Below are 57,671 nucleotides of genomic sequence, written 5' to 3' on the forward strand. Positions count from 1 at the left end.
CTTGGCATTGTTAACTGACTGTGTCCTACATCTTAAGTGTACTCTAGCGCTAGCAAAATGTCAATGTCGGTTTTATACAGTTAAATACTGTTTTATACCTATTTATTGGGGTTTAGTTGCGGGACTAACATAGGGGAAGCAAGCAATATCAGCAATTGTGGGGTGACCCAGTTCCAGCCATTCCCGATCACTGAGGTGGTTGTCGAGCAGTGTCAGGATAGTTTCCGACTTTTGTGTTGCTACCTCGATGTTAACGGTTTGTACATTAAACTTGTAATAAAGTCTAGCAAACTCTGGACCCTGACGAATCTCTCCTGCAGTTGTAGATAACCAGCGCACCACTCGACTCATAGCTTCAGGCTCCAAAGGCAGCCAGTCTTCGCTACCATAGCGCCGTGCTAGATATACTAAAATAGCTTGGGCATCCTGAAAGATTAAATCTCCATCGGTGAGAACTGGCACTTGTCCAAAGGAATTCAATTCCAGAAACTCTGGAGATTTGTGTTGACCATTGTCCAGATCAACCCAGACAGTCTCGTGTTCTAACCCAAGTAGTGACAGCATTAGCCGCACTTTGTAGCAATTGCCAGATAGCTGGTAATCATAAAGTTTGATCATGATTTTATTCTCCTGATTTTTGCCTAATTTTTGTCAGTATTCAGCCGTCAGCTTTAATTGTGCCGGATTTATTAGCCTACTTATTAGCCTGCGTAGCTCGGCTTTGCTGGTGTAGCCAAACCCTTGAGGGTTTGGGCATAGTTTTTAAGCACCGGGATGCTCCCCTTATGCACCGCATTTAAAGCCTTAACTCCTTCTTCTTGAGCAACCACACAACTAATTTTAGTGTCCGAACTTGTAATCATCTGAATAGTTATTTGCTGTTGTGCTAATGCCTCAAAAAACTGAGCCACAACCCCTGGTTGTGCCACCATACCACCCCCAACTAGACTAACTTTAGCGATTTCTGTATCCACTAGAATTTCCCCACAACCAATACTTAGTGCTAACGCTTTTAAAGCCATGGATGCTGCTTCAGCATCAGCTTGAGCCACCGTAAACGCAATATCACAGCTGGGGATATCATTAAAGCTATGACAGCGTTGAGACTGAATAATCATATCAACACTAATATTTTCTTGTGCCAGTCGTCCAAAGACTTTTGCTGCCATTCCCGCTTGATCTCTGACATGGCGAATTGTGATACAAGCTTGGTTGAGATCAACCACAGCACCGCATACTGGGGATGGGCTTGAACCGGTAGAAAACTCCTGAATTGAATCAGCTCCGAGCACTACAGAACGATCAATTTCAAAAGCCTGACACAAAGCAGCAACAGCGCGATCGCATACCTCAGCATTAATCACACAGGTGATCTTCAACTCAGAGGTAGAAATCATCTCAATATTAACTCCCGCCTCTGCTAGAGTAGAAAACATTTTAGCTGCAACCCCAGGACGTCCAATCATACCAGTTCCAGTAATTGCCACTGTTGCCATATTCTGCTCTACCATCATTTCTACCTCTTGTGACCCTTGCCAAGGATCCCTGTATAAAGCAGAAGTAATCAACTCTTTGAGTTTAGTTTCACTTGCTGCAGCTCCTAAAGTCTCACCTTGTTCAAAACCTCTGTTCACTACGGTCAACGCAATATCTTTACCATCGTCCTCCTGAATTGACTGAATCATCAGATTAACATCGAGATTGTCACGAGCAATTTCATCAAATAACCCTGCCGCTACCCCTAAACGATCCCGCCCTTGCCATCGGGCTACTTTTACTTGATTTGTCTCCAATTCCACTCCATATACTGCCTTGTTAATTTCCAACCCTTTCAGAGAACGAGGTTTAGGCATCGGAGAAATTATCCTAGTTCCTGGTGCATTGTTCCAGCTTGAACGTACAACCAAAGGTACCCCATAATTACGAGCAATCTCTACCGCCCTAGGATGTAGCACCTTTGCCCCTAAACTCGCTAACTCTAGCATTTCATCACAAGTAATTTCTGGGATTAATTGTGCCTCTGGTACAATCCGAGGATCAGTTGTAAAAATGCCTGGAACATCAGTATAAATTTCGCACAAATTTGCTTTTAAGGCAGCCCCTAACGCCACAGCTGATATATCTGAACCGCCACGTCCTAGAGTAGTAATTTCAAAGTTATCACCACTGCTCATACCCTGAAATCCAGCTACAACTACCACTGTTCCTTGATTAAGATAGTGCTGAATTCGCTTTGGCTGAATTTCCCAAATCCTGGCACGACCGTGTTCAGCATCAGTGATAATTCCTACTTGTGCCCCAGTTAAAGAAATAGCCGGTTGTCCCAATTCCTGCAATGCCATACTCAGCAAAGCAATTGATACTTGTTCTCCAGTAGACAGAAGCATATCCATCTCCCGAGCACTGGGATTAGTCGAGACTGCCTTCGATAAACTGAGCAAGTCATCAGTGGTTTTACCCATCGCCGAAACCACTACCACCACAGTATTATTATTTTGGACTGTTTGCTTCACCCGCCGGGCAACTGCTTTAATTCTTTCAACTGATCCAACCGACGTACCACCATACTTTTGGATGATTAGCATGATCTAGCCTCATATAAAGTATTAATTTTAAATTGATTTAAATAAAAAAAAATTTTTTTTTATTGCTTTAGTAATGGCTAATATAATGATTTACTAGGAAAATAGTATTACTATAAACAAGTAACAGTAAACTTCGGACAAGGGAACAGTATGAAAGAGCTATTGAGCCCTATAATAACCTGAGTTCGATGACCCTTCCCTGTTCCGAAGTTCCCTGTTAACTATGGCGGTTTGCATAACTATTAGGTACACAGGATTGTTTTCCCTGTTCCCTGTTCCCTGTTCCCTGTTCCCTAAAAACCCAGAACTTTGTACCTAACAGCAATTGCAAACCGCCTTATTACATCTCAAGCAGCGCTATATCATTCTCTTTGTTGAGCTGAATCAACTCAGCTACACCATCCCATAGAGCATAGCGTGCTTTGAGAGCATTCTCAGCAGAGTTGAAAGCTTGCTCCCACTTTACAGGATCATCACCACAAAGATTTTTTAAGAGTTTTTTCCCCATCGGAACATGTTGATCCTCATCCAGAAAATTATGCCTGTCTAGATAGAGACGCAAAGAATCCCAAGTAAATCCATAAAGACTATCTAAAGTAGCAATAACCTGTCTGAACATAGCAGGAATGATATCTTCTCGACCTAGTAGAAAAGCTGCAGCTACTTCATGGGTTGACTTAGTCGTAGTTTCCAAGGTTAATTTCACAAACGTTTTGGTTAATTCAGGTATCGAAATAGAGGCTAGACTTTGCTCAGATGGAATACCTTTTCTAAGAGAATATATAAACGTTTTAATTGGATTAGTATCAGCCCCAATCTCTGTCATCGCCACCATATATAGATCATAGTGACTGATGTAATTTCCTGGTGAGACTTCATCAGTCTCTTCAGCTAAAACAATCTCATTGACCATCCTGGCAGAATTAATATCTGTCGGTGGCACCCAAGGTACATCCAAGCAAGTGACTCGGTGTTGAAGAGTCTTAATCAGAGACATGAAATCCCAAACAGCAAACACGTGAGACTCCATAAATATCTGTAGAGATACCAAATCATCTAACTGTTGGTAAAGCGGGTGATTGATCAGATCCATACGGCTTGGTTTAAGTTTTTCTTCCAGCTGAGTGTAATAGTCGAAACTCTTATAATTTTGCATTTCGATAATCTTCATGATTGGTCTCCTTAATAACCTGTAGTTTTTTTTTAATCGGGTGAGGCACAAACTCCTCGCTTTTAGGGAGCAGGGAGCAGGAAACAGGGAACAGAGAAGAGAGAAGAGGGAATAGCGAGGCAATTGCATCAAGACAGGAAAAAAATTCTGTATACCTCTCAGATAGGGCTCCTCAATGAATTGTGAGAATTTTGTTACCTACTCCCTACTCCCTACTCCCTACTCCCTACTCCCTTTGCTAAATAATACCGACATAGTTTCTGGCAAAATCCCTAGCAAATGTCACCGATGTAGACAATTGCTTCAATTTCGATTCACTCAACTTATTGAAGAAACGGACATTGTCTACATCCTTGTCTTCAGACTTATGCAGCATATGCAACATCGAACAAGAGAATTCTTGAGCACGCCAAATATAGGGCAAACGAATTTCCGAGTAGCGTTTTAGGTAAGAAATATCCCGTTTTTCCTGGTAGTAACTTACCAATACTTCTCCGAGAACACCCGCATCCTGTACCGCCAGATTTAAACCTTTCCCACCGCAAGGTGTAATAATGTGACCCGCATCACCAGCTATCAATAACCGTTGGTACTGTAACGGCTCCATAACATAACTGCGCATGGATAAAATCCGCTTGTCAAAGATTTCCCCTTCTTTCAAGGTCCATCCCTTTTTCGCCAGACGCTTGGCCAAGGTACTCCAGATGCGTTGATCAGGCCAATTTGTAACCTCATCATGGAGTGGAACTTGTAAATAGTAACGAGAAATCTTGCTATTGCGCGGCATGTGAGCTCCAAAGCCATCATGATGCAAGCCATAGATGACATGTTTTGCAGAAGGTGGTGCGTAAGCTAAAATTGCCAGCCAGCCGTAGGGATGCTGTTTTGTGTAGATGTCTACCGCTCCGTCTGGAATTGATTGGCGCGAGATTCCATGATAGCCATCACACCCTGCTACAAAATCAGCATGAATCGTGATGGTGGTGTCACCATCTTTATCGTAACACTCAACAATGACGCCGTCATCGGTTTGAGTAATTTTTTTCCCCTCATGGCGTAACAATAACTTACCACCTGCATCCAGATATCTTTGAATCAGATCGTCATTGAGATCGCTTTGGGGATAAATGTAATGGACATCCCCATCAGCTAACTTGCCGTAATCAAAGACAACGCTGTAATCAGGGTAACGAAATTCACAGGTATCATGGGTATAGCCATTTTGGAGAATTGTATCCGCTAGACCATGTTTTTTGAGTAGGTCAACTGTGGTGCTTTCCAGCACACCGGCCCGCGCCTTCGTATATATTTCTTCGCGGTTGTATCTATCCGCAATGATACAATCAATCCCATTTTGTAGCAGGATATTACCAACTACAATCCCAGCTGGACCTGAACCTAAAATACAAACTGATGTTTTCAATGCTGTACTATTAGTCATGGTTTAAGCTACCTCTTTAGTTAGATTTGAATAACAAGAAAGCACATTTTATTGACAAACAGCCTCTGTAAGCAGTCAGCAGTCAGCAGTCAGCCGTCAGCCGTCAGCGGTCAGCTTAAAATAAACTTATTTGGCTGATAGCTAATAGCTGATAGCTGTTCGCGTAGCGTGCGCGTAGCGCATTAGCTGATAGCTTACACACCCTCTAATAGGCACCTGGAATCATTTTTGTAGTAATAGCAATACGATTCCAACCATTTATCGTGACAATAGCCATCAAAATTTTAGCGATTTCAGTTTCTGAAAAATAGCGACTTACCTCTTCATAAACTGAATTCGGTACCTGATTCTCTGAAATCAGAGTTACTGCTTCAGTTAGCTCTAATACAGCCCGCTCTTCTGGACTAAAAAACGGCGCTTCTTGCCAAGCATTTAGGGCATAAATTCGTTGTTCTGTTTCTCCATTACTTCTGGCTTCTTTTGTATGCATATCGATACAAAACGCACATTTATTCAGTTGAGAAGCACGAATTTTTATCAACTTTATCAGTGTTTTATCTAACCCACTTTTATTCACATATTTTTCCAAATAATTCATGGCTAGATAAGCTGCTGGTTCAACTTTATTTAGTTCCAATCTTGTTTCCATTTCCATACCTAAATTGGTTGGTAAACTTACAAAAGTTGACGTTTTAATTGATTAAGCTAATACAGCGGTTTGCAATTCAATTAGGTGCAAATTTATGGGTTTTTAGGGAGCAGGGAGCAGGGAGCAGGGAGCAGGTAAGAGGTAAGAGGTAAGAGGGAAAACAATCTTGTCTACCTGATAGTTATACAAACCGCCATATCCATTTAAATTTCAGTCCGATCCACTTCTGAAAAAGCCGGTCTACCCTCTCCCCATCTCCCCATCTCCCCATCTCCCCATCTCCCCATCTCCCCATCTCCCCATCAGCCGACCTTTACAATTTAAATGCGTGAGACCTTACCAGGTTTCTACTGCTTTCTCAAGCTCAGCACGGGCATTGGCCAAAGATTGCTGACGGGCTTCTTCCCCTAAATCTAGTTTCTCGGCATGAATAAACGTGATATCTGTAATGCCAAGTACTCCAAATATAGCCCGTAAAAAAGGTTCCTGATAATCGTAATCAGCAATAGGGCTTCCTGGAGAGAAAGTACCGGCACGAGCTGTAAAAATTAGCATTTTCTTTCCCTTAGGAACTAAGCCCCGATATTGACCAGGTTCGTCAAAGGTAAAGGTGCGATTAAATCGAAAAATTTGATCGATATATGCTTTGAAGGTAGATGGAACATTGAAGTTGTACATGGGAATGCCAAAAACATAGCGATCGGCTGCTAAAAATTCATCCACCAAAGTATCTGATACTTTAATTGCCTCTACTAATTCAGTAGTGCGTTTTTCGGGAGGACAAAATGCTGCAGCAATCCACTTTTCATCAACATGGGGCACAGGATTATGACCTAAATCTCGATAGCTGACAGTGTCGTCTGGATAGAAAGACTTCCAAGTTTGAATAAACCGATTAGACAATTGCCGAGAAATAGAGCGATCGCCACGGGGACTCGCATCAATGTGAAGAATATGCGTCATCTTAAGTTGAAGGTTGTTTGCCTGTTTGATTGGAGGTTGAAGGTTGAAGGTTGAAGGTTGAAGGTTGAAGGTTGAAGGTTGGAGGTTGAAGGTTGAAGGTTGGAGGTTGAAGGTTGGAGGTTGGAGGTTGAAGGTTGAAGGTTGAAGGTTGTTCGCGTAGCGTGGCCGAAAGGCCAAGGTTCAGAATATAACCTTTAACCTGGTAACCTAGTAACCTGTAACCTGTAAACTCTAACCTGATCAGCTGATAACCTGATAACCTGCTAACCTGCTAACCTGCTAACCTGTAACCTGATAACCTGCTAACCTGCTAACCTTCAACCTGATAACCTGCTAACCTTCAACCTGATAACCTTAAACCTGCTAACCTGCTAACCTGCTAACCTGTAATTGGATTATTTGATGCCTACTGCCATTGAGTAAGCTCCTACAAGAGGTTTAGTGTAAGTGTCTTTGAATCCTACTTTGTCCATCCAAGCACAGCAGTCTGCTCCTGTATAGTCGAAACCCCCAAAGGTCTCGATCAGCATATTTAGGCTCATGAGTAACCCAAACTTGTTCTGGCAGCGCTCATCGTCGATTAGTGCGTCGTAAACAATCAATGCACCACCGGTCGGGAGTGCTTCGTAGGCTTTGGCAATTAACAGGTGCTTTTGTTCTAGATTCCAGTCATGGAGGATTTGTCCCATCACCAAAACATCAGCACTAGGCAGCATATCCTGGAAAAAGTCACCACCATGGAAGTGTAATCGCTGGCTAAGTCCTCTGGAAGCAACATATTCCTCGTAAATTGGGCGAACCACTGGCAAGTCGAACCCACCTCCTTGTAAATGATGGTGACTTAGGGCAACGGTTACTGGTAACTGCCCTTGAGCGGTACCGATATCGATAAAAGTCTGGAAGTTCTCCCAGGGAAATTTTTCAGCGATCGCCTTAGCTACTCCCATACTGACCCCAGACATTGCTTCCAGAAAGAGTTTTAGGCGGGCAGGGTCCCTGTAAAGGGTGCCGAAAAAGTCTTCTCCATTTTTGGCTTCATTCTGGGGTTGACCGCTCCGTAACCCTTCTGTTAATGAACCCCAAAATTGATAGAGACGGTTGTTGTACATCTCTAGGTAACCACCGATATAGGAAGGCTTGGAGCGGTCAAGAAACAAATCACTTTCAGGAGTGTTACTGTAACCGTTATCAGAAAATTCTAACACTTTTAAGGCAACTAGTGCATCCAAAAAATCTCGCGCACTACGGGGATGAAGTGCTAGTTTTTCAGTCAATTCAGCAGCAGTCATAGAACTCTGAGCCAGTTCAGTAAATACTCCCAGTTCCACTGCACTTAAGAATGTCTTAGATGCCGAGAAAGCAAACCCCAATTCCAGTAGTTTGTCCGGTACCAGCTGTTTAGTAACCGCTTCCATTGACTAGTCTCCTTCTAGTTTATTTTAGTAAAAAATGTTCAGTGAATTATAAAAAATCTAAGACCTAACTGGAACTTTAGTTAGCTGTGCATAAGCAAAATCATAAAGCCCTTTACTATCTAAGTTATGCTCAGCACAAATTAGGATATCCTGATATTGCTCGCGAAGCTTCCTTTTCAGGACTTTTCCTGTTGAACCGACAGGAAGATTACTAACAATTTCTAAGAAAGACAATGGTTCCAAATTGTTATACAATAGCTGATGATTGATAGCAGTAATCAGAGCTGATGCTTTAATACTTTCTTGTGCTTTCAGCTTGATAAAAGCCACCAAACCATCGAAGCCTTTTTCCTTAGGAACCCCAATTATTGTACAATCAGCAACAGCTGAGTTGTTCTTCAAAATTAATTCCTCGATGGGTAACGTATTGACTAAGCCCCTAGCGCACTGAATAGCATCAACGGAACGATCCACGTGAAAAAATTTATTATCCTGATCATAATAAGCCAAATCCCCACTAATCCAGTACCCTTGTTTATAACTTTTGAGGGTGCGGTTAGAATCATTCCAATAGCCTGGTGTAATAGTTGGAGATTTAATACCCAGGAAACCTACCTGATAGGGTGGCAGTAGATTTCCCTCCTCATCTAATACTACAGCTTTTACAAAACTGCGTGGCTTACCCATATATCGATTATACAAGCTTGTCTGGCGACTAGAGACTTTATTAAACAAAGCCATGCCGAGTTCTGAAGCACCTAGACCATCAATAAAGACTGATTTAGAATTCCCGGCATTTACCAGAGTCCTGATATGAGCTTCATGGGCAGCATCTCCCGTATTAATCCACATTTTTACAGAACTCAATTGGTCTTTTTCTAAAGCCTGGGAAGCCATGTCGGCATAGGTTTGTGGAAAAGCTGCTACTATAGTCGGTTTAAGTTTTTTAGCTTGAGTAATAGCATTATTACCAGATAAATCCGACAAAACCATAGTGGGTAACCCCAGTAAGGTTACTGTCATAAAGTAGCTAATTCCCGCTGAATGTGAACTAGGTAAGGCAAACAAAAACTTATCGGATTGACTAGCTGGGAAATTTAGCAGCCGAATTCGTTTGCCAAAGAAAAACTGTTGATGCCCAAATATCACTGGCTTAGGCTTTCCAGTAGTACCAGAGGAATGACAGATCATAATTGGATGAGAATCTGTAGGAGAATATGGATACCACTGGGGAAGCTCTATCTCTGAGCTTTGAACAGCTGTATTGTTGACATCTGTGGCAATAAACTTTAATGAGTCATTAGTTTTGACGTAGCCACTAATACTATCGAGGTGCTTCTGATCAGAATATAAACCAATGGCACCAACACGCCTGATAAAGTCAGCAGCAATATCAGGATCCATACGACCGTTTACCAAAACTGGAATAGCACCGAGGTTGTTTAGTGCTAAGTAATGGATAAAGTAACCGATTCCATCGTCTAAATAGATAGCAACAGGATCATTCTCACGAATACCAGATTTCCTGTACCAAGAGGCATAGTTATCAACAACATCTTTTAAGGAAGATAAACTAAAACTGTTGATCGTCTCTCCTGTGAATGTTTTAAAAGGTTTTTCTAAAAACAAAAAATCATTGTTTCGATAATGGTTATTAGTAACAGAGTAATGGAGGAAGTTACCACATCCTAATTTCTTAGACAGGAATAACTTAATTCTTTCGTACAATGGCAAAATAGTTGGGTTAATGTTCATGAGCTTAAATCCAAAGTCGTGTCGAAATATAATTTATAATACCTAACAGATAATGTAATGCCGATAATGCCGATTATTTTTGAAAATTTAAATCAAATTTGCAAGTTCACTATCAGACAAAATAATCTCACCATAATCGGGAATCCAAGCTAGCCAGGTATTCTCAGATTGCCGACATAAAATAAGAGCTTCTTCACAATGAATCGAGTTAGGGATATCAGGGGCTTTAACCCAAACTTGAGAGTAGGATTCTCCCTCAAGGTTACTTGAGTTATTGTCTCTAAAACTTAAGGTCGATTCACTCTGCCTATTTTGGTTTTGCTTATAGTCATTTAAGCTAAGTAATGTACTCATTCTTAAATCCCCTCTTACTTGCTAATACATGTTGATTGTTTCCAAGGAAGTGATATCGTGTCCGGTTGTGGGCGATAGTGTTATTTGTCGTTGTTTCTTTGGTAATCGATACTCCCGGACATGATATTATTTACTTTTCCAGACAAGACTCTTTTACTGGAAGCCCAACATGCCGTCCACTAGGCGCAGTATGACCAAGCAGCTTATCGCCAGGCTTCAATTCTGTGACATTCAGGACTTTACCACCAGGTCCAAGAACTCTTACATGCCAATCGTCTTGAACAATCACATTTACCGGAATTCCCGATTGAGACACTGCATCGATACTGAGTAGGGGACGAACTTCTATCTTCATCCTGCCTACAACTATTTCTCGTGCCTTGCCATCACAATTTACCCCTAATACTTTGTGTCCTGAACTCAGCTCACTAAGATAATTAGTTTGACTAACACTAGACACTAAATAAGAATGTATAGCACCAGCATTGACTCGGAAAGGACGAGTTGGCATGTAGGGCAGTGGATGGGTCTCGCTGCTAACTAAAATCATTCCTTGGGAATAAGAACCAATGAGTATACCTTCATCTTTGGCAAAGTTAGAACAAGTATCTACACAAGCCCGCTCTCCCATGCCAATATGGGAAATTTTTGTTACTTCAAGTTCTTCCAGTGAAACTTCCAAATTGTTGGCCTTACGACACAGCTGCCCAAGCTCCCTGGCATCGATAATCCCGTTAGGGGTTAGCATGACTCCATGTGACCCTTTTTCTAAGACCCCCAGGACAATTTCTGCTTCCTCAATATCTTTGACAACGGTAATTATTTGCCCATCCGTGTTGTCTGCTGAGGCTAAAACAATCTCTAGAGGAATTTTTGTGGGGTCTTTAAAATAGATGACAGCCCATTTTTCTTGTCTAGCGATCTTACAAGCAGTTTGTAAGGTTTCGTCATCGGTCACATGAACAAAAAATCCTATTTCTGCTTTAGATTTGTACGTTTCTGGTTGAGTAGTTATTTCAGAATACCAGGAATGATCAAACAGTACTATTTCGGCTTTATCGATACATCCTTCTGCTTCTTCTGGGCTGTCTACAAAAGCAATGCGAGAGATAGAGTCATGACAATCCATGACTGGACTTGATGAATCAACCACCACTCCATTGATATCAGAATTTAGAGATCCACACAGCGCTTTATAGTCAACATCATTAAAGCTTCTGAGGTCTAACCAAGATAATTTCATTACGCTACCTCCTTGATAGTAAACTGATAGGGATTAGTGATAACTTTGGCAATTTCTTGAGAAATGAATGAGGGATTACTGTGTTGAAATATATTTCTACCAACAGCAACGCCTTTACCGCCAGCCCTGATGGCATCTTTGATCATCGATAAGATCGAGCTATCTGAATTGCTCTTTGCTCCTCCGGCAACGATAACAGGGATGTCAACGGCATGAACAATTTGTCTGAAAGATTGAACATCGCCAGTATAGTTGACCTTGACAATATCTGCTCCTAGCTCCCAGGCCAATCGGGTTGAGTGAGCGATCGCATCTGCATCGTACTCATTTTGAATCTTCTCTCCTCGTGCATAAACCATTGCTAGCAATGGCATACCCCATTGATGACAGGCTGCTGAGATTTGGCTGAAATCTTTGAGCATACGATATTCATCGTTGGCCCCAAGATTAACGTGAATTGAAACTCCATCTGCACCAAGCTTAATGGCTTGTTCAACACTACTGACTAGATGTTTGGAAGATGGATCGGGAGATAGGTTAGTTGACCCAGAAAGATGCAAAATTAACGATATATCTTTCTGAATTAAACCTGGATGGATTGCCCGAGCTATCCCTTGATGAGCAACAATTGCACTAATGGTTTTCTCCGGTAACGATCTGATGAATTGATGAACTTTTGCCAGACCACTAACCGGACCCAGTGTAAACCCATGGTCAATTGGGACTATAAAATAGTTGTCTAATCCTTTGAGAATTCTTGCCAAACGATAATTTTTACCAAGAGACATAACAGACTCCTTTTGACTCGATTACATGATGTGGTGTTTTCCAAAATCTTAGATTCCTATCGAACTAAGTGTTGGAAAACTAACTTTTAGTGTTTCATGGCACTTAGCTCAATCTCGATATTTCTATCGTGCCTGACACTCACAAACCGAAAGTCTCAGTTTTTGCCTCAGTTTTTGTCTTAGTAACTGGAACTAAAGTGAGTTATCTGGTTTTTTTTAGAGTAATCTCAGGAATTTCTTAGATTTCCCTCAGGTTGAACTCAACAGGATAACTGATATAGCAAAGGGCACTTCGGATCAGGGAGTCGGGAGTTGGGAGTCGGGAGTCGGGAGTCGGGAGTCGGGAGTCGGGAGTCGGGAACTGTAGCTTTACAACCAGTTCTGCTAGCATAGAATTTAAACAGGTTTGTCTCAGTTTTTGTCTCAGTGGTTTCAGTTATGCTGTGTTTCTGAGATTTTTCTCATTTTTACCTCAGATTCCCTCTTAGTTAACCTTCCCTAACTAATTCCATAACTTTCCATAACATTTATACATTGCGCGGCTTTTTGGTCACCCATAGATTAAAGATTTAGGTATAGTGATGGCTGGATTAGGGATGGTGCCATAGCGATCGACCCCATGGATTGGGGGTTAAGCAAAGCAAGATAGTGGAGTTATGATGAATTCCGTGCGAGCATCTGAATCAGGACTTAAATTAGTAGACCAAGCTAGACGTCAGAAAAGATGGAACAAAACAGCGGTAGCTTGGTATACCAGTGCATTTACCTCTAGGGCAACCTTAAACCGATTTTGGGGGAGACAGTCAATTCGTACTGACACCTTCATTGCCATTTGTCGCGCTGTAGGTCTTGATTGGGAAAAGGTAGTTGAGCCGGATGAGATTGAGATAGATCAGATGGAGCTAACAGCGCTATCGACAACTGCTCTGGCTGGAATTGGACATCTTGATTGGGGTGGAGCTCCAGAACCGAGGAGTTTCTACGGTCGGATGCAGGAACTGAATACTCTACAGGAATGGATTCTACAGGACAACTGCTGCCTGGTGGCACTTCTAGGGATGGGGGGAATTGGCAAAACTACCTTGGCTGTGAAGTTAGCCCATCTGCTACAGGATAAATTTGAGTTTGTGATTTGGCGCAGTCTACGCAATGCTCCGCCCCTAGAGGAAGTCCTGGCAGACATGATTCAATTTCTGTCTGTGCAGCAGGAAACGAATTTACCTTCCTCTGTGGATGGCAAAATTTTGCGATTGATTCAGTATTTACAGACGGCCCGTTGCCTGCTGCTTCTTGATAATACCGAATCGATCCTCGAAAGTGGTTCTCGCACCGGTGGCTATCGAGAGGGATACGCTGGATACGGTGAGCTACTCAGAACTATTGGGGAAACCTCCCACAACAGCTGCCTAGTGATGACCTCCCGGGAGGCACCTCAAGACTTGACCCTTCTGGAGGGGGAAGCCTTACCCGTTCGCTGCTTCCCACTCAAAGGTTTACCAGAAACCCACGGACAGGAAATATTTAAGGAAAAGGGAAATTTTATTGGCGATGACACCCAATGGATGACCCTAATTGAGCGTTATGCGGGAAATCCTTTAGCCTTAAAGATGGTAGCCTGTGCAGTCAGAGACTTTTTTGATAGCAATATTGCTCAGTTTCTGGATTTTTTAAAGGAAGGCTCATTCATTTTTGATGATATTCGGGATTTACTAGATCGGCACTTTCAGCGCCTTACCTCCACAGAAAAGGAACTGATGTACTGGCTAGCTATCAATCGGGAACCCATTTCTCTTGAAGAACTGCAAGAAGACTTTGTCTGCTACCTATGCGCTACGGATATTTTAGAAGCTGTAGGCTCTCTACAACGGCGGTCATTGATTGAGAAAACTTCAACTGGGTTTACCCAACAACCTGTAGTCATGGAATACATGATTAATCGACTCATCAAGCAGATTCCTGAAGAGATTATTAGTCAAAATATCGCTATCTTCCGCACTCACTGCCTAGTCAAAGCCAGCGCCCCTGACTATGTTCGGGATGCTCAAGTCTGTCTGATTATCGAACCGATTATTGAGAAATTACTCTCTAGTTTTGGTTCTACAACACAGCTGGAAAATCATCTCCTGGAAATCCTATCAAGGCTGCGCACCCCGACTCCTGGGGTTAAAAAATCTACTCTCCAGATGGGATATGTCAGTGGTAATACTATTAATTTACTTACTCAATTACAGATTGATTTAAACGGTTATGACTTTTCTGGCCTGACAGTTTGGCAAGCCAACCTACAGGGACTGACATTACATAATGTCAATTTCGCTGGCTGTGACTTGGCTGGCTCAGTGTTTACTGAAACCCTAGGGAATATGTTATCGGCAGCATTTAGTCCAGATGGGAGGATGTTGGCAATCTGTGATACAGATTTTCAGATTCGCCTATGGCATGTGCAAACTGGTAAACTACTGGTAATCTGTGAGGGTCACACTAATTGGGTACGCTCTGTTGCGTTTAGTGGGGATGGTAAAACCTTAGCCAGTGGTAGTGGTGACCATACCGTAAAGTTATGGCAAGTCAGTGATGGCAGGTGCTTACAAACTTGTACTGGACATACTGATGAAGTGTTCTCAGTTGCTTTTAATCCTCAAGGTAATACCCTGATTAGTGGTAGTAGCGACCACACTGTCAGACTCTGGGATGGTGACACGGCTGAATGCCTTAATACCTTTACTGGACATACCGGTTGTGTGAGATCAGTGGCTTTTAGTACTAATGGCAAAACCCTAGCCAGTGGCAGTGATGACCACACTGTCAAACTCTGGGATGCTAGCACTGGTAGTTGGGTTAGAACTTGTACTGGACATACCAGTGGAGTACGCTCAGTTGCTTTTAGCACTGATGGCAAAACCCTAGCTAGTGGCAGTAATGACCACACTGTCAGACTGTGGGATGCTAGCACTGGTAGCTGTGTTAGTACTCACACCGGACATAGTAGTGGAGTCTACTCAGTGGCTTTTAGCACTGACGGCAAAACCCTAGCTACTGGTAGTGGCGACCATACTGTCAGGTTATGGGATTACCATACTGGTATTTGCCTGAAAACCTTGCATGGACATACTAATCAGATCTTTTCTTTGGCGTTTAGCCCTCAAGGTAACACCCTAGTCTGTGTGAGTTTAGATCAAACTGTCAGACTTTGGGATTGGGGCACTGGTCAATGCTTGAAAACTTGGCAGGGAAGTACTGATTGGGTATTTCCAGTGGCTTTCAGTCCTGATGGTAAAACTTTGGCTAGTGGCAGTAACGATAATACAGTCAGACTATGGGATTATCATAGCGATCGCTGTATCAGTATTTTGCACGGACATACTGCTCACGTGTGTTCAGTGGCCTTTAGTAGTGACGGTAAAACCGTAGCTAGTAGCAGTAGAGACGAAACAATCAGGCTGTGGGATATCAAGACGGGAGAATGCTTAAAGATTTTGCACGGACATACTGATTGGATCTATTCGGTCACTTTCAGTGGTGATGGGAAAACCCTAGCCAGTGGCAGTGCTGACCAAACGGTGAGGCTTTGGGATCAGCGTACTGGTCACTGCGTCAGCACTTTGGAAGGACATACTAATCAGATCTGGTCAGTGGCTTTCAGTAGTGATGGTAAAACCTTGGCCAGTAGCAATACAGACCAAACGGTGAGGCTGTGGGATGTCAGCACAGGGGAATGCTTGAAAACGTTACAGGGACATGGTAATCGGGTCAAATCCGTCGCTTTCAGTCCTAAGGATACTATCCTGGCCAGTTGTAGTACAGACGAAACGGTACGCCTCTGGGATTTGAGTACGGGTCAATGCTCTAAACTATTACGCGGACACAACAATTGGGTCTTTTCCGTGGCATTCAGTCCCGATGGCAACACTATCGCTAGCGGCTCTCACGACCAAACTGTCAAGGTGTGGGATGTTTCCACAGGGGAATGCTGCCACACTTGCACCGGACATACCCATCTGGTCTCTTCTGTTGCCTTTAGTGGGGATGGTCAAATTATAGCTAGTGGCTCTCAAGACCAAACCGTGAGGCTTTGGGACACTAAGACGGGCAAGTGCCTGAAAATTCTCAGAGCTCCGAGACTCTACGAAGCCATGAATATCACTGGAGTGACAGGATTAACTGAGGCACAGAAAGCAACTCTGAAACAGTTGGGTGCGATCGCAATCGACAATTTTCGTATTGATAGTTAATTTTGCTGTTCATTTAACGTCCTAATCTATACTTCGATTCCTATAAATGCTGATATTTTTATTTAGAAAATATTTGTAAAAATTTTTGTAAAAACTTCGGAATTATTGCTATTTTTATTACGTCGAAATAAGGGAATAATCCGGTCGATTGGTTCTTGCAGTTTAGTTTTTACCAAAAAAGCTCTGCTATGATGATTTCCCAGATAAAATAGTGATAAAATAGTTTAATCTCATGCACATTAAAGATGCTGATGGGCCCAGAGGGCAGCCTGGGTGCGATCGCGAACATCCAACTCACAGAAAATATTAGTTAGATGATTTTTAATCGTGCCTTCGGTCAGATTAAGGGCGGCTGCAATTTCTCGATTGCTTTTACCTTGTCCCAACAGCTTCAGGATCTCTAGTTCCCGCTGATTGAATTGAGCATGATAATCTGTTTTTTCCCGTTCAGGTTGGGTATTATTCAGTTGAGAAAACACCTTCGGAGCGATGGTAGGACCTAATTGGCTGTATCCCTGATGCAAACTGCGAATGGCCGCTGCCACCTTAGGTGCTGGAGTACTTTTAAGCAAATAGCCCAACGCCCCAGCCTGAAGAGACTGGAACACATAGTCATCATTGTCAAAGGTGGTTAAGACTAGAATCCGAATCCAGGGGTAGCGGGTATGGATTTCTCGGGTTGCTTGCACACCATCGCAGATGGGCATCCGCACATCCATCAAGATAATATCAGGCTGTAACCTCTGGGTGAGGGCAATGGCTTCTTCACCGTGATTGGCTTCACCCACCACCTCGAGATCATCCTCTAGGGACAACAGTGCCGCCAGTCCCTGCCGAAAGATGGGTTGGTCATCAGCCAATAGAAGTCGAATCATCGTGGTATCCTAATCTGAATACAGGTGCCTTGTCCCGGTGTGCTATCTAATTGTATCGATCCACTTATCAGCTGAACTCTCTCCTGCATACCCCTGAGGCCAAAACCCTGGGTGGGTTTAGCAATATCAAAGCCCATACCGTCGTCCTTTAGTTCAAGGATAACCGCATCAGCAGAAGCATATCCCCGGAGGTGAATAACCTGGGCTTGACTGTGTTTGCGGATATTTTCCAATCCTTCCTTAACCACACAGTAAAGCTGATGATTGGTTTGTAACGGCAGCTGGGGCAAATCTATTTTGCTTTTAACCTTTATGGAGGGGTTGGATGTAAAAGATTCCAGCAGCTGTGGCAGCGCCTTATTGAGATCAAAGGTCTCTTCTCGCATGGTGGTCACTGCCCGACGCACTTCTTGTAAGGATTGGCTGGCCAGCAGTTTGGCCGTCTCTAACGCTGGTTGAAGCTGATTAGAGTTTCGTTCGTAGAGTCGTTGTGCTAATTCTAGCTGCACATCAAGGGAGGTCAAAGTATGCCCCAATGAATCATGAATATCGCGAGCAATGCGGGTGCGTTCTAAATCTGCGGCTAGCAATTCAACTTCCTGGGTCAAGGCGATTGCTCGCTGACGACTCCTGTACTCAGCCACCAAGGTTAAACAGAGCAGAATAATCGGTACGCTCAGGGAAATATAGTTCACAAGGTTATTGAGAACAATACCCGCAAGAAATACTTGGGGAGCCTCTTGAAAGGTTTGTAGGTTTTTTTCTAAGCGAGCTTGCTGCTCTGCAATCGGTTTTGAGAGATCAGTTAGTAAATCATTCGTTAACTGCCACGCAAAACCTACATGCCAGGCAATACCGGCTAAAACAACCGTGATGATCACGTCCCGACGACGCAACAGAAAACAGCTTTTGGCGAAGTATAGAAAGAGAAGGAGATCCAGACCTACATGACTAAAGATACGTGTCAGCAACAGACAGGCAATTTCGGCAAAGATATAGGCTCGTCGCTGCCACATGGGGCGACGGATTGGAAAGAAGAAGCTCAGAATGGCCAAAACTCCCAATACGAAGAAGTTTATTAGGTAGTCACCGCCCTTGGCCTCATAGGACAATGATTTATTCAGGATGAAAAACAGCAGTATCAGGGTCACCATCACCAAACATGCCCATTCCACATAACGCAGGATTTTGGGAATTGAAGGATTAATGGTGGAAACCTGAGGAGTTGTCCGAGCTGACATCAGCTTACCTAATGCTTATGACTGCTTCTACAGCTTATGAAACTTATGGATAAATTTCCATGACAAACGTCATGTATCCATATGACCTTTCGCTATAGTCAGTTTGAAATGGCCTGTTTAATATTGAATTATAAGCAACTTTTCAGAGGATACGGTTTATCATGAAACAATTTCAATTTGGTGCAGGTTTGATGATGTCTATTAGTTTGATGGGTTTTAGCCTTGGCAATCCACCGCTACCCCTAACGGCAAAAACTGCTAGCGCTGCTGAGAGTCAGACCGCTGTAGCACCGTTACTTCAGCGGGAACTATTCTTTGGCGATCCAGAGATTACAGGTGCCCAGCTTTCCCCCGACGGTCAGTTTCTGGCCTTTCAAAAACCTCTAGACGGCGTGATCAATGTGTGGGTTAAGGGCATCGATGAACCGATGGAAGCTGCTCGTCCAGTCACGGCTGATGCTGAAAGCCCGATCATGATTTACTTTTGGAGCGCCGATGGTCGTTACATTCTCTACGGCCAGGATAAAGGGGGCAATGAGAATTTTCACATTTATGCGGTTGAAGCTAAATCTTTAGGTGAGACTAGCCCGGTAACCCGCGATTTAACCCCTGTAGAGGGGATTACGGCCATGATCTATAGCGTTCCTAAACGGACTCCGAACCACATCATTATCGGTCTTAACGAACGCAATCCCCAGTTTCATGATGTCTATCGTTTGGATTTGACAACAGGGGAGCGGACGCTGCTGATTCAAAATGACGAGAATATTGCCCTCTGGACAACCGATTTAGACGGTAATGTGCGCATCGGCTATCGCCAAAGCCTGGAAGGGGGGCATGAGATTCTGGCGGTGCAACAAGATGGATTAACACCTGTTTACACCTGTCGAATTGAAGAAACCTGTGTCCCCATTCGCTTTCATAAAGATGGCCAACGGGTGTATCTGATCAGCAATCGGGATGGGAATTTAATGCAGTTAAAGCTGCTTAATCTCGAAAGCCAGCAGAGTCAGGTCGTGGAAGTTGATCCTGAAAACCAGGTGGATTTTGGCCGTGCAGTGTTTTCAGAAGCGACTGATGAGTTGATTGCTACCTCCTATGTTGGCGATCGCATCCGCATCTATCCTCAAAACGACAAGATAGCGGCTGATCTAGCCTTTCTGAAACAACAACTGCCCGACGTTGATATTGTGTTGCAATCCCTTACTATCGATGATCGCTTTGCGTTGATTAGAACCCGGAGCGATGTGAATCCTGGGTCTACTTATCTATTTGATCGTAGTACTCAAACCCTGGAAAAACTCTACGATGATCGGCCAGAGCTGCCCAGGCAACATTTGGCCACCATGCAGCCGATCCGCTATACAGCCCGTGATGGTCTAGAGATTCCAGCCTATCTGACCCTGCCCCAGGGGGTAAACCCAGTCAAGCTACCGGTGATTGTCATGCCCCACGGTGGACCTTGGGGACGAGATATGTGGGGGTACAGGCCGTTTACCCAGTTTCTCGCTAATCGTGGCTACGCCGTTCTCCAACCCAACTTTCGAGGGTCCACTGGCTATGGTAAAGCCTTTCTCAATGCCGGTAACAACGAATGGGGCACGGGTGCAATGCAGCATGACCTGACGGATGGCGTGCAGTATCTGATTGATGCAGGGATTGCCGATCCCGAGCGTGTGGGAATTTTTGGTGGCTCCTATGGAGGCTATGCCACCCTAGCTGGTTTGGCATTTACACCAGATATCTATGCCGTTGGCGTATCCAATGTGGGGCCATCGAACCTGATTACCTTGCTCAAGTCAATTCCCCCCTATTGGGAATCGATGAAGGCTACCTTTGCTCTGCGGCTGGGAGATCCAGATGATCCGAGCGATCGCACCCGTCTAGAAGCCCAGTCACCCCTGTTTTCCGCCGACCAAATTCAGGCCCCGCTGATGGTGGTTCAGGGAGCCAACGATCCCCGAGTTAAGCAAGCGGAGTCAGACCAAATTGTGGCCGCATTACGAGATTTAGGCCGACCCGTGGAATATCTGATTGCCCCGGATGAAGGCCATGGTTTCCGTAAGGAGATCAACTCACTGGCCATGACAGCTGCATTAGAGAAGTTTTTAGCTGAACATTTAGGCGGACGTTACCAGGCTGAGATGTCTTCAGAGGTACAGGCTCAACTAGACAAATTAACTGTTGATATTGACACTGTCACAGTTAATTAATCCGGTGAGCCTGAGATTGTTGAACTTGACCCAGCAATTTACAACCGCTATTTGGGAACCTACCAATTACTCCCTAATATGGAGATCGCTATTCGAGTCGAGGAACAACAACTACTCGCCCAAGCCACAGGGCAGGAAGCGTTTACCCTTTACCCTGTTTCAGAAAGTGACAGCTCCCACACTGACTCTTTGAGTTCAGTGTGGGCTTCCCAGCCAATCCAGCTATTGCTTAGGAGGCGCTGGGCTTTAAGAACGGACTGCCCTGCCGCTCTGTTTTTTTGGTCTTTTGTTTAATAATGTTTGACCAACTTTCCAGCATTTATGGCCTTTGGCCACGCTACGCGAACGGCTTTGAAAGTCAGTATTATGAGTATAACACATCGATTGGTCTTTTGTGAAAGACTCTGTGGAAAATTTATCCCACATCTCAATGCGCAGCATGAGTGTGGGATGAATTTTGCCAGAAACTAAATTCTTGGCTCAGGTTGCAGATATCACGATTCAATTCAATTTCTCAGCAGATGAAACGGTTAACGGACTAACACTTTATCAAGCGGGTCAGGAATTGATTGCATCCAAGGTGAATTAATTTAATAGATTGAGATTGGGGGCACACTGCTGTGTGTCCCGTGCAAAATTGCTAACGATACTAACGAGGAGCCTCTAGTTATGGAAACAGAAACGACTCAACCTACTGCAAGACAAGTATTAACTCAGGCGGCAGCAGGTGCGGCTGCCGGATTACTGGTGGGCATCGCTATCATGTCTATCTATCGATGGCTTTGGCATGTAGAGATATCTTTGAATACAATAATGCTTTTAAGCATAGGCTTCTCCATTTACTGTGGAGTTTTATCAGCTTGGCTAGGGAAAAGATTCTGGAATTTACTCGGTACCTTTCTCAGCCATATCAGCTGATAGTTGGTTTGGGGCAAGGCCCCCTTAGAGCTGATTCGTCAAGTAAATCTTAAGAAGTCTGAAAGCCTTGCTATGATTGTCTTTTCGGTATTAAATAGTTCAATTGTTCTATTTTAGCGCAAGCCTTATCCTACAAGGTTTAGTGCGAGTTTACGAATCAGCTCTAAGGAAGTATGTTTACAACTCAAATCAAAATGCTATATGACTAACCCATTTCCAGGGATGAATCCCTACCTCGAACAACCGGAATATTGGTCGGATTTCCACAACCAATTGGTGGCGGCTTTGGCTAGAGCATTAATTCCGAAACTGCTACCTAAATATCGGGTAGTTACCGATAAGTGGGTTTATAAGATTGCTGGCTCAACCAAGATTGCCATTGGTAGACCCGATGTTACGGTTCAACAAAGCCGAGATGCTTCAGCTGCAATGGCTACAGCAGTTGCGGTATCTGAACCGTTAGTTCAACCGATTAAGGTAGCTGTTCCTTTACGAGAAGAAGTCCGACAATCCTACATCGAGGTTAAAGATGTAGCCACTAAGGAAGTGGTGACAGCGATTGAAGTTATCTCTCCTGCCAATAAACGAGGAGAAGGGCGTCAGAAATACGAAGCCAAACGGCAGCAGATATTCGAGAGTATGACTCATTTGGTCGAAATTGACCTGTTGCGAGATGGAGAACCCCTGCCTGTTTCTAACACCAGTAATCTGAGTCATTATCGGATTTTAGTCAGTCGTTCTAATACCCGTCCCACGGCTGACTTGTACCTTTTTAATTTATGCGATTGGCCGTAGGCCACGCCAAAGGCGATCGCATTCCCTCTTTTCGGCTTCCCCTTCTTCCTGGGGATACCGAACCAATGGTAGAATTACAGACATTAGTGGATGAGCTTTATGACCAGTTAGGCTACGACTATTTTATTGACTATAGCAGCAATCCGCCATTCCCTTGGTCGGAGGATGATGTGGCATCTTGGGCAGGAGATCGTCGATAAAATTTTTGAATCAGGACAAGAATGAACAGCAAGATAAATGTTCGCAGATTGCCCAACCTTTGTTTTCCCTGCTCAATTATCCATTAAGCGATTGGCCGTAGGCCACGCCAAAGGCGATGAAGCTAAGCTTCCGCTAAAAGCGAACGCGACTTAGATAAACTCCCCATAATCCCAGTAAAATTAACCGACGTGAGTTCTTTATCTTCTGCTCTCTCGTTATATCTCAATTCCAAGGATTAACGGTTATGTCAAGTCAACTAGAACCCCTACTAAAGCTAATAGTTCCACAATCTTTGGACCTCAACGTCAGTCACCAACAGTTTGAACAATTAGCTAATGCTAACCGAGACCTGAGATTAGAAAGAACTGCTGAGGGAAAATTGATTGTGAATCCACCAACAGGATGGGAAACCGGTAAAAGAAATCTAAGTATTAGCAGGCAATTGGGCAATTGGTATGAGGAAAACCCGGAACAAGGAGAAGCATTTGACTCATCTACCGGATTTGAACTTCCCAATGGCTCCAATCGTTCCCCTGATAGCTCTTGGGTGTCACGTAACCGCTGGGATGCACTGACAGAGGAACAAAAACAAACTTTCCCTAAAGTCTGTCCTGATTTCGTAATTGAGTTGCGATCAAAGTCTGACAGTCTCAAGGAGCTACAGGCAAAAATGCAAGAGTATATTGACAATGGCTTGCGCTTGGGGTGGCTGATTGACCCTCAGAATCGACGGGTTGAAATTTATCGCTCAGGACAAAAAACTGAGGTTATAGATAATCCCAAAGAGTTATCTGGAGAAGCAGTGCTTCCCGGTTTCAAACTTAAATTACAAGGTATTGTAAACTGATTCCCAGGGTAAACCCATCCTACGTTTAACAGCAACTAGAAGATGCTGATAAATTCGTTATTCTCCTGCTCCAAGTTAAGGACAATTCAGCTATCAGCTAATGCGCTACGCGCACGCGTGCGCGTTCAGCTTTTGAATAAAAGAGGTAAGCATTCGTTTAATACTGAGTTAAATCCCAGCGTCGTTCGCACAGCGTGGCCAAACGCGCCCCGCGTGGCCAAAGGCCAAGGCCAAAGCCTGTGCCACACGCGAACGATGTTTTTTTTGAAGCTGAACGCGCACGCGTGAGCTTTTAGCTCACCGCTGTTCGCGTAGCTTGGCCAAAGGCCTTTCGCTGAGGGCTGACCGCTGAGGGCTGACCGCTTACGAATTCTTGATAAATTCTTGATTTTCCGGGATTAGCCTTTGTAGCAGGTTAAGGTAGTAAAGAAGCAGTTAGGAGAGTTTACGATTATGGAATCCCATGATTTTTTGATGTTAGTTCTGTTACTAAGTCCTGGTATGTTGCTTTCAGCAGTGATCATGCTCACCTTTGCCGCTGGTGGCTAAGCTCGACAAAGTCTAATCAACTATTCTCTACCTGGAAAATTAATCAAGCCGTGGGACATACACTTAATTGCCTTGGCTTGGGAGAAATATCTGAGTATTTCTATCAAGAGTATTTCTATCAAGCAAGAATCCCACGGCACTTTCAAGCTTTAGTGCTGGACGTGTTACATTTCCCGAATCACGGTCTGACCATCCTTAACTTCTCCAACTAGAACCAGATCCGTAACCCCAACAAATAAACCATTTTCCAGAACACCAGGAATATTATTGATAGTTTTTTCTAGCTCAGCTGGGTTATCAATGGCATCAAATTTGACATCAACGACCATATTTCCCTGATCTGTAATCACTGGTCCAGCTTTTTTGACCCCCATGCGCAGTTCCGGTTTACCCCCTAGCTTTTCAATGGCATTCATAACTGGTGTAATTGCCATCGGGATAACTTCTACAGGTAATAGGAAGGTAGACCCCAAGCGGTCAACTATTTTAGTGCTATCCACCACTACGATAAATTGTTTGGCCAGGGAATCTACAATTTTCTCACGGGTGTGGGCAGCGCCACCCCCCTTAATCAAATTTTTCTGGGGATCGACTTCGTCAGCACCATCAATCGCTACATCTATGTGATCAACCGCATCAAGGGTAGTCAAGGGAATACCGTACTGTTTCGCCAAGACTTCTGCCTGGAAAGAGGTGGGGATCCCTACAATATCCTTAATCTCTCCAGAGTTTAAGCGATCGCCTAAAAACTGAATTGCATAGGCAGTCGTTGAACCAGTGCCTAGCCCCACAATCATTCCCGACTGCACCCGCTTGGCAGCTGCTTTGCCAACTTCCTGTTTCATTAACTTAATGGGGTCAATTTCTGCACTCATAACAACGTTAGTGATTAGTGGTTAGTGGTTAGTGGTTAAAACGTAAGTTTTAATTCACAACTCACAATTTTAAATCGATCGGGTAACAGACGATGCAAAATTACCTGAGCTTGCCAGACTTTCCACCATCAGCGTTAAGCTAATAGGTAGTTGGTACTGCGCACACAAAATTAACAGCTATCTATCAAGCTCAATAGCTTACTGTTTCGTTAGCTTTAATTTCTTTGGTATTGGTAAGCTATCCTGATCTGGCTTAAGACACCATAAACCTATCGGGATTTGCCACTGATCATCAACCAAAAAAAAGAAAAGACTCTCTGTCTGGCAGAATGAGTCAGATATCGATATTAAAGTAGCACTATCAGCAGACTGGTCAAACCCAATCTGAGGTGATTAGATCTTTTATTTAAAAATTGCGTGGAAAGCCTGAAGCTTTACAGAGGAATAAGCCCACGCCTCCCTGACGGGTAGGACGTAGGGCTAATCTTGCCAGAATTGGTAATGGAAATCAGTTAGATTTATCCCAACTTAAGAGTTAGTAGTTTGAGCCGATAACAGTTCTTTCAGCTTCGCCAATTCATTAGCCCAACGGGGATCGGGTTGAATTCCAGCGGGGTCAGATGTAGTCTGTTGCTGCTTACGCTTAGACTTATTCTTGTTGTTGTTACGGCGAGGGGGAGGAGTGTTGTTGGCAGATGGGGTTGATTCCTGATTGGGTTTTTCTTTCTCCTTAGATGCTTCTTTGTCTTGATTCTTGGATCGTGGCAGGGCTTTTTCAATTTTCAAGGTAGTATCCTTGAACATATGACCATTGAACTTTTCAATGAATTGATCAGCCTCCTCATCCGTTGCCACCGTGACGAAGCCGAAGCCCCGACATTTACCAGTTTTACGATCTTTAATCACTTTTGTGCTAAAGTTTTCACCGGCTTCAGCAAAAATAGCTTGCAGCTCATCACGGTTTACTTCTTCTTTAGGTAAGTTACCTATGTACAGACGAATAGACATTTAGAGATACCTCCGGGCGATAACAAAAAAAAGAAAAAATTGTTGACAGCAGTCACTAGGGTGGATAAAGATAAATTTGAGCGACGAAAACTTGCCACGTCTAGACAATCTTCTGACGTACCTTACCAACCTCAACTGAATAGACGGATGCAGTAAAATCAAAACTCCTATATACCACATGTTCGGAGCTACTACGACCCACTCGTTGACCTCTGGTTTACCATTAGCTCCGATTCTAGTTAACAGTTTTTTACTTACTCTTATCTAATTATTACAGAATGTTTACACCATATCATGGACATAATCAAACATTCAGTCGGTTAGTGATTATAACATTGTATATTCCCAGAGGAAAGTCTTAAGCTCTAAAATATAGGTTGTGATGCCTTCCGATAAATTTCGTCACCAGTTACGTCAAGAAGCACAACAATGGCAAACAGAAGGGTTGATTGATGCTGGCCTATACGCTCAATTAGCGGAACGCTATCAATTTAGTGACCTGGAAGTAGCGGCCCGTAATCGATTCGTCGTAATTTTGCTAGTTCTAGGCAGTCTTCTCTTAGGCTTGGCCATGATCACCTTTGTGGCAGCCAACTGGCAAGCCTGGTCTCGGTGGTTGAAAGTGACCTTGCTTCTGAGTGTCTTCTTCGGGATCAACATTGCTGGCTTCTATCTATGGCGAGACCCAACCCAAGGTAGGCATTGCCGTTTGGGACAAGGTTTATTACTTTTAGGAGCCCTGACTTTAGGAGCCAATATAGCACTGATGTCCCAAATGTTCCACCAAAGTGGACCACTCTATCAGTTATACCTGATTTGGGGATTAGGAGTCTTAGCCATGGCTTATAGCCTACGCTTGACCCTATTAGGGATGCTGGCAATGGTCTTGATTGGATTAGGGTATGTGCAAGGAATGTCCCAGCCAGAATTTCTGGCAATCACAGAGTTGTCTTGGCTAAGGCTAATCATACAACATATGCCAGTGTTTGCGGGTTTACTGTTTATTCCCCTGGCTTACTGGTGCCGTTCACGATGGATGTTTCGCTTAAGTGCGATCGCAGTAGTTGCTGCCCTGGAATGGAACTTGATCAACTTCGAGCTATGGCCTTATCCCGGTTGGATTGCTGCGATCGCATGCGCTCTACCACCAGCCTTGTTATGGTCATACGGGGGTTTCCTGGGAAGAATTCAGCCCAACCTCCAGGAATTTAATAGCACAGCCCGCACCCTTGGTATCACCTTCCTCAGCCTATCATTTTATTTTTTGTCTTTCCACGTGTTATGGGATAGTTCACCATCAGTCAAACCGCTAGTTGACGTCACCTCAATACTCCTGGAACCTGCTGTGATTGATAGTGTCATTTTAGGTAGCTTCACGATCTGGGCGTGGATAAAACTGTTGCGTCGAATGGACTCAACAACTAAGGTTGTGGCTATTATGATTGTGATCAGCGCCCTAGTTCCCTATTGGCATCTCAGTATTGGTATTCTACCCATCATAGCGGTATTCATCTTCAATGTGCTTTTATTCCTAATCGACATCGGTTTAATCCGCGCCGGACTAGCAGAGGGGAAACGAGGTTTATTCTGGGGTGGCATGGTGCTACTGACGCTGCAAATTTTGACCCGGATGCTGGAGTACGATACTGGTTTATTAGTCAAATCCATAGTCTTATTCCTCTGTGGGCTAGGTATTATTGGTGCTGGACTATGGTTTGAGCGCTATTTGAAGTCTGAATTATGACTTATGACTTATGACTTATGACCTATGAGCATTAATTCTGAGTATTACCGTCCTATACCAAGCTGGCGATTCTGGGTACCTCTTTTATTTCAAACCGCACTAATTATTACTGTTCCCACCCAGGCAATTTACACTACACTGACTGGAAAAACTGTCATCCTTCAGACAGCGCCAGTAGACCCTTATGAACTTTTGCGAGGCTATTCCCAAACTCTAAGATACTATATCTCTAATCAGGATAACTTGCGCAATCTTCCTGGCTGGCAAAAATTGCCCAAGCAACAACCTAATGGCAACAAGGTAACCTTTATCAAGCCTGGTACCCGTTTTTACGTAATTTTAGAAGCACCAGACTCATCCAACTCAACTAAACTACCAATAGCCTGGAAACCAGTAAGCTTAAGTGCCCAATTTCCTTCGCGACTACCAGCTAATCAGATTCCTATCAAAGGTGTTGCTAACTATGGTTCGATTGAGTACGGATTGGAAACTTACTATATGCCAGAAGACCAACGGGAACAAATTAATGAAGAATTAAATAGTGCTAGGCAAGAGAACTCTAACCTACCGATATCACCACCACCAATTGTGATGGAAATTAAGGTGGATGCTCAAGGTAATGCTTTACCAATCGGAATCTGGGCACTGGTAAGTAAGGATTCTCAACAGCAGATTCGCAAGTATCGGTTTTAAGAGGGAATCGGGAATCGGGAATCGGGAATCGGGAATCGGGAATCGGGAACGGGGCAAATAGTGTAATTTACATTTAACGGTACCCTTCACCGAAAGCCAAAGGCGAACAACCTTTTTGAATTAAGAATGTAGAATTACAAATTCTTAATTCTTAATTCTTAATTCTTAATTCTTCATTCTGACAGACAACCTTGGCCAAAAGGCCACGCGTGCGCGTTCAACCCTTAGTCAATCCGCCAGTTAAACGGCAAAATAGAATAAATCCCCTTCGGGTCATTGAAGCTTGTGAAAATTGCCAAATCCTGTTTTAGCTTCAGCAACTCTGTAGTTAGTGGCTCAGGTAATTGTCGGCTTGTGACCCTAACATCATTAGTCAGTGTCTCCAGAATCCTTTCCTCGAAACTAGGAATTTTTGGATACTCTTCTACTTTCCAATCATCCTTTAACTTAGCTTGCTTAGCGGCATACTTAATAGCATCATTAATACCCCCAATCTCATCAACTAAACCTATCTGCTTGGCGTCTATACCTGACCAAACCCGTCCCTGAGCAATGTCTTTGACTTTGCCCTTAGGCAATTTACGTGACTCTGCTACTTTGTCAATGAACTGGTCATAAATCTGATTAACCATGGTTTGGTAGATTGCTAACTCTTGGTCTGTTTTGGGACGGACAGTACTTTGAATATCGGCTAAAGAAGCTGTTTGTACAATATCCCAGGTCAGACCATTGTTGTTAGCTAATTCTTGGATATTAAAAAGTACACCAAAGACACCAATAGAACCAGTGATAGTATTTGGCTCAGCAAAAATTCGGTCGCTATAGGTAGAAATCCAGTAGCCACCAGAAGCTGCTACATTGCCCATAGACACAATCACTGGCTTTTCCTCACGGATCAGCCGCACTTCCCGTTGAATAATCTCAGAGGCTGTAGCACTGCCACCAGGACTATTAACCCTGAGCACTACTGCTTTAATATCTTTATCCAGCCGTAGCTCGCGCAGCTGTTTAGCAAAGCGTTTACCCCCCACTTGCTCAAGGTTTCCTTGACCGTCAACAATGCTACCCTCAGCATAAACTACGGCAATTTTATGCTTAGACTTGCGATTTTTAGAGTAAGGACTTTTCGCTCTAGCGTAAGTAGCCAGCTTAATTTTCCGGAACGATTTATCCTTTTCTTTTTCTCCAGTAAGCTCCTTGAGGGTAGCAATCACCTCATCGAAGTATCCAACTTGATCCACCAAACCTTGAGTTTTGGCCTCTGATGCGATCAACATCCCTTTAGTATTAGCGATCGCTTGCAAGGTCTTGGGAGTAATCTCACGACTTTTCCCCACTGCTGTCAAAAATTCATCCCAAATATCATCTAACAATTCTCGAGTCTGTTCCCGACTTTCAGGACTCAGCTGTTTGAGCAAGAACGGTTCAACTGCGGACTTGTATTTGCCAACTCGAACCACCTGAACACCAATACCATACTTCTGGAGAGCTCCGGTCAGAAAAAGTTGGGAAGAGTTCAAGCCATTGATTTCCACAACTCCCATCGGGTTAAGAATTATCGTATCCGCAACCGAGCTAAGATAGTATTCCCGTTCTCCCAAATCTACGTCATAGGCAATAATTTTTTTTCCAGCAGCTCGGAAACGCTCCAGAGCCTCCCTTACCTCCTTGAGATTTGCTAACCCAGTGTTGCCAACAGTTTTAGATGCAGCTCCATCCAGGTAGAGGGCAACAATGCGTTTATCCTTAGTTGCCTTATCCAGAGTATCGAGCACTTTGCGCAAAGGGATGATATTGCTTTCTTGACCCGATAACACCTCTTCAATCACTTCACTAGTGCTTGAGGTAGGATTGGTATCGCTGATATTGACCGATAAATCAAACACCAGCACTGATTTATCTTGAACCTGTGGCCCTGTATCTTTCGATGCTACTGCAATCAGTACAAACAGGAATCCACTAGTAGCTAAACTAAAAAATAGAATTAAACCGGCAAGACTTCCTACTAGGCTGGCAAATGTTTGTTGAATAAATTGACGCATTTGGTAAAGGATTAAGGATTAAGGATTAAGGATTAAGGATTAAGGATTAAGCATAAAGAATGAATGATTAAGCATAAAGGATTAAGGATTAAGGATTAAGGATTAAGGATTAAGCATCAAGGATTAAGGATTAAGGATTAAGGATTAAGGATTAAGGGCGATTCCCGATTCCCGATTCCCGATTCCCGATTCCCTATTCTCTATTCCCGATTCCCGATTCCCGATTCCCGATTCCCGATTCCCGATTCCCGATTCCCTATTAGCACTATCCTAACTTTTTCAAAGTGTTGGATTGCTTGAGATCAGACAAGGTAGCATTACCGGTGCAGAATAGAGCAGTAGTGATTTCTGCCATCAACAATTGCACTAAGGCATCAACGGCATCTACTGACTCAGCTGCTGCTTGGAGGAATGGTAATGCTAGACCAGCAATATCGGCTCCTAATGCGATCGCTTTTGCCACATCCAAACCATTGCGCAATCCCCCAGATGCAATTAGGGGAATGTTGGGGGCAATAGCTCGAATACTGGTAATGCACTCAGCGGTTGGTAAACCCCAGTCACCAAAGGTCTGTCCTAACCGACGCTGATGAGCGGTTAATCCTCGCTCACTTTCTACCTTTGCCCAAGACGTGCCCCCCGCACCAGCAACATCAATAGCGGTAACACCAGCCTCCAGCAACTTCTGGGCCATAGCCGCTGAGATGCCATTACCCACTTCTTTAGCAATCACTGGTACCGTCAACTTACTGCATAAACCATTAATTTTGTCAAGTAAACCCTTGAAATTAGTATCCCCGTTAGCTTGAATGCACTCCTGCAAGGGATTGATGTGCAAAATCAGTGCATCTGCTGTTAACAGGTCAACCACCTTTTGGCATTCTTCTAGTCCATAACTGTAGTTCAGCTGAACCGCACCGATGTTGGCAAATAGAATAATATCCGGAGCTTGGGAGCGCACCGCAAAGGTATGACCAACCTCTGGTTTTTCCACGGCCACTCGCTGAGAACCAACCCCCATGGCTAGTTTGTAATGTTGGGCAACCTCAGCCAGACGAAAATTAATCGTTTTTGCCTGTTCAGTACCACCAGTCATAGAAGAAATCAACAATGGTGCTCCCAAGGATTTCCCCAGAAATGTGGTAGATATGTCAATCTCACTGCGGTTTAGTTCTGGTAAGCAACAGTGAGTGAAGCGGTACCTCTCAAGTCCATTGGTATTGGCACGAAATTGAACATCTTCATCCAGACAAATCCTGATGTGGTCGGCCTTTCGCTGTTGGGTTTGGGTCATAATTATTTGGAAAATAAGAGCAATCTGATCACGATTCAGGCGCTAATTACTTTAATTAATTCCACTCCATCCCGACCATCATTATCGTTTAGATAAACCTTTACCTGTTCTTCGGCGGATGTGGGGAGTAGTTTGCCCGTAAAATCTGGACTAATCGGCAGTTCCCGATGTCCTCGGTCTACTAGCACTAATAATTTAATCGTTTGGGGTCTACCATACTCAAGCACCGCGTTTAGAGCAGCACGAATGGTACGTCCTCTATAAATGACATCATCCACCAACACCACTATCTTACGATCAAGATCGAAGGGAATATCTGTTTTTGCTGGGGTGCGAATGCCAATTCGATCGAGATCATCCCGATAAAAGGTGATATCCAACGCTCCCACTGGCACACTGACCTGCTCTAGGGTTTCAATCTGACGTCCTAGCAACTGAGCTAAAGGAACACCTCTGGTATATATACCCACCAGTGCTAGTTTGGACAAATCACTCACTTGTTCGATCACTTGAGATGCCAAACGATTTACTGTACGGCGCAGTTCTTCAGCTGATAGGATTTCAATGGTTTGAGTAGGCATCCTGGTTCATACAAAATTTCAGCAGGATACCCCGCCCACACAAATAGCGAGTTAGGCGGGGAAGGGGCTTTCAAGGTTTTGATATTATACCAGACGAACACCTATCACCGTGGAGCAAGAGATGAAAAGGTTTTAGCATCAGCGATTCCAGTGGGAAATAAGCCTTTGTCCCGTTGATATCGCTTCAGGGCTGCCTCTGTGGCTGGTCCAAATACGCCATCTTTTAGTCCTTTATAGTAGCCTAGGTAAATCAAGCGATTCTGAAGGCTATTCACTCTTGTGCCACTACTACCTCGTTTTAATGGAGTAATGATGCTAGCAGCAACGGCAATTCCAGAAGAATTGCCCCGTAGTGCTGATAAGGTACGAGAGTCAGCAATGCCATTTGCTGGCAGTTCCCGAGAAAGCTGATACTCTTTGACTGCCGTCTCAGTTAATTTACCATAGTATCCTGTTACTGGCCCTTTGTAGAATCCCAACTCTGTGAGGCGATTTTGCAGTTGTTTCACCGATTCGCCATTGCTGCCTGGTCGCAACTCAGTGACGTTGGGAATAATATCCTTATCATTAGGATTTTTGGCTAAGTCTGACAAAGTGCGAGAGTCAGCAATACCAGTCACTGGTAGTCCCCTCAAGCGCTGAAATTTTATGACCCCTGCTTCAGTTAAACGACCGTAGAATCCCGTTACTGGACCGTTGTAGACTTTCAACTCCCTCATGCGCTGTTGCAGTTTGGTCACAGCAGTTCCTCTGTTACCTCGCCGTAACTCAGTGGCGTTCTTGATCGAACCACCATTGATTACGAATAAGGTGTTTTGTCCAGCAACGCCATCCGCCCGTAATCCCTTGGCTCGCTGAAATTTAATTACCGCTGCTTGGGTCATGCGCCCGTAATAGCCAGTGATCGGACCATTAAAAAATCCCAAGGATGTCAACTTCTTTTGCAAATCGCTGACTACCGTTCCTCTACTACCGCGTTTGAGCTGTGTGTTTGTTGGTAGACGAATATCAGTACCAGCAGTTTTATATAAAGCTGCTAGGGTTTTTGGTCCAGCCACACCATCTATTGGTAGTCCCTTCTTTTGCTGAAAGATAGCAACATAAGACTGGGTTAACATGTCATAGTTGCCAGTAATCCGACCTTTATAAAAGCCAGCCGCTGCCAACTCTTTCTGAAGAGAAGTCACCTGTGATCCACGGCTGCCTTTTTGAAGCACTTTAGCACTGGCATGAGCAGCGGTACTGAGAATGGTTAGGGCAATTGCGATCGCACTAATCTTGATCCAAGCTGAACTAGGAATAGTGGGACTGTTTAGCCCATCCAACCATCGAATTAAACCATTATCATCTTGCCACGGAAAATTCTCCGCGTCTTCATAGGACTCGGCAAGATTAACGCAGACTAAGCTTTCCATCGCTTTCCTACCAAATTTTTTTGTATGATAGCCAGTTCTCTAGCAATATTTGTATTGTGTTCTTGACACTACCATTTTAATGGACATTACTCTTGTCCACGTCATCCCTAGTTACCTTCATAGGTCATAACTGCTCAACCGATCATCCCTTCACCGGATCACCCCTTTACCCGATCACTCCTTCACCAATTCCCAGGTAATATCTTTGATCCCAACAATGAGCAATCTTTGAGGAGCAATCTTTTAGCAATCTTTCCGGATGTAGTCAATTTCAGGCTGGATTTAAGAGTTATAACGGATGTGGTAAAGGTAAATCTGCTCGATAATTACCCTCAAAAGGTAAATCTCCTGGATATTGCCCCCAGCTGACTGCTGGGGGTTTTTATTGTGTTCGGCGCTCTACAGTAATGCGATCGCCTCAGAAGTGTTGAACAGGGAATAGGTAATAGGTAATAGGTAATAGGGAATAGGGAATAGGGAATAGGGAATAGGTAAGAAGTAGTTTTCGAGGCTTAAGAGTATCGTTAACTACATTTTTGAGCCTGGTCTTGATGCAGCCGTGAGCGACTGCATCAAGACCGGAAGAGAAAAGCCAAGTTTTACAAAGCTTTTAGGAATTTATCCCTCACCATTATTTGTAAATACCCGCGCGCGTATTGCTATAGAGCAACGCGACTCTCTAGATTAATTCCAAAGGGGATGACCATGCCTAATTGTTGTTGGCCCATCCTCAAGTCATATATTCTGAGCCTCTTCAGTTTTTTGAGCCCAACCATGAAATCTTTCCGGAGCTAGTCAATTTCCTGCTGGATTTAATTATAACGGATTTAGTAAAGATAAATCTCCTGGATAATTGCCCCCAGCTGACTGCTGGGGGTTTTTATTGTGATCGGCGCTCTACAGTGATGCGATCGCGGATCATCACTGTGGCAAAACCGCCCCTGAGCAACGCGACTCTCTAGATTAATTCCAAAGGGGATGACCATGCCTAATTTTTGTTTGCCCATCCTCAAGTCATATCTTCTGAGTTTCTTCGGTTTTTTGAGCCCAACCATCACCAATCTTTCCGGATCTAGTCAATTTACTGGCGGATTTAAGAGTTATAACGGATGTGATCAAAGTAAATCTCCTGGATAATTTACCCCAGCTAACTGCTGGGGTTTTTTTTTGTAATTGCCTAACACAGTGATGCGATCGCCGATCATCACTGTGCCAAACCCCCCTCGCTTATCAACCTAAGGATACAAGCCCCTGAATTCATTTATGGAAAAAGACTATTTGAATTGGAGCGAAGCGATGTTTCAATGCCTCGAATTAATTCCTGGGGTATTTTTTAATTTTGAATTGATAATTTTGAATTGGAGCGAAGCGAGTGACCATGGGTAATTTTTGTTTGCCAATCGTCAAGTCTGTTATTCTGAGTTTCTTAGGTTTTTTGATCCCATCTACCTATCAACCACCCACTTATGGGAATAATTATGAGCTAAGTAGCACACAACCCACTCTCCAATCAATTGACAACAAAAACTATACTCAAGCTCAAATTGATTATTTTTTGGAAATTGCCTTAGGCTCGGAATACGGCTCCTCCAATCCTACTATCAAAAAATGGGACAGGAATGTGAGGATTAAGGTAATCGGCTTGCCAACCCCTGAAGATTGGCAGACTTTGTCAACCGTTATTGATGAACTAAATACGATTACTCAAGGTTCAATTCAAATAAACTTTGATGATAATAATCCCAATCTCAAGATTTATTTTGTTCCCGAATACGAGTTTCGTCGCTATGAGCCTAACTATCGACCGGTCAATTTTGGTTTTTTTCGGACTTGGTGGAATAACCAGGTAATTTATAAGTCAAGAATTATGATTTCTACAACTAGCATTACTCAAAAAGCACGGTCTCACCTAATCCGAGAAGAGCTCACCCAATCTATAGGACTGATGAGGGATTCCTATAAATACAGAAATAGTGTATTTTTCCAAGGGTGGACTGATACGACTGAATATGCGGAGATTGATCAAGCTGTAATAGAAATGCTATATAGACCAGAAATTCGTCCCGGAATGACTAAAGCAGAAGTTATCAATGTTCTGAATAGCCTTAGGTTTGCGAGGTAATCATAGCAGTAGGGTGCGTTATTAACGCACCTTACAGATAGAGTTACTGGGTAGGTTCTGTGCTATCAAGATTCAGATTAGAAGAATTTAGAGGTAGTGTAAGGACCATAGACCCAATTGCCACTGCTCAGCTGTAGCCAATTCCCATTTCTAGCAACCACAGGTTTGAGTACAGATCCACTGCTTACACAGGTAACAGCCTGACCAGTACCAGGACCAGGGAGTGCTTTCAAACACCCACCATTGGGAGTCTTGACTTTGATTCCTGATTCCAAAATCGGACTACCGCCACCGCCTTCACTACTTTCATCAAATAATTTAGAGGTAGTGTAAGGAGCATAAACCCAATTGCCACTGCTCAGCTGCAGCCAATTCCCATTTGTAGCAACCACAGGTTTGAGTGCAGATCCACTGCGGACACAAGCAACAACCTGACCAGTGCCAGGACCAGTGAGTGCTTTCAAACACCCACCATTGGGAGTTTTGACTTTGATTCCTGATTCCAAAATCGGACTACCGCCACCGCCCTCACTACTTTCATCAAATAATTTAGAGGTAGTGTAAGGACCATAAACCCAATTGCCACTGCTCAGCTGCAGCCAATTCCCATTTTTAACAACCACAGGTTTGAGTACAGCTCCATTGCTAACACAGAAGACAGCTGCGGAAGTATCGCTCGGACCTTTGCGTGCAGTCAAACAACCACCACTTGGAGTCTTGACTTTGATCCCTGTTTCCAAAGCCGCAAACACTGGAGCCGTTACACTCAAACTCCCCAACCAGACCGCACATCCTAGTAAACCGAGCCAAGCAGTGTTGGGAATTTTAAACCAGTTGAGGTTGAGTTCTCTTAGATCTAGATCACAATCAATACCTACTGCTTCTTCATAGGATTCATAGGAATGAGTGTAAGCAAGTACTTCCACGTTTTTCTCCTTTTTTAAGTTTTATTAAGTTTTGAGGCAATTATGATCATAATTTCCCCTAAAGTTGAGGGAAAATAGATTGCTTTGCTGTCAGGTGGAAGACCCAAGGGTAATCGGTAATCGGTAATCGGTAATCGGTAACTGACCCAACTATACTTGATGTCATTCTTTTGTTCAGCAACGCCAAATAGATGGCTGGAAAAAGGTTATAAGACAATTTCCTCCCATAGGGGAAAATTTAAGCAAAAAAAAATAATTGCCTGATTAAACGATAACGTTGTGTGAAGCGTTCGCAAAGCGTGGCCAAAGGCCAATCGCATAAGCGCGTTTTTATCTGGGTTGTAAACACACTTCTTGCTGTAAAAGGCATGGATGGAAAAGGCTTGCAGACAATAGGGGAAAGAGCTCCGAAGTTTTATTGGACAAAAAAAAAGACCATATAGGTTTACATCTCATTTAAAAAGGCTATATTGCAATAGACAAAAAACCAACCCTATCCCCAGCCAAATTAAAAAACAATACCTTGTCAGATCTAAGGCTTGGTTAATTTTGCCTGGTGTGATATCGTAGGTAGGTTTTCCTAATAAGGGTTTTTGCTTGACAACACCACTGTAAAAATTAGTCCCCCCCAGCTGAACCTCCAAAATCGCAGCAAAAGCCGATTCACTCCAGCCAGAGTTAGGACTCGGATCAGCAATAGCATCACGGCGACACAGACGCCAGACCTGCTGAGGTTTTCCAGACATCAAGGCTAGGGTAAATACGGTTAATCGACAGGGGATCCAGGTTAGTAAATCTTCAATTTTAGCACTAAACCAACCTAAATGCGTGTAAGGCTCTCGGCGGTAACCGACCATCGAATCTAAAGTACTGGCAGCTTTATAAGCTAAGGCCAGAGGAACACTACCTACCCCAGGAATCAACGCTCCAACAATGGCATAGAACAGAGGGGCTGTGACCCCATCGGTAGTGTTTTCCGCCACCGTTTCTAGGACAGCTCGTAGGATTTCCGACTCACAAAGATTTTCTGTATCACGACCAACATATTGACTTAATCGAGAACGGGCTAGTTCTAATTCTCCGGCAGTTAAAGGCTGTAATACATCCATTGCTGCTGCTCTAAGAGAGCGACCAGCAAAACAACTGGCTAGCAATATCGTTCCTATGCCTATACCCAAAAAGGGATTGAGCCAGATTCCTAGGAAGACAATAAACCATCCAACTACTCCACTCCCAATAATTAGTCCAATACCCAACCCAATTCCTGCTAGGCGTTGTTGCCAAGGCTGCTGCCAGAAGTGAATTGCTAACTTAGTGAAGTGAGAGATTACCCAGCCCATAACCTGCACTGGATGGACCCAACCCCAAGGATCACCGATCAGATAATCCAGACTAGCCGCCAGCAGCAAAATGACACCATTAGTATGGTTATTACCCAGGATTTGAACCACTACTTTCTAATTTTATCGACATTCTCTTCCCAGTTAGCCCCATCGAAAGGGACAAGGGTAAATCGAGATAGAACATCACCGTCAAGACAACGTAGGTTGACAGAAATCCCATTGGGATGAGAACGGGGTCGATAGAAAGGATGAATGCCACAGATTTGGCAGAATGTGTGCTTCGCCGTGTGAGTGTTGAAGGTATAACTAGTCAACACTTGATCTCCCTTAAGTAAGCTAAATTGCTCAGGGGAGACAATCAGGTGTAAGATGCCCTTTTTTTTACACATCGAACAATTGCAATCAATTGCCTCATGCTTTTTTACAATTACCCGGAAGCGGACAGCGCCACAATGACAGCCCCCCTCATAAGTAATCGGTTCGTTACTCTTTTTCATGAACAGAAAAATTGATTCAAACAACGAAACTGGTTTCTTCTCCCATAGCCGCTTGCCAACTACGGGCATCATAATAAAGATCGGCAAGAGTTATAGTGTACAATGCTTCTTTAAGCTTTTGATGCAAACGATGCCAAAGTGTAAATGTAACCCAGTCTTCGGCTTGACCAGCGTCTGGGGTATGGTGGGGTAGTGGTTCGATGGTTTCACCCACTGCTTCTAGGATTTTGCCGAGGGAAATTTGTGTGGGTTCATGGGCTAATTGATAGCCTCCTTGAGCTCCACGAACTGACTTGACTAAGCCAGCACGGCGCATCTCAATCAGTAGTTTTTCTAGATATGGAGCTGGTAGACCTTGCCGTTTAGCGATCGCTCTAACCGATGTCGGTCCATACCCTGGTCTTAGGCTCAGATCTAGTAGTGCCTTAACACTGTAGTGTCCACGAGTGGTGAGCTTCATAATAAAATAGCAATCCAATCGGAAAGTGGACGTGGGAGTTAACGGGACAATTTCTTTGAAAGACTAAAGTCGGAAACGATTTTATGACCTGTTTAAAGATCACGCTCGTTTAATCCACTCAGCTATCAGCATCAAGAGCCGGGGGAACCAAGCAACCCTCTCATCCTGAAGACTATACTTTGAGCGGTATGCTTTTAGCTATGCCTTCAAGCCAGAAGCTTAGATCTTAGACTATCAATGGCTGATAGCTGATAGCCCGTTGGCTGAATGCTAAGCTCAAAGAAACTCGCTTAATACTGTCACCCAATGGAGATAGCCATTGACTTGTGACAGGGATGGAAAGTACAGGTGGCTGGTGAGGAAATTGCCTACAAGAGTAGCCCATACTCTTTTAGCCAATTTTCCCGTGACCCTAGGCAATTTTCCTGTGACCCAGATGATCGGAGTTGTTCACGACCTATTCACAACCTATTGCTGTAGTTGAACGGTAGTTAAAAACTGACTATTAACGAACACAGTTGACACTCTCGGTGTAATATAGTCTCATATACTGATATTAAACTAAGATTTTGTTATCTTAGTTGACAGTCAGTCCAGTAGAAATGCTGGATACCACTTAAGTCCTTAGTATTAGATTCAAGTTGATGGCTAGAAAGAAAAACATGGCTGCTCCGACGCCTCCTCTGAAGGACGAAGCATTGCTTGATAAAGTAAGAGAGCTAGGTAACCTGAGCAAAGAAGAAAAAGCTAGAGCCTGTGGCTACTACACCGTGACAAAAAACGGAGTAGAGCGAGTCAATATGATGAAGTTCCTCAATGCCCTTATTGATGCGGAGGGGATTGAATTAGACAGCAAAGTCAATGGCAATGGTCGTGGCGGACGCAGTGCCAGCTATCGGATTAGTGTGCAGTCTAACGGCAATCTTCTGATTGGCTCGGCTTACACGAAACAAATGGGTTTACAACCAGGGGACCAGTTTGAAATCACCCTGGGACGCAAGCACATTCACCTTAAACAACTTGATGAAACAGAAGAAGAAGCACGTGAGGCATCCTGAGCCGAATAGACAAGGCTTAGAACGCCGTAATCGGTAAATGTGCTGTCGCTCAAAACGTCAGCATTCTCCCGTCAGTTATCAGCATTAGCGCTACTTGAAACGCTGTGCTTGCCAGCCATTCATGATGCCCTCAAGAGAACCAATCCACGAGGCTTTAAACGGTAAGCGTGGTTTGAAAAGGAGCCCATAAGCTTACTCTCTTGATAAACCCAGGCTCCCAAAACATTAGCTGTTTGCAAAGCTGGAAAGTAGCGCTAATGCTGACTGCTGATAGCTGAATGCAAACCCGATCACTGTCTGTTACGAAAGCGGTGTATCAATTTCCATCCCCATTTATGGAAACTTCCCAATCTAGCTTTTAATCACTCAATTGGGATATTGTTTAAAGAACACCCAGTCAGGGGCATCATCAATTCTTCTGGCTGGCTTCAATTTCCATTGCTCAAGGAGACCAGTATTAAGCAATAAGTTGAACTAGATCAGCTTTTGCCAAATCCCATGGTCAGAAGACATCAAAATCAGTAGAGAAAGATAGGTTCCCCAGAATAAAATTACCATAAATTGTCTATCCCGTCGCGCAACCAGCATCCCTGCTATAACCATGGTTAAAGGGACACAAGCGAAGAACAGCCAGGAGCTGAGGTCAAAAGCTTTCCTAATCCCGAAGTGAAGCATCACAGTAATAGTAGCAACACCTAGTAGACTTAACCCAATACTCCAAAAACGGGGATAAGATTTGCTAGAAGGCCAATGCCAAATATCTGTCAGTTGGGCTCCACCAGCAAGGGCTAATGCTGGGTAAACTGGCAACACATACCCAGGCAATTTAGTGGCAATAAGGGAAATGGCGATCAAGTAACCGCCAGCCCATACCAGTACCAATTTAGCCCAGCCCCAATGGCGATTCTGCCAAGCCTGCTGTAACCAGTAGGAAAAGAACAGTAACCAAGGTGCGGAAAATTTTAAGATTTCCCCCAGGTAATACCAAGGGAGGCGATTTTGCCCATCCACTGCTGTCCAGATCGGGCGTAGGGACTCGTAGAGAATGGCTTTAGTTGTAGTAACGGCTCTTTGATCCTGTACCAGTAATGGAACAGTGTACCAAGCAAGAGCAGGACTATAGCCTAGGAGCAATCCCAACCACCAATAAGTAGACGTGAGGAGTCTGGGCGTATCCCATGCTAGAAACAACAGAGCGATCGCTGTGATCAACAATGCCACCAGGATCCCCTTAGTGAGGAAAATCAAGCCTAATCCGATCCCCGCTGCCAGTGACCAGCGTGAGTCCCGACGCGATCGCAACACACACCACATCATCAACACCACAAAGCACAGATTAGCTCCATCCAGGATTGCCATACGCCCATAATGGGCTATTGGTAAGAAAGTTAGGTAAATCAAGCTAGAGAAAATAGCCTTCTGACGGCAGGGGAAGATTTCTGTAGCAAGACCATATACTAGCAGTACCGACAGAACACTGAGGATGGCACCAGGTAAGCGTGTAGTCCACTCGTTGACACCACCAAACTGATAAGCCACCGCAATGAGCCAGGCTAGTAGGGGGGGGTGTTCAATTACGGTTTCACCTTCAAAAGTTGGGTAAAGCCACTGCCCAAATTCCCCCTTTGCTGAAAGTAGTTGAGTAGCCAGATGACTTATGCTTTGCTCTACCCCTTGCAACGAGCCACTGCCCAAATTGATGCTAAACAACAATAGTGCTGCCAGGAATAACCCTAACAGCGACAATCTCTCAATCCAGCGTTGAGTTCTACGTATCCGGTTTCCCGAGCCACCCCAAGTAAACGTTTTATGATCCATAAATTTACCTTTACCTTTACCTTTACCAATAATTCATAATTAAAGCTAGAAGTTTAACAAAAAACCATGAACGAAGCTAATTTTACCGTTCCCCACCAGACCACGAGCCATCATCCAATTTTTCGGTTCTACTTGGGGGATTATCCCAATGCTGCTAGCCATCTTATCTAATCTACTAACCCCGTTGTCTGGTGTTCTTAACCACAGCAGTATACTTTTTACCTTTAACCTTTCAATTATGTCGGAAAACTAATCGTCTCTAACTAATCGTCTCGCGCGAGCGTGAACAGGCAATTCTGTTGAAGCTGTTTACCGTCAGTGATAGAATGTCCGTTGTTGAAGTGACGGTGCTAAACTATCCAGCATAAATTAAAACTTAACTTTTTTTGAAATTACCAATCAACCTAGAAAAACCTTTGACCTATGAGTATGACTTATGAGTAGTGTGAGCTATGGCTCAAATCAATGATTAGATTGGTGAGCAATGGCAAAGTCTGACAATTATACACAAGATAAACACAATATCAACAAAACTAATTAGACAAGTAGCAGCTGTACATGGTAACAGACACTCTCAAACCTCCCCATGACTATTTACACTCGCGTGGGTCTTATCTCCGGGAGGAACTGTTGCTCAGCAATGGTTTAAGTAAGGCACAACAGCAAACAGCTTTGCTTATAGTCTTGAGTAATTCAAACTTGAGTTTTTCGAATCGAGTGTAACCAAAGTTAAAAAATATTCTCCAGAATCCTTACCTGTTAACTGTTCCGAAGTTCCCTACTTCTGTAATAAGTCCTATGAAAGTGATACACTACCAGGACACAAAGGGCATGCTTAAGATAGGCTATAGACGGTTTTATTACTGTGACCTATAGCTCAGTCATTGACCATCGACTGCTACTAGCAATGTTCTAGAACTTACCTCAAGTTCAGATTCACTGCTAACCGATCACTTGTTGACCAAGCCAGCCCATGGAGTTGAACACAGAATAATGAGGAATTTCTACCTAAGTTGATCACTTGCGACACTTACGCATATGGAAAGCTCATTTGAACTAACCCTACAGATGGTTATCGCCATCTTTGCTGGGATCAGTGCCCAGGTAATGGGTGAGTATTTAAAAATTCCCAGCATTGTCTTTTTGCTGATGTTTGGCACTCTACTCGGACCAGATGGCTTCGGTCTTTTGCACCCACAGAAGCTAGGGGTTGGTCTAGAGGTAATTGTTGCCCTCTCAGTGGCAGTTATTCTGTTTGAAGGAGGGCTCAACCTAGATCTGCGGGATCTGGGCAAAGTGTCTGGTAGTCTGAGAAATCTAGTTACCATCGGAACACTGATTACTCTGTTAGGAGGTGGCATGGCGGCTCACTGGCTAGGGGAGTTTCCTTGGCCGATTGCTTTTCTCTATGCCTCTCTAGTGGTGGTCACCGGACCAACGGTGATTAGCCCTCTGCTAAAACAGGTGAAAGTGGATCGACGTGTAGAAACCCTCCTAGAAGGGGAAGGGGTTCTCATTGATCCAGTCGGGGCAATTCTGGCAGTGGTTGTCCTGGACACAATTTTAAATAGTGATGGTGGTGCAAATGCAGCATTTGTCGGTCTAGGTCTTCGTTTAAGCATCGGTGCTGTTATTGGGGGCTTAGGGGGCTGGTTAATGGGGTTTCTTCTCAAGCAAGCACGCTTCATCTCAGAAGAACTCAAAAACTTGGTGGTACTGGCTGGCATGTGGGGTTTGTTTGGCTTGGCTCAGATGGTTCGCTCTGAATCCGGTTTGATGGCAACTGTAGTGGCTGGAGTAGTTATGGGAGCCTCTGACCTGCCTGAAGAGCGCTTGTTGCGACGCTTCAAGGGACAATTAACTGTCCTTGGGGTTTCCATGTTATTCGTACTGCTATCGGCTGACCTGTCAATCGCCAGTGTGTTTGCCCTAGGCTGGGGCAGTATCTTTACCGTCTTGGTATTGATGTTGGTGGTGCGCCCCATCAGTGTGGTGGTTTGTACTTGGAATAGTGATCTCAATTGGCGGCAAAAATTATTTGTGTCGTGGATTGGTCCTAAGGGAATTGTCAGTGCTTCTGTGGCTTCCTTGTTTGCCATTCTCCTAACGGAACGGGGGGTTAATGGTGGTGACTCGATTAAAGCCTTGGTATTCCTGACAATTATGTTGACGGTAGTTTTACAGGGTTTGACCGCTCGCTGGGTCGCCAAATGGCTAAAACTTAACCCAGAGGAGGAGGCAACTGGTGCTGTAATCATCGGTTGTAATCCGATGAGCCGTCTGATTGCTCGTTTGTTTCAAGAGCGAGGAGAGTCGGTTGTGCTGATTGATACAGACCCAGAAGCCTGCCAAAAAGCAAGGGACGAAAATCTGCGAGTTTTCCAAAGCAGTGGTTTGGATGTGGATGTTCTAGAAGAAGCTGGCATCGAATCGGTGGGAACGTTCCTAGCAATGACCAAGAATGGTGAGATTAACTTGGTATTGGCTCAACGAGCAGCGGAGGAGTTTAATCCACCGCGAGTCTTAGCAGTGTTTCCTCGTGACCCCCAAGTCAATAGCAACAACAATAAAACCAAGGTTAATCAGGCCTTCATTGCACAACTACCGATCAAAACTTGGATCCAGTACATTAATGATGGGCAAATCAAGTTGGGCAAAACCACTCTCAAGGAAGCTGGATTTGGTTTTCAGCGAGCTCATCTCAACGCCTTAATTCGCTCTGGAGAACTGGTACCTTTGCTACTGGAGAGGGAAAAGAGTTTTCAAGTGGCGAGTGGGAATGAAGATTGGCAACCGGGGGATAATATTATTTACTTGCTCCATGACCCTAGACCAAAACTTCTGAAGCGTTTATCCGGTGGGACTTCTTCGTCTCGTCTGGCCCTCGAAAAGCTACCCAAAGTGGAGGAATTGCCAATTGCTACAGGGGCATCGAATACAACAGTAGATGAAAGTGTGAATTAGATGTATAGCAAAGGGAACAGGGAACAGGGAACAGGGAACAGGGAACAGGGAACAGAGAACAGGGAGTAGGCAATATGGCATAACAAATTATCACAATTCCTACACAAATCCCTGTTGCACCTAGAAACCAAATAATGCTATTAGATGAGAATGGCATTATTTGGTTTATAACCCAATAAAATTCACAAAACCTGTTATCAGGTTATCCAATCAGGTGAAATCCTTACATGTCGGCAACTGTGCAATAGCATGATCAGCAATTTCACAGTTAGACATTGACTTTCATTAAGGTGAATTTTGAAGACTTTTTGGTAAAATTCACGAAGCATTTCTATTTTAGGGTTGTCCACTAGACAACTCTATTCTTTTTTGGGTTCGTTTGCTCAAATCCTTATCCTATCTACTTTTCACTCTTATTGTCACCCCCTGAGCAGGTGCGGAAACAAGTGACCCAAACAGCCCCTCAGCCCTTCTCCGGGACCCCAAGTCCCCTTCTGTTAACAGTTCACTTTAATTTTTTCCGACTACTTAAATTAAGAAAATCAGAACATATATCAAGCTATATATAATTTACATCTATCTTGGGTAGTATAGCAGAAGTCAGAAGTCAGAAGTCAGAAGTCAGAAGTCAAACTCTTGCGCTTATTTAGGTTTGAGACTTTTGTCATGTCCGCGCCTGCCCTGGCGACTGCTATATATAGCGTTGGTCATAGGAGGTAAAAAGAGCAGAAAGCAGATGCTAATTTCCTGATTTGCTTGTGTAAGTGCAAAACTAATTCAGCTTTAATAACCAGAGCCTATATCTGAATTTATAAACTCAATATTATATTAAAATCAGGGGTTTTCTCTAAGAGTATTAGTCATTGTTTTTGAGCTTAATGAATGCAAGATTATACTCTCAAAAAAGATATTTAATACCATAGTAAATATCACAGATAACGAGATATAAAATTATCAAATGACCCAAAACAATAATTATCGGGAAAAGCAACAAGAGCAGCTAAATCAGCTTCTGAGTAAAGATAATCGCTATAAAGTTGTCAAATTATTGGGTGAAGGAGGCTTTGGTAAAACTTGGGAAGTAGATGACCAAGGTACGCGAAAAGTATTAAAAGTTCTGCACCGCAAAAGTCCCAAGGCTATAGAGTTATTTGAACGGGAAGCGGAGGTACTCAAAAAGCTAAATCATCCAGGAATTCCTAAAGTCGAGCCAGATGGCTACTTTATTCTCCCGCAAGAAGGTGGGAATCAGGATTTGCACTGCTTGGTGATGGAAAAAATTGAGGGGTTGGATTTAGAGAAGTGGCTAGAAGAGAATGGCTATCAACCCATCACACAAGAGCAAGCGATCGCATGGTTGAAACAACTGGCAGAAATCTTAGCTCTAGTGCATGAGCAGAACTGGTTTCACCGGGATATTAAACCTGCTAACATCATGCTCAGACCTAATGGTCAGTTAGCTTTGATTGACTTTGGTGCAGCGAGGGAGGTGACGGATACCTATTTTGAAAAGCTTCAAGAAGGAAATGTTACAGGGATTGTTTCACAGGATTACACGCCGCCGGAACAAGTTAAAGGTCAAGCTGAGTATAGGTCTGATTTCTTTGCCCTAGGGCGTAGCTTTGTCTGTTTACTGACAGGCAAACTACTCAAGCACTTTGGCGCAAACGCAATCACAGGTAAGCTTGAAAAGAATTGGCGAGACAGCGCGACTCAAATATCTGACCCACTGGCAGATTTAATTAATGATCTAATGGCTCCCTCACCAGAGCGGAGACCTAAGAATGCCCAAGATATTCTACAGCGCCTAGAAATAATTGATATCGAGTCTTCCATTCTCTCAATTCTGTCAGTACTGGGTCAACCAGCAAGATTGATTGCAGAGCCGATTCTTAGAAGGAAAATTCCCAAGTGGGCAAAGCAGAGCCGGATTCCTAAAATTGCCCTCTACGGTAGAACAGGAGCGGGTAAATCATCTCTGGTCAATGCCATGATGGGAAAGCGGGTTGCTAAGGTTAGGGTTGATAAACCGGAAACCCTAGACCCTGAATCTTACCTATGCGAGCGCAATGGACGGAGCTTAGAAATTGTAGATTCCCGTGGTGTAGGGGAAAAGTCCAAGGACGATCCGGCATTCCAGTCAGCCATTGACTACATTGTTGAAAAGAGAGTAGATATCCTTTTATTTGTGATTCCAGCCAAAGAGCGAGGGTATGTCGCTCAGGATGTGGAGTTTCTAAGGACGCTGGGCCAAAAACACGACCAAGACCATAAGACAAAACTGCCGATTATCTTGGTGATCAACCAGATAGACCTGGTTGACCCTGCCCGCGAGTGGAATCCACCTTATGACGTGAGTTTAGAATCTAGGGCTAATTCCAGAAAGCCTAGTAATGCCAAAGAGCAGAAAGAAATTAATATTATCAAGTGCATTAAAGCAAGACTCCATGACTATCACCAACTTACTGATAGTTATGTTCCTGTTTCTGCCTGTTGGCAGGAGTACGAAGACACACGGTATAACATCGAGCAACTAGAACTAGAAATATATAAAAATATCTCTGACGATGCTGCTAAATACGGTTTTGGGGGAGCAACTGCGGGCATCCCACTCAAGAGGATCATAGCCAATAAATTTAAGTTGACCGCAGCCTCGTTTGCATTGGGTGCGAGATTTTTTCCCTTTGTAACAAACTTTATACAAAATTTGCTGGTCAGGATGATTGCCAATATTGCTATTCCTGACCAATACCAAAGTATTACGGTCCAAACATTCCTGGAGCAGTTGGGTGTTAAAGGAACTCAAATCAATTTCAATACTGTGGCGATGACTTTAGCAATTGGTGAAGCAGCGATTAGCTATTTTATTGAGAATCACTCTATAGAAGAAGCTAGACAAGCTTTTGTACAGGAAGAGAAAAGTCTGCAAACAGAACTAAGAGATGCAGAGCCGGAAGATGTGATGGAAATTCTGCGAAACATTGACAGGGAAATTAGCGAGCGTTACGGAATACCGCCTTTATATAAAGACGACAGTGATATTACCTAAGCCTATGGGCTACGGGAACAGCGAACAGCGGTCAGCTGACAATAAACCGCTTTTGAAAAAATTGAATACTTCGAGATTTTATCGAATGATTTTTCCCCTCTTACCTCTTCTTCACTGCTCCCTGCTCCCTGCTCCCTAAAAAAATGTACTTCACCTAATTGAAAACAGCCATAGTTGAATACTTACCTAAATAGTGTTTATTTTTCGCTAGTATATTGAACCCAAAGATGCTGACTATAAAAAAGTTAAAAATCCAAAAAAAATGGCGGTTGCCAAGTTTGAAATTCTGCTTGCCGTTAATAGCCACAATCTTACTATTGTGGGCTCAAGCTGCCCTTGGCCAAACTACTTCTAACGATTCAGGTGAGCAATTAGACACCATCAATACTATCTGGGTGTTACTTGCCGCTTTTCGGGTGTTTTTTATGAATGCTGGTTTTGGCATGTTGGAAGCTGGCTTTTGCCGTTATAAGAATGCTGCTAATATCTTGACCAAAAATTTGTTAGTATTTGCTATTGCTACACTAGCATTCTGGATCTTTGGGTTTGCCTTGATGATGGGCGATTCTCCAATTAATAATATCCTGAGACTCCAGGGATTTTTTTTGGATGAAGGAGGATTCTCTAATTATAATAATTATCTGATAAAATTTGGAAAACATATTCCTCTCAAAGCAACATTTTTGTTTCAATTAGTTTTTGCTGGAACCGCCGCGACGATTGTATCTGGAGCGGTTGCGGAGAGAATTAAGTTAAAAGCATTTTTATGGTTTAGCTTTTTCCTGGTCGCTCTTTCTTATCCCATCACTGGACACTGGGTTTGGGCACCTAACGGTTGGCTCAAACAGCTCGGTTTCGTGGATTTTGCTGGTTCAACCGTAGTTCATGCAGTGGGTGGTATGGCAGCTCTAGTGGGTGCTTGGCTCTTGGGACCACGTAAATACCGACGAGAGGAGGACCGTAAAATGGTTTCCCGCTATAAAGACGATGGTACTAGGGTACCTATACGTCCCCATAATCTCAGCATGGCTACTCTAGGTTGCTTTATCCTTTGGCTGGGCTGGTTTGGCTTCAATGGAGGTTCACTGCTAAAAGCTGACCCTGAACAAATAAGTCACATTCTGCTAACAACCAACATTGCTGCTGCAACTGGTGCTCTGACAGCGGCTTTGACAACCTCAAAGCTAAAGTACTTTAATAACAAACCAGAACTGTCTATGATCATCAATGGAGTCCTAGGAGGTTTGGTGAGTATTACTGCATCTAGTGCCTATGTAGAACTATGGGCTGCTGCTTTCATTGGTATGGTAGCTGGAAGGTTAGTTGTTTTATTAGTTTACCTCTTCAACCTGTGGAAAATTGACGACCCAGTGGGTGCAATATCAGTTCACTTAGGTTGTGGCATCTGGGGAACGCTAGCAGTTGTTTTGAGTAATCAGAATAAGTTACCTTGTGACCAAATAAATGCACCACTCTGCAATACTAATGGTCTTGCACTGATAGAGAGATCCCAACAATTAGGAATTCAAGTGTTTGGTCTCGTTGCTGTTCTATTGTTCACCTTTCTTTTTAGTTGGATCACTTGGTCAATACTTAAAGCGCGAATAGGCATTAGAGTTTCGGACGAGGATGAGCTCAAGGGGTTAGATTTGCAACTCCATGATGTAGAGACTTACCACGGTTTTAGAAAAGAGGAAGTTTAGCTAGGGACAGATATCCTACCCGGGTGCATCTCAATGCATGCAATTAGACAAAAATTATAATAAAATTCCGACACTGCCTACACTACCCACTCTCCCTAAAATCCCCACGCTTCCGACACTTCCGGCACTTCCCTTCTTTTTTACAAAGATGAGATGCACCCTCCTACCCTTGGGATATAAGGCAGATTATCTACCACCTACCTACGCCTTTTCCGTTACCACCTTCAATATCTTTAGTAGAGGATATAGTATTGATATCAGTCTGAAGATTTGCCAAAATTAGCGCGATTTCACCCTTTAAAAGCCCTCGGTTTGTATTGCTACTGGCTTTGACTAACAAGAAAATGCTCGGAGCACATACTAATAGCATGATATAGCCGTCTTCGGTTTCAACATAAATCTCTTTAGTGTTGTTCCAGTTCAATTGCTGACAAATGCGTTGGATCAATTGACCCATTATCCCAGCTATGATATAAGTAGTTGTCTCGTCCCAATCTCCGATGGGAGGTTTGGTGATCAGCTCGCCGTCTTCGTTAACAAGGACAACTCCTTGAATGTAATCTTTCTTTTTAGTGAATTCTGTTAGAGTGTCTTTGATTTTTTTAAGATCCATACTTACCTGTTACCTTCCTGAATTATCTATGTATATGGTGGATTAGTCTACAATTTAACAAATTTCATTTATTATATATTTATCTATCGGTAAAAAATGGGCAATAATTCAGATACTAACTGTTCGTATTTCGTATAACATTTTAGCACTTTAGTCACTTAATCAAGGAAGGGTTAGGAAAATTGTCTTGACTAGAGTCCTGGTGGTTGCCAGGAAATTCTGTGGTTTTAAACTCTGATTTTTTTAACATATAAATCAGGCCATTGATTGGTGTGAAGGCACCCTTCTTTGTTAGTGCAAAAATCAGATTATTTGTTTCTATTAACTTTTCTGAGGGTGGGATGATTAGTCCGGACAGAAAACGTTAAAGTACAGAATTCGGTCAAGCATTGGGGTTAACCCAAACTTGACCGATTTTTTTTGATTGTTATATATCTGAGGCTGATCCAGAATAATTCTGATCACTGTTGAGGGGCTAGAAATGCGTACGCAAAAAATCCCCACCAGATTCTGGTAATCTCAGAACCATAGATTACAACTGCTCCGCTTACTATAGCACTGCATCGCTGTTCCCTGTTCCCTGTTCCCTGTTCCCTGTTCCCTACTCCCTAGATACACCAGGAGGAAGGCGCAGAAGAAGGGAATCTGGCGATCGCCTAATCCTACGCTACCCTGGGAATTTCGCAGAGGTACTAGGGCGTGTTTTCTTGCCTCGGAGATCCCCCGTTTCCCTTAAAAAAGGGGGACTTTGAGTATGGCTCCCCCCTTTTTTAAGGGGGGCTGGGGGGGATCATAATCTTGCGGAAAACTTTGAAAACACGCCCTAGAGGTTAGCCGTCGGCGACAAGTCCCGGTATGGGACTTGATTTTTTCGACCCATCTCTATTCGAGTTGCTCGGTGTTGATTTTCTGGATGTTTAATCTCGCCATCATTGCTGAGGAGAGCAATAACTATGAAAGCTATTGCTACGCAAACAAAGATCACTGATCCAGGACGACTTTCGTTGATATAGCGTTCACGATTGCACTTTAGACAGACGTAATGATCTGCGTTTTGAGAATCCTGAATCCAGGGACAATACATCTGATCGCATTTCATGATTATAACCCTCAAGTCCAGACTATAATAAAGAGAATATCTCGCAAAGCTAACCAAAGCTTGACAGTATTTGACTGAAAATATTTAAGACCATGGTTCAAGTATGTAAGTAAGGTTATGGAGCCCCACAACATAAACCATCTTGCCAGCTTAAACGGTTGTAAGTTGATTATATTTGGTATCAAAAAATAGCAGTTAAAACGAATTATGACGCCCGTATAAACTGGAAATATTCCAGTAAAACATGGTTTTATGTCAGGTTATTGTTGACTTTGCACTGTTGACTATGCACCCTTAATAAAAATCAAATCACTTGCAAACCGAAAAAAGGAAACTTAATGCACTTTTTTCGCTTATAATAGTTAGATGCGTAGATCCTGATTATGTGACAAAACGTTTGAGTTACACAGACAGGACTTACGCACAGACTCCATGGGTAGGGTGGGCAAAACCTTGCCCACCCTACAGGTAGCATTAAATTGAGGGATTTGCGTCAGTCCTAACAGATAAGCTTTGACGTACTTATAGCAATTCTAAGACTCATGAGGTACACACTATTAGTCTCACTCCACCCCTTACCCGCGCCCAGGTTACGCACTCCCCACACTCTTAACCCTACACTCTTAACCCTATTCCCATTCACCCAGGACGAAGTACATCAAGCAATTGAGAACTTGATAACTGCTATATTTGCCTTTAATGTGCCCCCAAAAATAGCCTTATTTCGGGTCGCTACATCCAGAAAATTATCACTTCTTAAGCTTAAGAAAGAAAATTTCCCTCAGTTTTTTCAAAGCGCGACTTCCCCTCTGACGCACCTTGTTAATAGTTGTTTTGGTAATGGCAGTGTCTGGGTACAACTCTGACGATATCTGCTCCCAGCTCAGCTCACGAAAGAATCGCATCACCAGTAGTTGGTGAAAGTCCGGCTTGGTTTGCTTAAGTTCCTTGAGGGCTAAAGTTAGCATCTGTCCTAGTGTGTCATCACAGTAAAGGTTGTCCCTTGGGCTAGCAAAAATTTGGCTTTGGATCATCGGCTCAAGTTTCTGGATGGACTTTTTTTCCGATAGTTCCCTCCTTTTCTCTTGCAAAATAATGCGCTCCCCAACTTTCTTCGCCCACGCCTCGGGGTTTTCAATCGGGCGTTCTAAGCGCTCGACTTCGACTACCTTCTCCCATACCTGGCTGAGGATGTCGTCCGAGTCACACCGATGCAGCAATTTGCACCCCCACAAGAGCTTGTCATAGTACCCTTTGAGATACTGAACTTGTAGAGGATTAAGGAGCGTTAATACCCAGTTTATTGCTAGTAGAGCACTCATGGATTTACCTCAGTATTACATAGTGTTGATTGGGTGCATCTTTTTGTTGTAAATCTATAACGAGGGCGATGCAGTCGGCCAAAGGGGGTTTCCACGGGGCTTACAAGGTGCGGAAACAAGTTCAGCACACAGCCCCTCCCCATCAGCGACTGCATCAAGACAGTGAGATGCACCCTATTTGTTTGGCTTGTCTAGACCCTAAGCAATCATTAAGCGACAGATCTCTTCCATGTCCTCGTTTGAATTGCTCCAAATAGCTGCTGGTTTGCACTCACTGATATTGGTTTGCCAATTCATATTGTCTGGTGGCGTACCAAATCTAAAGTGCAGGGTGACCAGATCTTTGGAGGAATTATTAGCCATTAGGTGATATTGCTTGCGGTCAATGCAAACCAGTTGATTCTCCCCAAACAGCTCGCCAGGTCTGGAGGGCATTTTGTCAGGCTCTAGGCCCTCGTCTTGGTTAGGGAAGCGATGGGTCATTTCTCCTTTGTAGACGAAGATTGCATTTAGGGACTGACCATGGTGGTGGGCAGTGGTACCTTGCCCCGGTCTCCAGCCAATCATATAAATGGTCAGGGCTGTGGTTTGAAAAATGGCTTTGCGCGAGAAATCTTGTTCATTAAAGCTGATATATTGGTCGAGAAATCTGTGCTTCAGTTTGGTTTGGGTTACTAGTTCCTTAAAAGTTTCAAACGTCACTTGATGGGAGGGAACCCGCGTAAGATTATAAGCAAGGTTCTTGATGGAAAGGGAACTCACCACCAAGTCGTAATCAGGTATTGCCCCGGTGCTGAGTTGGTAGTCAATTAACTGATCTGCTTGGCACAGCCAATAGTTTAGTTCTTGGTCGTACCGGCTATAGCTTAGGATCTCTGTGATGCTTTGAGCATCTTGTGATGACAACTCAGGTTGGGTCACTAGGCGACAGTACTCTGTGACCAGCTTGGCGAGCTGTTGGTCGGAGCTGCCAAAAAGGTTTACGTGGTAGTTAGTTTCCATAAGTTTTCAATTTGTCATTTTCTTTCCCTCCATAAACTTTAGATGCACAAACAGCCAATGTGTGACACCAGCCTCTGAATGCAGATCGCCATGGTGCATCTCATATTTGTAAAAAAGAAGGGAAGTGTAGAGAGTGTGGGGCCCGGGCGCGGGGAGTGTGGGGCGGGGGCGCGGGAAGTGTGGGGTGCATCTGACACCGATTACAAGCTGATTTTATCGGTCTAAAGCACTGGCCACCCTACGATTAATTTTATTAAAAATATAGACAAAGAAAAACTATTTTCTAGGTAATTTAATGTCGGTGGGCAGGGGTGCATCTCATTAAAGTTGTTTGACCCAGTGGGTGGCATGGGCATCAGGCGTGGAACGGGCATCAGGCGTGGAACGGGCATCAGGCGTGGAACGGGCATCAGGCGTGGAACGGGCATCAGGCGTGGAACGGGCATCAGGCGTGGAACGGGCATCAGGCGTGGAACGGGCATCAGGCGTGGAACGGGCATCAGGCGTGGAACGGGCATCAGGCGTGGAACGGGCATCAGGCGTGGAACGGGCATCTTGCCCGTTTCCTTCCTCGGGCGGGCTGTCCTAACACTGCCAAAGAAGCGGAAAATGAGTGCGAGCCCTTCCCTTACGCAACCTACGCAACATTTACTTCTGTTGTCCTTGAAGAGGCGATCTGAGTCAAGTTCAGATCGCACTCTATCAAGTTTGGTTCAATAAAAACTAAACGAATTCAAATACAGAATCGTTCAAATCGAGACCTATGGGGGAGTTTTCTATCAAACCAATCAAATCATTTGAACCGGAACTTTCCTCGATAGCGTAAATTCCTAGTCCCTGAACCACATCCCCAGAATCAAGGGTGACGGTTTCTTCTTGCAATTCATAGCCAGCAGAATTTCCGTGGAGTTGAATCCTATCCTCAAAGAGATTCAAATCTGTGATGATAGCAAAATCACTCTCGCCTAGATCGTCATAGTAAGCTTGATTAGCATCACCAAGCACAAATAGATCTCCTCCAGAACCACCAATTAACGAGTCAATTTCGTTCAAACCGGGTGTTATTGCCAAGGGATTAGCGCCAAAGAGAGTATCATTGCCATCACCCCCAAAGAGAGTATCATTACCTATGCCACCCTCAAGGGAGTATCATTACCTATGCCACCATCTAGTAAGTCATCACCAGCATCGCCAAACAGTTCGTCAGTGCCGCCACCTCCCCAAAGGGTGTCATTTCCGGGGATAATAATTATAGGCTGCTCTTCTGGAGCATTGCGATCGCCAAATAGCCGATCGTATCCACCTCCACCACGCAGTTGATCATCATCACCCAAACCAAAGATTCTGTCGCTGTTGTTTGTGCCAGGTAGCACATTAGGATTGCTATTACCAAAAATATCTGGCATTCATGATTGCTGTTTCATTAGCTGATAGCTGACAGCTGTTCGCGCAGCGTGCGCGTAGCGCAGATGCTTACCTAAAAGCTAAAACTTGGTAGAAATATTCCCGATACAAATTGCAGCGAGAACATAGTTACCCTGTCGCTCTACCAAGCCCATACTGTGTAGTTTGTAAATCTCGATCGGATTTAGTTCCACTGGCTCAGATGAGGTGACAACTTTCTTGAGGGCCTGAAGCAACTCTGGTAATTGTTGCAGTGTTTCTAAATGTCGCCGCAAATGGTTGCTATAAATACCTGCTTCTGTTGGTGCATCTTGCCACAACTGCTGGAATGTTACCTTGCCAGAGCCAATTTCATACATCGCCAACCGTACCAGATAGGGATGACCAGATACCATTGTCATTAATTTCTCTATCTGGGCATTCTCCCAATTTAGTCCATGGAGATGAGCCAAATTTTTTACCTGCTGTTGGTCAAACTCTCGCAACTCCACTGGAATCCCGGCGTTAAAGGGAGATTGATTTAAGTCTAAGGGAATATAAACTTCTGTAGAATGTGCGATTACCAGCCGCAGTTGCTTCCAGATATCTGAAATCTTGGCTTTCTCATGCCAGCTGCGCAGCATCCCTAAAAAGTCTTCTATTACTTCGGGGTAGGGGAAAACTCGATCGACTTCATCCAATGCTAAGACCAGGGGAGAATCTATTTCTGCCAGTAAATACTCTTCAAAATAGACTGTGCAGTTATCGTTACTCCCCAAAATCTCTGTATCCCAATAATCATTTAACTGATTGTCTAACTTTAATTGCCGACCAACTTTCAAACAGAGCCAGCGTAGGAATTTATCTAAATCCGTTAAAATGGCTCGGTCTACACTGCTCAAATCTAAATACACCGTTTGAAAATCCTGGGATTGAGCATGAGCTAGAATCCTCATCATTAAGGAGGTTTTTCCCATTAGCTTCGGTGCTTTAATCCGAATCAGGGAACCAGGCATAATAACGGTATCGTAACCGAGAGATTCGATGCTGTCTCGCTCCACATAAAGAGGTGAATCCAGGGCCACCCAACCCGACGGAAATGGTAGCTTTGTTAGCGGCTCAGATGGTGGCTGCTCTCCATTGGTGCCCACTGATGTACCTTGACACTTTTTCCATGCTCTTCTCAGTGCTTGTTTGAAACTCTTTTTGGTAACCCTTTCTCCTAATGCTTTTGAGAGCTTATTCCATAATTTGTTGCCGATATCTTTGTTAAGATACTCAGCACTGTAGCCATACCTATTGGCGATCTGATCATAGGTTTTCCCTTCCCAAGAACCCTGAAGTACTGTGGTTTCAATGTCACTGAGATGTTTGCCTGTATTTTTGAAGACAACTTGATCAGCAGACTCTTTTGCTTGTATCCAAGCTAACTCTGATTCTGAGTCTACTCCAGAGACTACACTCAGAACTGGATGGGAGGGGTAAAACTCATCAAATGCTTGAGCAATCATGTCAGTAAAAATGTTTTGGGAATATTAGGGCAAGGCAAGAGGCAAACGTTGAGGTAGGGTGGGCAGTGGCTAGCAAAGCGATTGTCAGCTTTTCAATTGGTCTTATCCACTGCCCACCCTACGGCTCACTACGGCTCACTCTATGCTATGAGGTACAAATAGATCCCCCTAAATCCCCCTTATCAAGGGGGACTTTGAGGTTTAGAAGCGTACCTCATAAATCCTATAAACGCTATAGTACTTATCACCCTGTTGTTGGCTATTTATGCAAGACGTCGATATTTTAAGTTAGTTTAAATAATTTTTATTTTTGTTAACTAAACAACTATCAAAAGGTATCAAAAAGTCAGAAGCGTTGAACGTTTTAAACATTCAACGCTTCAGTGCTATTATTACTACGGATTAAGTAACTAACGCAAATTCTTTCTTATTTGTAACGTTTGCTAATTGATTAATCAGGTTTGTTTAAGAAGTAGATGTAGGGTGGGCAGTGCTTACCAAAAGGATTGTCAGCTTTTCAATTGCTCCGCCAACACTGCCCACCCTACGGCTCTTAAATAAAACTTATATATCAGCTGACAAATCAAAATTAGCTTGTGCCTGACTTGGTGCATAATTTTGAGAGTTATTCACGATCGTACGAGACCACCGCAGTGCTTCTAAACGAGTCAATTCTAGGTTTTGGGGTGGAATCTTATGCCAGATATCCAAGCTTTGTAAGCGCTTTCTGGTTTTGCCTGCTGCCCCTACAATAAATACTTGACGACCTTTATCTAAGGCTTCTTGAATAGCATTTTCCAAAGCTAGGGTAGCGGTAACACCTAAAATAGGTACATCACTGAAATCCAGAATCAGTACATCAAAACCTTCAATGGCATTGTGTTGACGGGAAATTGCCTTGGCAACCCCAAAAA

General features: G+C 43.7%; 50 protein-coding genes (1 of these 50 running past the window's edge). 16 read left to right on the forward strand and 34 right to left on the reverse strand.

What is annotated here, in order from left to right; all coding sequences use genetic code 11:
• Nucleotides 1-102: 102 nt before the first annotated feature.
• The 12 genes from F6K53_RS18730 to F6K53_RS18785 form a co-directional block, all read right to left on the reverse strand.
• A complete protein-coding gene (locus F6K53_RS18730; protein ID WP_293022575.1) occupies nucleotides 103-618 on the reverse strand; it encodes a glutathione S-transferase family protein in 516 nt (171 codons plus the stop codon).
• Between the two features lie 83 nt (nucleotides 619-701).
• The gene (locus F6K53_RS18735) at nucleotides 702-2,585 is read right to left on the reverse strand and encodes an aspartate kinase (RefSeq protein WP_365939982.1); all 1,884 of its coding nucleotides are present in this window, start codon (nucleotides 2,583-2,585) and stop codon (nucleotides 702-704) included.
• A 340-nt stretch (nucleotides 2,586-2,925) separates the two neighbouring features.
• Nucleotides 2,926-3,756 carry a DUF3050 domain-containing protein gene (locus tag F6K53_RS18740; protein ID WP_293022577.1) on the reverse strand — a complete coding sequence of 277 codons (831 nt, stop codon included), beginning with the start codon at nucleotides 3,754-3,756 and terminating at the stop codon, nucleotides 2,926-2,928.
• Nucleotides 3,757-3,994: 238 nt separating this feature from the next.
• Nucleotides 3,995-5,197 (reverse strand): 4-hydroxybenzoate 3-monooxygenase, encoded by a 1,203-nt coding sequence (locus F6K53_RS18745; RefSeq protein WP_293070522.1) that lies wholly within the window; start codon nucleotides 5,195-5,197, stop codon nucleotides 3,995-3,997.
• 205 nt (nucleotides 5,198-5,402) lie between these two features.
• Nucleotides 5,403-5,852 carry a carboxymuconolactone decarboxylase family protein gene (locus tag F6K53_RS18750; protein ID WP_293022581.1) on the reverse strand — a complete coding sequence of 150 codons (450 nt, stop codon included), beginning with the start codon at nucleotides 5,850-5,852 and terminating at the stop codon, nucleotides 5,403-5,405.
• Nucleotides 5,853-6,182: 330 nt separating this feature from the next.
• Entirely contained in the window at nucleotides 6,183-6,986 is an 804-nt protein-coding gene (locus F6K53_RS18755) for an FMN-dependent NADH-azoreductase (protein ID WP_293022584.1), read from the reverse strand.
• A 218-nt stretch (nucleotides 6,987-7,204) separates the two neighbouring features.
• Nucleotides 7,205-8,224, reverse strand: a complete 1,020-nt coding sequence (locus F6K53_RS18760) for a methyltransferase (protein WP_293022587.1) — start codon at nucleotides 8,222-8,224, stop codon at nucleotides 7,205-7,207.
• A gap of 57 nt (nucleotides 8,225-8,281) precedes the next feature.
• Complete coding sequence (locus F6K53_RS18765) at nucleotides 8,282-9,979, reverse strand: class I adenylate-forming enzyme family protein (protein WP_293022590.1); 1,698 nt, start codon at nucleotides 9,977-9,979, stop codon at nucleotides 8,282-8,284.
• An 87-nt stretch (nucleotides 9,980-10,066) separates the two neighbouring features.
• Nucleotides 10,067-10,333 (reverse strand): hypothetical protein, encoded by a 267-nt coding sequence (locus F6K53_RS18770; protein ID WP_293022592.1) that lies wholly within the window; start codon nucleotides 10,331-10,333, stop codon nucleotides 10,067-10,069.
• A gap of 130 nt (nucleotides 10,334-10,463) precedes the next feature.
• Nucleotides 10,464-11,576 carry a 3-dehydroquinate synthase II family protein gene (locus F6K53_RS18775; RefSeq protein ID WP_293070519.1) on the reverse strand — a complete coding sequence of 371 codons (1,113 nt, stop codon included), beginning with the start codon at nucleotides 11,574-11,576 and terminating at the stop codon, nucleotides 10,464-10,466.
• On the reverse strand, nucleotides 11,576-12,364 hold the full coding sequence (locus tag F6K53_RS18780) for a 2-amino-3,7-dideoxy-D-threo-hept-6-ulosonate synthase (RefSeq protein WP_293081659.1): 789 nt from the start codon (nucleotides 12,362-12,364) through the stop codon (nucleotides 11,576-11,578). Before F6K53_RS18780 ends, F6K53_RS18775 begins: the two co-directional genes overlap by 1 nt.
• 238 nt (nucleotides 12,365-12,602) lie before the next feature.
• Nucleotides 12,603-12,755 (reverse strand): hypothetical protein, encoded by a 153-nt coding sequence (locus F6K53_RS18785; RefSeq protein WP_293041116.1) that lies wholly within the window; start codon nucleotides 12,753-12,755, stop codon nucleotides 12,603-12,605.
• 265 nt (nucleotides 12,756-13,020) lie between these two features.
• Here F6K53_RS18785 and F6K53_RS18790 point away from each other — a divergent pair, with 265 nt between their 5' ends.
• Nucleotides 13,021-16,596, forward strand: coding sequence for an NB-ARC domain-containing protein (locus F6K53_RS18790; RefSeq protein ID WP_293070514.1), 3,576 nt, complete (start codon nucleotides 13,021-13,023; stop codon nucleotides 16,594-16,596).
• Between the two features lie 239 nt (nucleotides 16,597-16,835).
• On the opposite strand, the gene F6K53_RS18795 is transcribed toward F6K53_RS18790, so the two are convergent.
• Both F6K53_RS18795 and F6K53_RS18800 read right to left on the reverse strand, forming a co-directional pair.
• Nucleotides 16,836-17,471 (reverse strand): response regulator transcription factor, encoded by a 636-nt coding sequence (locus tag F6K53_RS18795; protein ID WP_293022604.1) that lies wholly within the window; start codon nucleotides 17,469-17,471, stop codon nucleotides 16,836-16,838.
• A complete protein-coding gene (locus F6K53_RS18800) occupies nucleotides 17,468-18,712 on the reverse strand; it encodes a sensor histidine kinase (protein ID WP_293070512.1) in 1,245 nt (414 codons plus the stop codon). The genes F6K53_RS18795 and F6K53_RS18800 overlap by 4 nt, the downstream gene beginning before the upstream one ends.
• Before the next feature lie 161 nt (nucleotides 18,713-18,873).
• Between F6K53_RS18800 and F6K53_RS18805 the strand changes: the two genes are divergently transcribed.
• From F6K53_RS18805 to F6K53_RS18835, 7 genes are all read left to right on the forward strand, one after another.
• Complete coding sequence (locus tag F6K53_RS18805; RefSeq protein ID WP_293081662.1) at nucleotides 18,874-20,925, forward strand: alpha/beta fold hydrolase; 2,052 nt, start codon at nucleotides 18,874-18,876, stop codon at nucleotides 20,923-20,925.
• Between the two features lie 51 nt (nucleotides 20,926-20,976).
• A complete protein-coding gene (locus F6K53_RS18810; RefSeq protein WP_075905140.1) occupies nucleotides 20,977-21,219 on the forward strand; it encodes a hypothetical protein in 243 nt (80 codons plus the stop codon).
• 163 nt (nucleotides 21,220-21,382) lie between these two features.
• Nucleotides 21,383-21,514, forward strand: a complete 132-nt coding sequence (locus tag F6K53_RS18815) for a hypothetical protein (protein WP_269087102.1) — start codon at nucleotides 21,383-21,385, stop codon at nucleotides 21,512-21,514.
• An 80-nt stretch (nucleotides 21,515-21,594) separates the two neighbouring features.
• Entirely contained in the window at nucleotides 21,595-21,843 is a 249-nt protein-coding gene (locus F6K53_RS18820; RefSeq protein ID WP_075905138.1) for a hypothetical protein, read from the forward strand.
• 201 nt (nucleotides 21,844-22,044) lie between these two features.
• A complete protein-coding gene (locus F6K53_RS18825; RefSeq protein ID WP_293070507.1) occupies nucleotides 22,045-22,638 on the forward strand; it encodes a DUF4058 family protein in 594 nt (197 codons plus the stop codon).
• Nucleotides 22,623-22,838, forward strand: coding sequence for a DUF4058 family protein (locus F6K53_RS18830; RefSeq protein ID WP_293022621.1), 216 nt, complete (start codon nucleotides 22,623-22,625; stop codon nucleotides 22,836-22,838). The genes F6K53_RS18825 and F6K53_RS18830 overlap by 16 nt, the downstream gene beginning before the upstream one ends.
• 245 nt (nucleotides 22,839-23,083) lie before the next feature.
• Nucleotides 23,084-23,686: a Uma2 family endonuclease gene (locus tag F6K53_RS18835; RefSeq protein WP_293022624.1), complete on the forward strand. Its 603-nt coding sequence runs from the start codon at nucleotides 23,084-23,086 to the stop codon at nucleotides 23,684-23,686.
• A 713-nt stretch (nucleotides 23,687-24,399) separates the two neighbouring features.
• Here the strand turns inward: F6K53_RS18835 and rpiA are convergent.
• Both rpiA and F6K53_RS18845 read right to left on the reverse strand, forming a co-directional pair.
• Nucleotides 24,400-25,110: a ribose-5-phosphate isomerase RpiA gene (rpiA, locus tag F6K53_RS18840; RefSeq protein ID WP_293022627.1), complete on the reverse strand. Its 711-nt coding sequence runs from the start codon at nucleotides 25,108-25,110 to the stop codon at nucleotides 24,400-24,402.
• Between the two features lie 528 nt (nucleotides 25,111-25,638).
• Entirely contained in the window at nucleotides 25,639-26,118 is a 480-nt protein-coding gene (locus tag F6K53_RS18845) for an RNA-binding protein (RefSeq protein WP_293022630.1), read from the reverse strand.
• A 382-nt stretch (nucleotides 26,119-26,500) separates the two neighbouring features.
• Here F6K53_RS18845 and F6K53_RS18850 point away from each other — a divergent pair, with 382 nt between their 5' ends.
• Together F6K53_RS18850 and F6K53_RS18855 are read left to right on the forward strand one after the other, a co-directional pair.
• A complete protein-coding gene (locus F6K53_RS18850) occupies nucleotides 26,501-27,862 on the forward strand; it encodes a DUF2157 domain-containing protein (protein ID WP_293070504.1) in 1,362 nt (453 codons plus the stop codon).
• A 24-nt stretch (nucleotides 27,863-27,886) separates the two neighbouring features.
• Nucleotides 27,887-28,555: a GDYXXLXY domain-containing protein gene (locus F6K53_RS18855; protein ID WP_293070502.1), complete on the forward strand. Its 669-nt coding sequence runs from the start codon at nucleotides 27,887-27,889 to the stop codon at nucleotides 28,553-28,555.
• A gap of 224 nt (nucleotides 28,556-28,779) precedes the next feature.
• Here F6K53_RS18855 and sppA read toward each other — a convergent pair whose 3' ends face one another.
• From sppA to F6K53_RS18880, 5 genes are all read right to left on the reverse strand, one after another.
• Entirely contained in the window at nucleotides 28,780-30,597 is a 1,818-nt protein-coding gene (gene sppA / locus F6K53_RS18860) for a signal peptide peptidase SppA (protein ID WP_293081667.1), read from the reverse strand.
• A gap of 265 nt (nucleotides 30,598-30,862) precedes the next feature.
• Nucleotides 30,863-31,891, reverse strand: a complete 1,029-nt coding sequence (gene fni / locus F6K53_RS18865; protein ID WP_293081670.1) for a type 2 isopentenyl-diphosphate Delta-isomerase — start codon at nucleotides 31,889-31,891, stop codon at nucleotides 30,863-30,865.
• A 35-nt stretch (nucleotides 31,892-31,926) separates the two neighbouring features.
• Nucleotides 31,927-32,472 (reverse strand): bifunctional pyr operon transcriptional regulator/uracil phosphoribosyltransferase PyrR, encoded by a 546-nt coding sequence (pyrR, locus tag F6K53_RS18870; protein ID WP_008184410.1) that lies wholly within the window; start codon nucleotides 32,470-32,472, stop codon nucleotides 31,927-31,929.
• Nucleotides 32,473-32,576: 104 nt separating this feature from the next.
• Nucleotides 32,577-33,887 (reverse strand): peptidoglycan-binding protein, encoded by a 1,311-nt coding sequence (locus F6K53_RS18875; protein ID WP_293040385.1) that lies wholly within the window; start codon nucleotides 33,885-33,887, stop codon nucleotides 32,577-32,579.
• Between the two features lie 827 nt (nucleotides 33,888-34,714).
• Nucleotides 34,715-34,942, reverse strand: coding sequence for a hypothetical protein (locus tag F6K53_RS18880; protein ID WP_293081673.1), 228 nt, complete (start codon nucleotides 34,940-34,942; stop codon nucleotides 34,715-34,717).
• Between the two features lie 323 nt (nucleotides 34,943-35,265).
• On the opposite strand from F6K53_RS18880, the gene F6K53_RS18885 reads away from it, so the two are divergent.
• Complete coding sequence (locus tag F6K53_RS18885; protein ID WP_293081676.1) at nucleotides 35,266-36,009, forward strand: DUF2927 domain-containing protein; 744 nt, start codon at nucleotides 35,266-35,268, stop codon at nucleotides 36,007-36,009.
• A 77-nt stretch (nucleotides 36,010-36,086) separates the two neighbouring features.
• Here F6K53_RS18885 and F6K53_RS18890 read toward each other — a convergent pair whose 3' ends face one another.
• From F6K53_RS18890 to F6K53_RS18905, 4 genes are all read right to left on the reverse strand, one after another.
• Nucleotides 36,087-36,935, reverse strand: a complete 849-nt coding sequence (locus F6K53_RS18890; protein WP_293081678.1) for a hypothetical protein — start codon at nucleotides 36,933-36,935, stop codon at nucleotides 36,087-36,089.
• A 452-nt stretch (nucleotides 36,936-37,387) separates the two neighbouring features.
• On the reverse strand, nucleotides 37,388-38,386 hold the full coding sequence (cbiB, locus tag F6K53_RS18895; RefSeq protein ID WP_293027276.1) for an adenosylcobinamide-phosphate synthase CbiB: 999 nt from the start codon (nucleotides 38,384-38,386) through the stop codon (nucleotides 37,388-37,390).
• Nucleotides 38,386-38,775, reverse strand: a complete 390-nt coding sequence (locus F6K53_RS18900) for a GFA family protein (RefSeq protein WP_293027279.1) — start codon at nucleotides 38,773-38,775, stop codon at nucleotides 38,386-38,388. Before F6K53_RS18900 ends, cbiB begins: the two co-directional genes overlap by 1 nt.
• Nucleotides 38,776-38,791: 16 nt before the next feature.
• On the reverse strand, nucleotides 38,792-39,235 hold the full coding sequence (locus tag F6K53_RS18905) for an Rrf2 family transcriptional regulator (RefSeq protein ID WP_008184397.1): 444 nt from the start codon (nucleotides 39,233-39,235) through the stop codon (nucleotides 38,792-38,794).
• 644 nt (nucleotides 39,236-39,879) lie between these two features.
• Between F6K53_RS18905 and F6K53_RS18910 the strand changes: the two genes are divergently transcribed.
• Nucleotides 39,880-40,293, forward strand: a complete 414-nt coding sequence (locus tag F6K53_RS18910) for an AbrB family transcriptional regulator (protein ID WP_293027311.1) — start codon at nucleotides 39,880-39,882, stop codon at nucleotides 40,291-40,293.
• Between the two features lie 474 nt (nucleotides 40,294-40,767).
• On the opposite strand, the gene F6K53_RS18915 is transcribed toward F6K53_RS18910, so the two are convergent.
• A complete protein-coding gene (locus F6K53_RS18915) occupies nucleotides 40,768-42,111 on the reverse strand; it encodes a glycosyltransferase family 39 protein (RefSeq protein ID WP_293040373.1) in 1,344 nt (447 codons plus the stop codon).
• A 1,038-nt stretch (nucleotides 42,112-43,149) separates the two neighbouring features.
• Here F6K53_RS18915 and F6K53_RS18920 point away from each other — a divergent pair.
• The 3 genes from F6K53_RS18920 (at nucleotide 43,150) to F6K53_RS18930 (ending at nucleotide 49,827) form a co-directional block, all read left to right on the forward strand.
• On the forward strand, nucleotides 43,150-45,075 hold the full coding sequence (locus F6K53_RS18920; RefSeq protein WP_293081681.1) for a cation:proton antiporter: 1,926 nt from the start codon (nucleotides 43,150-43,152) through the stop codon (nucleotides 45,073-45,075).
• A 958-nt stretch (nucleotides 45,076-46,033) separates the two neighbouring features.
• Nucleotides 46,034-48,124 (forward strand): serine/threonine-protein kinase, encoded by a 2,091-nt coding sequence (locus F6K53_RS18925; protein WP_293081684.1) that lies wholly within the window; start codon nucleotides 46,034-46,036, stop codon nucleotides 48,122-48,124.
• Between the two features lie 227 nt (nucleotides 48,125-48,351).
• On the forward strand, nucleotides 48,352-49,827 hold the full coding sequence (locus F6K53_RS18930) for an ammonium transporter (RefSeq protein ID WP_293081686.1): 1,476 nt from the start codon (nucleotides 48,352-48,354) through the stop codon (nucleotides 49,825-49,827).
• 190 nt (nucleotides 49,828-50,017) lie between these two features.
• Here the strand turns inward: F6K53_RS18930 and F6K53_RS18935 are convergent, their stop codons facing one another.
• The 4 genes from F6K53_RS18935 to F6K53_RS18950 all read right to left on the reverse strand — a co-directional run bounded on the left by F6K53_RS18935 (nucleotide 50,018) and on the right by F6K53_RS18950 (nucleotide 53,863).
• Nucleotides 50,018-50,440 (reverse strand): roadblock/LC7 domain-containing protein, encoded by a 423-nt coding sequence (locus tag F6K53_RS18935; RefSeq protein WP_293081689.1) that lies wholly within the window; start codon nucleotides 50,438-50,440, stop codon nucleotides 50,018-50,020.
• Between the two features lie 823 nt (nucleotides 50,441-51,263).
• Entirely contained in the window at nucleotides 51,264-51,539 is a 276-nt protein-coding gene (locus F6K53_RS18940) for a hypothetical protein (protein ID WP_293022672.1), read from the reverse strand.
• Between the two features lie 749 nt (nucleotides 51,540-52,288).
• Nucleotides 52,289-52,861, reverse strand: a complete 573-nt coding sequence (locus tag F6K53_RS18945) for a sigma-70 family RNA polymerase sigma factor (RefSeq protein WP_293081692.1) — start codon at nucleotides 52,859-52,861, stop codon at nucleotides 52,289-52,291.
• A gap of 198 nt (nucleotides 52,862-53,059) precedes the next feature.
• Complete coding sequence (locus tag F6K53_RS18950; RefSeq protein ID WP_293081694.1) at nucleotides 53,060-53,863, reverse strand: cysteine dioxygenase family protein; 804 nt, start codon at nucleotides 53,861-53,863, stop codon at nucleotides 53,060-53,062.
• Nucleotides 53,864-54,194: 331 nt separating this feature from the next.
• Between F6K53_RS18950 and F6K53_RS18955 the strand changes: the two genes are divergently transcribed.
• Entirely contained in the window at nucleotides 54,195-54,452 is a 258-nt protein-coding gene (locus F6K53_RS18955) for a hypothetical protein (protein WP_293081696.1), read from the forward strand.
• Between the two features lie 134 nt (nucleotides 54,453-54,586).
• Here the strand turns inward: F6K53_RS18955 and F6K53_RS18960 are convergent, their stop codons facing one another.
• The 4 genes from F6K53_RS18960 to F6K53_RS18975 form a co-directional block, all read right to left on the reverse strand.
• Nucleotides 54,587-54,934: a hypothetical protein gene (locus tag F6K53_RS18960; RefSeq protein ID WP_293041029.1), complete on the reverse strand. Its 348-nt coding sequence runs from the start codon at nucleotides 54,932-54,934 to the stop codon at nucleotides 54,587-54,589.
• Between the two features lie 56 nt (nucleotides 54,935-54,990).
• Nucleotides 54,991-55,269, reverse strand: coding sequence for a hypothetical protein (locus tag F6K53_RS18965; RefSeq protein ID WP_293022686.1), 279 nt, complete (start codon nucleotides 55,267-55,269; stop codon nucleotides 54,991-54,993).
• 78 nt (nucleotides 55,270-55,347) lie between these two features.
• Nucleotides 55,348-56,757, reverse strand: coding sequence for an AAA-like domain-containing protein (locus tag F6K53_RS18970; protein ID WP_293081699.1), 1,410 nt, complete (start codon nucleotides 56,755-56,757; stop codon nucleotides 55,348-55,350).
• 564 nt (nucleotides 56,758-57,321) lie between these two features.
• A protein-coding gene (locus F6K53_RS18975) for a SulP family inorganic anion transporter (RefSeq protein ID WP_293081702.1) crosses the window boundary here: on the reverse strand, nucleotides 57,322-57,671 show its end. It continues 1,354 nt past the right edge of the window; 350 of the gene's 1,704 nt are visible here — the last part of the coding sequence; its start codon lies beyond the right edge, outside the window — the gene reads right to left on this strand; the stop codon is at nucleotides 57,322-57,324.

Source organism: Moorena sp. SIO4A1, from assembly GCF_010672065.1.
In the GTDB taxonomy this organism is placed as follows: Bacteria; Cyanobacteriota; Cyanobacteriia; order Cyanobacteriales; family Coleofasciculaceae; genus Moorena.

Bases quoted from the DNA above. Each gene is read 5' to 3' on its own strand.
- F6K53_RS18920 (WP_293081681.1), top strand. From the start codon at position 43,150: ATGGAAAGCTCATTTGAACTAACCCTACAGATGGTTATCGCCATCTTT.
- F6K53_RS18930 (WP_293081686.1), top strand. From the start codon at position 48,352: ATGCTGACTATAAAAAAGTTAAAAATCCAAAAAAAATGGCGGTTGCCA.
- F6K53_RS18745 (WP_293070522.1), bottom strand. From the start codon at position 5,197: ATGACTAATAGTACAGCATTGAAAACATCAGTTTGTATTTTAGGTTCA.
- rpiA (WP_293022627.1), bottom strand. From the start codon at position 25,110: ATGAGTGCAGAAATTGACCCCATTAAGTTAATGAAACAGGAAGTTGGC.
- F6K53_RS18735 (WP_365939982.1), bottom strand. From the start codon at position 2,585: ATGCTAATCATCCAAAAGTATGGTGGTACGTCGGTTGGATCAGTTGAA.
- F6K53_RS18730 (WP_293022575.1), bottom strand. From the start codon at position 618: ATGATCAAACTTTATGATTACCAGCTATCTGGCAATTGCTACAAAGTG.
- F6K53_RS18780 (WP_293081659.1), bottom strand. From the start codon at position 12,364: ATGTCTCTTGGTAAAAATTATCGTTTGGCAAGAATTCTCAAAGGATTA.
- F6K53_RS18855 (WP_293070502.1), top strand. From the start codon at position 27,887: ATGAGCATTAATTCTGAGTATTACCGTCCTATACCAAGCTGGCGATTC.
- F6K53_RS18800 (WP_293070512.1), bottom strand. From the start codon at position 18,712: ATGTCAGCTCGGACAACTCCTCAGGTTTCCACCATTAATCCTTCAATT.
- F6K53_RS18915 (WP_293040373.1), bottom strand. From the start codon at position 42,111: ATGGATCATAAAACGTTTACTTGGGGTGGCTCGGGAAACCGGATACGT.
- F6K53_RS18905 (WP_008184397.1), bottom strand. From the start codon at position 39,235: ATGAAGCTCACCACTCGTGGACACTACAGTGTTAAGGCACTACTAGAT.
- F6K53_RS18880 (WP_293081673.1), bottom strand. From the start codon at position 34,942: ATGGTTGGGCTCAAAAAACCGAAGAAACTCAGAAGATATGACTTGAGG.
- F6K53_RS18885 (WP_293081676.1), top strand. From the start codon at position 35,266: ATGGGTAATTTTTGTTTGCCAATCGTCAAGTCTGTTATTCTGAGTTTC.
- F6K53_RS18790 (WP_293070514.1), top strand. From the start codon at position 13,021: ATGATGAATTCCGTGCGAGCATCTGAATCAGGACTTAAATTAGTAGAC.
- F6K53_RS18820 (WP_075905138.1), top strand. From the start codon at position 21,595: ATGGAAACAGAAACGACTCAACCTACTGCAAGACAAGTATTAACTCAG.
- F6K53_RS18970 (WP_293081699.1), bottom strand. From the start codon at position 56,757: ATGATTGCTCAAGCATTTGATGAGTTTTACCCCTCCCATCCAGTTCTG.
- F6K53_RS18760 (WP_293022587.1), bottom strand. From the start codon at position 8,224: ATGGAAGCGGTTACTAAACAGCTGGTACCGGACAAACTACTGGAATTG.
- F6K53_RS18805 (WP_293081662.1), top strand. From the start codon at position 18,874: ATGAAACAATTTCAATTTGGTGCAGGTTTGATGATGTCTATTAGTTTG.
- F6K53_RS18875 (WP_293040385.1), bottom strand. From the start codon at position 33,887: ATGGAAAGCTTAGTCTGCGTTAATCTTGCCGAGTCCTATGAAGACGCG.
- F6K53_RS18845 (WP_293022630.1), bottom strand. From the start codon at position 26,118: ATGTCTATTCGTCTGTACATAGGTAACTTACCTAAAGAAGAAGTAAAC.
- F6K53_RS18940 (WP_293022672.1), bottom strand. From the start codon at position 51,539: ATGAAATGCGATCAGATGTATTGTCCCTGGATTCAGGATTCTCAAAAC.
- F6K53_RS18950 (WP_293081694.1), bottom strand. From the start codon at position 53,863: ATGGAAACTAACTACCACGTAAACCTTTTTGGCAGCTCCGACCAACAG.
- F6K53_RS18785 (WP_293041116.1), bottom strand. From the start codon at position 12,755: ATGCTAGCAGAACTGGTTGTAAAGCTACAGTTCCCGACTCCCGACTCC.
- F6K53_RS18835 (WP_293022624.1), top strand. From the start codon at position 23,084: ATGTCAAGTCAACTAGAACCCCTACTAAAGCTAATAGTTCCACAATCT.
- F6K53_RS18825 (WP_293070507.1), top strand. From the start codon at position 22,045: ATGACTAACCCATTTCCAGGGATGAATCCCTACCTCGAACAACCGGAA.
- F6K53_RS18925 (WP_293081684.1), top strand. From the start codon at position 46,034: ATGACCCAAAACAATAATTATCGGGAAAAGCAACAAGAGCAGCTAAAT.
- F6K53_RS18900 (WP_293027279.1), bottom strand. From the start codon at position 38,775: ATGAAAAAGAGTAACGAACCGATTACTTATGAGGGGGGCTGTCATTGT.
- F6K53_RS18830 (WP_293022621.1), top strand. From the start codon at position 22,623: ATGCGATTGGCCGTAGGCCACGCCAAAGGCGATCGCATTCCCTCTTTT.
- sppA (WP_293081667.1), bottom strand. From the start codon at position 30,597: ATGCGTCAATTTATTCAACAAACATTTGCCAGCCTAGTAGGAAGTCTT.
- F6K53_RS18935 (WP_293081689.1), bottom strand. From the start codon at position 50,440: ATGGATCTTAAAAAAATCAAAGACACTCTAACAGAATTCACTAAAAAG.
- fni (WP_293081670.1), bottom strand. From the start codon at position 31,891: ATGACCCAAACCCAACAGCGAAAGGCCGACCACATCAGGATTTGTCTG.
- F6K53_RS18740 (WP_293022577.1), bottom strand. From the start codon at position 3,756: ATGAAGATTATCGAAATGCAAAATTATAAGAGTTTCGACTATTACACT.
- F6K53_RS18795 (WP_293022604.1), bottom strand. From the start codon at position 17,471: ATGATTCGACTTCTATTGGCTGATGACCAACCCATCTTTCGGCAGGGA.
- F6K53_RS18850 (WP_293070504.1), top strand. From the start codon at position 26,501: ATGCCTTCCGATAAATTTCGTCACCAGTTACGTCAAGAAGCACAACAA.
- F6K53_RS18910 (WP_293027311.1), top strand. From the start codon at position 39,880: ATGGCTAGAAAGAAAAACATGGCTGCTCCGACGCCTCCTCTGAAGGAC.
- pyrR (WP_008184410.1), bottom strand. From the start codon at position 32,472: ATGCCTACTCAAACCATTGAAATCCTATCAGCTGAAGAACTGCGCCGT.
- F6K53_RS18750 (WP_293022581.1), bottom strand. From the start codon at position 5,852: ATGGAAATGGAAACAAGATTGGAACTAAATAAAGTTGAACCAGCAGCT.
- F6K53_RS18770 (WP_293022592.1), bottom strand. From the start codon at position 10,333: ATGAGTACATTACTTAGCTTAAATGACTATAAGCAAAACCAAAATAGG.
- F6K53_RS18765 (WP_293022590.1), bottom strand. From the start codon at position 9,979: ATGAACATTAACCCAACTATTTTGCCATTGTACGAAAGAATTAAGTTA.
- F6K53_RS18965 (WP_293022686.1), bottom strand. From the start codon at position 55,269: ATGCCAGATATTTTTGGTAATAGCAATCCTAATGTGCTACCTGGCACA.
- F6K53_RS18945 (WP_293081692.1), bottom strand. From the start codon at position 52,861: ATGAGTGCTCTACTAGCAATAAACTGGGTATTAACGCTCCTTAATCCT.
- F6K53_RS18775 (WP_293070519.1), bottom strand. From the start codon at position 11,576: ATGAAATTATCTTGGTTAGACCTCAGAAGCTTTAATGATGTTGACTAT.